Source organism: Corynebacterium sp. LK31 (genome assembly GCF_014335015.1).
Classification (GTDB): Bacteria; Actinomycetota; Actinomycetes; order Mycobacteriales; family Mycobacteriaceae; genus Corynebacterium; species Corynebacterium jeikeium_D.
In genome coordinates this window covers 1-57,671 of the sequence record NZ_PDGW01000025.1, presented here as the reverse complement: position 1 = coordinate 57,671, position 57,671 = coordinate 1, and the positions used below count along the sequence as shown (strand labels likewise).

At 59.7% G+C, this 57,671-nt stretch carries 48 protein-coding genes (1 of these 48 running past the window's edge); 19 read left to right on the top strand and 29 right to left on the bottom strand.

The genetic code is table 11. The features are described 5' to 3' along the window. From CRD18_RS10070 to CRD18_RS10060, 3 genes are all read right to left on the bottom strand, one after another. Positions 1 to 576, bottom strand: the 5' portion of a protein-coding gene (locus CRD18_RS10070) for a hydrogenase small subunit (RefSeq protein ID WP_016422185.1). The gene continues 663 nt to the left of window position 1, outside the view; the window shows 576 of its 1,239 coding nt (coding positions 1-576); it begins with the start codon at positions 574 to 576; the stop codon falls past the left edge of the window. Positions 577 to 909: 333 nt separating this feature from the next. Beyond that, a complete protein-coding gene (hypB, locus tag CRD18_RS10065) occupies positions 910 to 1,728 on the bottom strand; it encodes a hydrogenase nickel incorporation protein HypB (protein WP_049193294.1) in 819 nt (272 codons plus the stop codon). A gap of 16 nt (positions 1,729 to 1,744) precedes the next feature. Next, positions 1,745 to 2,062: a hydrogenase maturation nickel metallochaperone HypA gene (locus tag CRD18_RS10060; RefSeq protein WP_242458710.1), complete on the bottom strand. Its 318-nt coding sequence runs from the start codon at positions 2,060 to 2,062 to the stop codon at positions 1,745 to 1,747. A gap of 76 nt (positions 2,063 to 2,138) precedes the next feature. Between CRD18_RS10060 and hypF the strand changes: the two genes are divergently transcribed. Continuing rightward, the gene (gene hypF / locus CRD18_RS10055) at positions 2,139 to 4,529 is read left to right on the top strand and encodes a carbamoyltransferase HypF (RefSeq protein ID WP_242458709.1); all 2,391 of its coding nucleotides are present in this window, start codon (positions 2,139 to 2,141) and stop codon (positions 4,527 to 4,529) included. On the opposite strand, the gene hypE is transcribed toward hypF, so the two are convergent. Continuing rightward, positions 4,526 to 5,668, bottom strand: a complete 1,143-nt coding sequence (hypE, locus tag CRD18_RS10050) for a hydrogenase expression/formation protein HypE (protein ID WP_187406708.1) — start codon at positions 5,666 to 5,668, stop codon at positions 4,526 to 4,528. The genes hypF and hypE overlap by 4 nt on opposite strands. A gap of 123 nt (positions 5,669 to 5,791) precedes the next feature. Here hypE and CRD18_RS10045 point away from each other — a divergent pair, with 123 nt between their 5' ends. Further along, on the top strand, positions 5,792 to 6,061 hold the full coding sequence (locus CRD18_RS10045; protein WP_016422179.1) for a HypC/HybG/HupF family hydrogenase formation chaperone: 270 nt from the start codon (positions 5,792 to 5,794) through the stop codon (positions 6,059 to 6,061). Between the two features lie 17 nt (positions 6,062 to 6,078). Next, positions 6,079 to 7,230 carry a hydrogenase formation protein HypD gene (gene hypD, locus CRD18_RS10040; protein ID WP_070652868.1) on the top strand — a complete coding sequence of 384 codons (1,152 nt, stop codon included), beginning with the start codon at positions 6,079 to 6,081 and terminating at the stop codon, positions 7,228 to 7,230. Here the strand turns inward: hypD and CRD18_RS10035 are convergent, their stop codons facing one another. The 14 genes from CRD18_RS10035 to CRD18_RS09970 all read right to left on the bottom strand — a co-directional run bounded on the left by CRD18_RS10035 (position 7,231) and on the right by CRD18_RS09970 (position 24,349). After that, complete coding sequence (locus tag CRD18_RS10035) at positions 7,231 to 8,094, bottom strand: CoA ester lyase (RefSeq protein WP_070652869.1); 864 nt, start codon at positions 8,092 to 8,094, stop codon at positions 7,231 to 7,233. Positions 8,095 to 8,223: 129 nt separating this feature from the next. Next, the gene (locus CRD18_RS10030) at positions 8,224 to 9,432 is read right to left on the bottom strand and encodes an acetyl-CoA C-acetyltransferase (RefSeq protein WP_038627863.1); all 1,209 of its coding nucleotides are present in this window, start codon (positions 9,430 to 9,432) and stop codon (positions 8,224 to 8,226) included. 58 nt (positions 9,433 to 9,490) lie between these two features. Continuing rightward, positions 9,491 to 10,159: a CoA transferase subunit B gene (locus CRD18_RS10025; protein WP_005509864.1), complete on the bottom strand. Its 669-nt coding sequence runs from the start codon at positions 10,157 to 10,159 to the stop codon at positions 9,491 to 9,493. Continuing rightward, the gene (locus CRD18_RS10020; protein WP_049172764.1) at positions 10,160 to 10,912 is read right to left on the bottom strand and encodes a CoA transferase subunit A; all 753 of its coding nucleotides are present in this window, start codon (positions 10,910 to 10,912) and stop codon (positions 10,160 to 10,162) included. 4 nt (positions 10,913 to 10,916) lie between these two features. After that, a complete protein-coding gene (locus tag CRD18_RS10015; protein WP_048731620.1) occupies positions 10,917 to 12,671 on the bottom strand; it encodes an AMP-binding protein in 1,755 nt (584 codons plus the stop codon). Between the two features lie 103 nt (positions 12,672 to 12,774). Further along, positions 12,775 to 13,653 (bottom strand): CoA ester lyase, encoded by an 879-nt coding sequence (locus tag CRD18_RS10010; RefSeq protein ID WP_049172762.1) that lies wholly within the window; start codon positions 13,651 to 13,653, stop codon positions 12,775 to 12,777. Between the two features lie 7 nt (positions 13,654 to 13,660). Next, positions 13,661 to 14,203 carry a MaoC family dehydratase gene (locus CRD18_RS10005; RefSeq protein ID WP_049172760.1) on the bottom strand — a complete coding sequence of 181 codons (543 nt, stop codon included), beginning with the start codon at positions 14,201 to 14,203 and terminating at the stop codon, positions 13,661 to 13,663. Positions 14,204 to 14,205: 2 nt separating this feature from the next. Beyond that, a complete protein-coding gene (locus CRD18_RS10000; protein ID WP_048731615.1) occupies positions 14,206 to 15,375 on the bottom strand; it encodes an acyl-CoA dehydrogenase family protein in 1,170 nt (389 codons plus the stop codon). 78 nt (positions 15,376 to 15,453) lie between these two features. Continuing rightward, positions 15,454 to 17,547, bottom strand: a complete 2,094-nt coding sequence (locus CRD18_RS09995) for an acetyl/propionyl/methylcrotonyl-CoA carboxylase subunit alpha (protein ID WP_049172756.1) — start codon at positions 17,545 to 17,547, stop codon at positions 15,454 to 15,456. A 54-nt stretch (positions 17,548 to 17,601) separates the two neighbouring features. Further along, complete coding sequence (locus tag CRD18_RS09990) at positions 17,602 to 19,182, bottom strand: carboxyl transferase domain-containing protein (RefSeq protein WP_049172754.1); 1,581 nt, start codon at positions 19,180 to 19,182, stop codon at positions 17,602 to 17,604. Between the two features lie 307 nt (positions 19,183 to 19,489). Then, positions 19,490 to 20,083, bottom strand: coding sequence for a TetR/AcrR family transcriptional regulator (locus CRD18_RS09985; protein ID WP_016422168.1), 594 nt, complete (start codon positions 20,081 to 20,083; stop codon positions 19,490 to 19,492). Positions 20,084 to 20,282: 199 nt separating this feature from the next. Beyond that, positions 20,283 to 21,830, bottom strand: coding sequence for a bifunctional phosphoribosylaminoimidazolecarboxamide formyltransferase/IMP cyclohydrolase (gene purH / locus CRD18_RS09980; protein ID WP_016422167.1), 1,548 nt, complete (start codon positions 21,828 to 21,830; stop codon positions 20,283 to 20,285). Further along, complete coding sequence (purN, locus tag CRD18_RS09975) at positions 21,827 to 22,480, bottom strand: phosphoribosylglycinamide formyltransferase (RefSeq protein ID WP_016422166.1); 654 nt, start codon at positions 22,478 to 22,480, stop codon at positions 21,827 to 21,829. The genes purH and purN overlap by 4 nt, the downstream gene beginning before the upstream one ends. 57 nt (positions 22,481 to 22,537) lie before the next feature. Continuing rightward, entirely contained in the window at positions 22,538 to 24,349 is a 1,812-nt protein-coding gene (locus tag CRD18_RS09970; protein ID WP_070652871.1) for a DUF6350 family protein, read from the bottom strand. Positions 24,350 to 24,885: 536 nt separating this feature from the next. Between CRD18_RS09970 and CRD18_RS09965 the strand changes: the two genes are divergently transcribed. Together CRD18_RS09965 and CRD18_RS09960 are read left to right on the top strand one after the other, a co-directional pair. Then, positions 24,886 to 25,593 carry a M23 family metallopeptidase gene (locus CRD18_RS09965; protein ID WP_016422164.1) on the top strand — a complete coding sequence of 236 codons (708 nt, stop codon included), beginning with the start codon at positions 24,886 to 24,888 and terminating at the stop codon, positions 25,591 to 25,593. 152 nt (positions 25,594 to 25,745) lie between these two features. Beyond that, on the top strand, positions 25,746 to 26,237 hold the full coding sequence (locus CRD18_RS09960) for a hotdog fold domain-containing protein (RefSeq protein WP_038627827.1): 492 nt from the start codon (positions 25,746 to 25,748) through the stop codon (positions 26,235 to 26,237). Between the two features lie 67 nt (positions 26,238 to 26,304). Here the strand turns inward: CRD18_RS09960 and CRD18_RS09955 are convergent, their stop codons facing one another. Next, entirely contained in the window at positions 26,305 to 29,004 is a 2,700-nt protein-coding gene (locus CRD18_RS09955) for a UvrD-helicase domain-containing protein (RefSeq protein WP_187406707.1), read from the bottom strand. Between the two features lie 65 nt (positions 29,005 to 29,069). On the opposite strand from CRD18_RS09955, the gene CRD18_RS09950 reads away from it, so the two are divergent. After that, entirely contained in the window at positions 29,070 to 29,444 is a 375-nt protein-coding gene (locus CRD18_RS09950; protein WP_049171980.1) for a chorismate mutase, read from the top strand. A 22-nt stretch (positions 29,445 to 29,466) separates the two neighbouring features. Here CRD18_RS09950 and CRD18_RS09945 read toward each other — a convergent pair whose 3' ends face one another. Further along, positions 29,467 to 30,948: an NAD-dependent succinate-semialdehyde dehydrogenase gene (locus CRD18_RS09945; protein WP_070429817.1), complete on the bottom strand. Its 1,482-nt coding sequence runs from the start codon at positions 30,946 to 30,948 to the stop codon at positions 29,467 to 29,469. 224 nt (positions 30,949 to 31,172) lie between these two features. Between CRD18_RS09945 and pgi the strand changes: the two genes are divergently transcribed. The 5 genes from pgi to CRD18_RS09920 all read left to right on the top strand — a co-directional run bounded on the left by pgi (position 31,173) and on the right by CRD18_RS09920 (position 35,518). Further along, positions 31,173 to 32,810, top strand: coding sequence for a glucose-6-phosphate isomerase (gene pgi, locus CRD18_RS09940; RefSeq protein ID WP_187406706.1), 1,638 nt, complete (start codon positions 31,173 to 31,175; stop codon positions 32,808 to 32,810). A gap of 168 nt (positions 32,811 to 32,978) precedes the next feature. Next, a complete protein-coding gene (locus CRD18_RS09935) occupies positions 32,979 to 33,734 on the top strand; it encodes a 3'(2'),5'-bisphosphate nucleotidase CysQ (RefSeq protein WP_049190299.1) in 756 nt (251 codons plus the stop codon). Between the two features lie 16 nt (positions 33,735 to 33,750). Next, positions 33,751 to 34,587, top strand: coding sequence for a thymidylate synthase (locus CRD18_RS09930; RefSeq protein ID WP_049190301.1), 837 nt, complete (start codon positions 33,751 to 33,753; stop codon positions 34,585 to 34,587). Positions 34,588 to 34,610: 23 nt separating this feature from the next. Continuing rightward, a complete protein-coding gene (locus tag CRD18_RS09925) occupies positions 34,611 to 35,141 on the top strand; it encodes a dihydrofolate reductase (protein ID WP_049190304.1) in 531 nt (176 codons plus the stop codon). 98 nt (positions 35,142 to 35,239) lie between these two features. Beyond that, on the top strand, positions 35,240 to 35,518 hold the full coding sequence (locus CRD18_RS09920) for a mycoredoxin (protein WP_069359432.1): 279 nt from the start codon (positions 35,240 to 35,242) through the stop codon (positions 35,516 to 35,518). A 98-nt stretch (positions 35,519 to 35,616) separates the two neighbouring features. On the opposite strand, the gene CRD18_RS09915 is transcribed toward CRD18_RS09920, so the two are convergent. Both CRD18_RS09915 and CRD18_RS09910 read right to left on the bottom strand, forming a co-directional pair. After that, a complete protein-coding gene (locus CRD18_RS09915; RefSeq protein WP_016422155.1) occupies positions 35,617 to 37,026 on the bottom strand; it encodes an NAD(P)H-quinone dehydrogenase in 1,410 nt (469 codons plus the stop codon). A 75-nt stretch (positions 37,027 to 37,101) separates the two neighbouring features. Then, entirely contained in the window at positions 37,102 to 38,328 is a 1,227-nt protein-coding gene (locus CRD18_RS09910) for a M20 family metallopeptidase (RefSeq protein ID WP_049171968.1), read from the bottom strand. Between the two features lie 184 nt (positions 38,329 to 38,512). On the opposite strand from CRD18_RS09910, the gene CRD18_RS09905 reads away from it, so the two are divergent. Then, positions 38,513 to 39,211, top strand: a complete 699-nt coding sequence (locus tag CRD18_RS09905) for a hypothetical protein (RefSeq protein ID WP_141753109.1) — start codon at positions 38,513 to 38,515, stop codon at positions 39,209 to 39,211. A gap of 9 nt (positions 39,212 to 39,220) precedes the next feature. On the opposite strand, the gene upp is transcribed toward CRD18_RS09905, so the two are convergent. Continuing rightward, entirely contained in the window at positions 39,221 to 39,856 is a 636-nt protein-coding gene (gene upp, locus CRD18_RS09900) for a uracil phosphoribosyltransferase (RefSeq protein ID WP_049171962.1), read from the bottom strand. Between the two features lie 261 nt (positions 39,857 to 40,117). On the opposite strand from upp, the gene CRD18_RS09895 reads away from it, so the two are divergent. The 3 genes from CRD18_RS09895 to CRD18_RS09885 all read left to right on the top strand — a co-directional run bounded on the left by CRD18_RS09895 (position 40,118) and on the right by CRD18_RS09885 (position 42,939). Further along, complete coding sequence (locus tag CRD18_RS09895; protein ID WP_070429820.1) at positions 40,118 to 40,522, top strand: hypothetical protein; 405 nt, start codon at positions 40,118 to 40,120, stop codon at positions 40,520 to 40,522. After that, positions 40,522 to 41,565: a C40 family peptidase gene (locus CRD18_RS09890; RefSeq protein WP_187406717.1), complete on the top strand. Its 1,044-nt coding sequence runs from the start codon at positions 40,522 to 40,524 to the stop codon at positions 41,563 to 41,565. Before CRD18_RS09895 ends, CRD18_RS09890 begins: the two co-directional genes overlap by 1 nt. A 132-nt stretch (positions 41,566 to 41,697) precedes the next feature. Next, positions 41,698 to 42,939, top strand: a complete 1,242-nt coding sequence (locus CRD18_RS09885; RefSeq protein ID WP_070827536.1) for a hypothetical protein — start codon at positions 41,698 to 41,700, stop codon at positions 42,937 to 42,939. A gap of 29 nt (positions 42,940 to 42,968) precedes the next feature. On the opposite strand, the gene CRD18_RS09880 is transcribed toward CRD18_RS09885, so the two are convergent. Continuing rightward, the gene (locus tag CRD18_RS09880) at positions 42,969 to 44,198 is read right to left on the bottom strand and encodes an adenosine deaminase (RefSeq protein WP_016422148.1); all 1,230 of its coding nucleotides are present in this window, start codon (positions 44,196 to 44,198) and stop codon (positions 42,969 to 42,971) included. Positions 44,199 to 44,355: 157 nt separating this feature from the next. Between CRD18_RS09880 and CRD18_RS09875 the strand changes: the two genes are divergently transcribed. Further along, positions 44,356 to 45,606, top strand: a complete 1,251-nt coding sequence (locus CRD18_RS09875) for a D-alanyl-D-alanine carboxypeptidase family protein (RefSeq protein WP_187406705.1) — start codon at positions 44,356 to 44,358, stop codon at positions 45,604 to 45,606. On the opposite strand, the gene CRD18_RS09870 is transcribed toward CRD18_RS09875, so the two are convergent. The 3 genes from CRD18_RS09870 to CRD18_RS09860 all read right to left on the bottom strand — a co-directional run bounded on the left by CRD18_RS09870 (position 45,607) and on the right by CRD18_RS09860 (position 48,278). After that, complete coding sequence (locus CRD18_RS09870) at positions 45,607 to 46,632, bottom strand: YhjD/YihY/BrkB family envelope integrity protein (protein ID WP_070549728.1); 1,026 nt, start codon at positions 46,630 to 46,632, stop codon at positions 45,607 to 45,609. Between the two features lie 62 nt (positions 46,633 to 46,694). Beyond that, entirely contained in the window at positions 46,695 to 47,750 is a 1,056-nt protein-coding gene (gene trpS / locus CRD18_RS09865) for a tryptophan--tRNA ligase (RefSeq protein ID WP_049171954.1), read from the bottom strand. A 96-nt stretch (positions 47,751 to 47,846) separates the two neighbouring features. Further along, positions 47,847 to 48,278 (bottom strand): hypothetical protein, encoded by a 432-nt coding sequence (locus tag CRD18_RS09860; RefSeq protein WP_049190315.1) that lies wholly within the window; start codon positions 48,276 to 48,278, stop codon positions 47,847 to 47,849. A gap of 190 nt (positions 48,279 to 48,468) precedes the next feature. Here CRD18_RS09860 and CRD18_RS09855 point away from each other — a divergent pair, with 190 nt between their 5' ends. Next, on the top strand, positions 48,469 to 51,156 hold the full coding sequence (locus tag CRD18_RS09855; RefSeq protein WP_070827534.1) for a DUF6541 family protein: 2,688 nt from the start codon (positions 48,469 to 48,471) through the stop codon (positions 51,154 to 51,156). A gap of 28 nt (positions 51,157 to 51,184) precedes the next feature. Here CRD18_RS09855 and CRD18_RS09850 read toward each other — a convergent pair whose 3' ends face one another. Beyond that, positions 51,185 to 52,141, bottom strand: coding sequence for an exodeoxyribonuclease III (locus CRD18_RS09850; protein ID WP_049171950.1), 957 nt, complete (start codon positions 52,139 to 52,141; stop codon positions 51,185 to 51,187). Between the two features lie 43 nt (positions 52,142 to 52,184). Then, a complete protein-coding gene (locus CRD18_RS09845; protein ID WP_070827532.1) occupies positions 52,185 to 53,495 on the bottom strand; it encodes an MFS transporter in 1,311 nt (436 codons plus the stop codon). Between the two features lie 396 nt (positions 53,496 to 53,891). On the opposite strand from CRD18_RS09845, the gene CRD18_RS09840 reads away from it, so the two are divergent. After that, entirely contained in the window at positions 53,892 to 54,881 is a 990-nt protein-coding gene (locus CRD18_RS09840) for a hypothetical protein (RefSeq protein WP_049193271.1), read from the top strand. 265 nt (positions 54,882 to 55,146) lie between these two features. Further along, on the top strand, positions 55,147 to 57,369 hold the full coding sequence (locus tag CRD18_RS09835) for an NADP-dependent isocitrate dehydrogenase (RefSeq protein ID WP_069359424.1): 2,223 nt from the start codon (positions 55,147 to 55,149) through the stop codon (positions 57,367 to 57,369). The last annotated feature ends 302 nt before the right edge of the window (positions 57,370 to 57,671 follow it).

The following is a 57,671-nucleotide window of genomic DNA, read 5'->3' as shown; positions in this document are numbered from 1 at the left end:
ACCCTTGGCACCGGTCGGATTCGGCTTAGCAGCCTGGACAGAACCCCAGACTGCGCAGGCACCAACGGCCAGGATTGCCGTGGCCTTCTCAGCAGCCTCGAGCAGCACCTGTTCTGCCGACTTACCGCCAATGGTGCAGTACGCACCGTTCTCGCCGGTCGGAATCGAGCCATTGACCACCAGAATGTGATCCTCGGCATTCATGTCGTCCAAAGCCTTTTCAGCCGCATGCCCGGACGGTGCCATGAGCAGCTCGTTGTAGTCCATCGAAACCAGGTTCAGCACCACATCTTCAGCAGTGGTGCCTCCGGAACGCAATACGGATTCCATACATCCGGTACATTCCTGCAACTGCAGCCAAGCCACCTTCGGCTTCTTTACAGCCGAGAGCTTATCTGCGATTTCCTCCGCCGAGGGAGTCAGTGACTGCGCCGCAGCCTCACCGACATTCGGAGTTCCGGCGGCAAAAATTGCCGCCATAGTGCCACAAAACTTCATGAAACTGCGCCGTGAGACACCAGCTCTAGCGAGGTTTTCGCCGAGGGTCCCTTCCTGCCAATTCGCGCCACTAATCATTTTTTCGCTGCGCCTTCTGCTTAGTTATTAGGAATATTGGTTTCGAGGTTTTACAACTACCAAGGCCCATTGCCTATACATGGCCAAGTATAGCGACCTAAGAACAACCTGAATAATGGTGCTGCGCTGCGGTTATAACAAAATAATATGCAAGATAAATGTTGCGTAAATATAGCTCCAGGTACAGGTAGTGAACGTGAAAAACCGCCGCAGATTACAGCGGGATATCACCTATCCCCCACTAAGGTGGAGCGAAGCGAGGGGGGGGTAACGGGGCCGTCGTCAAGCATGCTGTGACGCCCCCATTGCTTCACGACGGCCCCCGGCGCGCGCTTAATCAACCAGCGCAGGGTTGACCCAACGGAGCCATTCGTCGATGCCCTCCCCGGTCTTAGCGGAGACCTCAATCACCTTCACGCCTGGATTGACCTTTTCCAGGTTGGCGCGGAAGAGCTCCATGTCGAAGTCAAGGTACGGGGCAAGGTCCATCTTGTTGATAACCACCACCTGTACAGAGCGGAACATCACCGGGTACTTGACCGGCTTATCCTCCCCCTCGGTGATGGAGTAGACCATTGCCTTGCGAGTCTCACCGACCTCAAACTCAGCCGGACAGACAAGGTTTCCCACATTTTCAATCATGACCAGGTCAAGCGTGGACAGATCCAGCCCCTCGAGCGCGCGGGAGACCATCGGGGCGTCCAAGTGGCATTCACCACCGAATCCGTTGCCCGTGTTCAGCAGCGAAATCTGTGCCCCATAACCCTCCAGGCGGTCGGCATCGAGAGCCGTCTCAATATCACCCTCGATAATGCCGACGCGCAGCTTTCCCTGCGCAGCCGCCAGTGTCTTCTCCAACAGCGCAGTCTTGCCTGAACCCGGGGAGCTCATCAGGTTGATGGCTTCCACGCCATGCTCAGCAAGCAGCTCGCGATTATGCTCCGCGCGATGGTCGTTTTCGCTGAAGATGTCCTCGAGGATGGTCACGCGTTCCACGCCGGTTTCATAACCCGAATGGTCGCCGTGGCTAGTGTCATCGGGATCGGCGAGATGAACGTGGTCATGGCCGTGATGGTGGTCATGGTCGTGGTCATGATGATGGTGGTGATGGTGGTGTGCGTCATCGCCGTCATGCCGGTGGAAACGTCCCATGATAAAACCGTCTTTCCTACTTGTGCGTGTCGACGTCGATGTCGACGATTGTGAACTCTTCCCCCGAGATTACGCGTCCGGGCTCTCCGCACGTGGGGCACAGCAGACCGTCGAGTGGCCCGACCTGTTCGCGATGGCCGTGCGCGCATTCGACAACGGCAGGCACCCAGTCGATCTCCAACTCCGCGTGCCCCAAACCGGTATCGCGACTGACGAAATCCCACGCGTATGAAAGGGTTTCTGGAACAACCTGACGCAGAGCGCCTATCCGCAGGTGCACAGTGCGTACAGTTCGACCTTCGGCTGCTCTCGTGACAACCTTCGCCAACTGCATGCTCAACGCTACTTCGTGCACAATCTCCAAAGTAGCAGTGCGAACGGACCCGAGTCGCTTACGTAAAGTTGAACGCATGGAAAAGGCAGGCACGACCGGGGCGGGGATGGGCACGGGCATTCAACGCATTCGCTGGCGTATCGAAGGAATCGTCCAGGGGGTCGGATTCCGCCCTTTTGTGGCCACCATCGCCCGGCGCGCGGGTCTCGTCGGCTTCTGCGGCAATGATGAGCAAGGCGTATTCATCGAGGTAGAAGGCGCGTCGGACGCCCTCGCTGCCTTCCGCAGCCAGCTTTTCACCGAACTGCCGGCGCTTGCCCGCATCATCAATCACTCCGCCGAGCACATCGCTGCGCTGGGCCATGAGCGCGAGTTCACCATCGTGTCCTCTCGCCACAGCTACCCCGGCCGCGCGCTGCTTCCGCCCGACACCGCACTGTGCCCGGACTGCCGCCGTGAGTTTTTCGACCCTACCAACCCGCGCTACCTCTACCCTTTCATTTCTTGCACCAACTGCGGGCCGCGTCTGTCCATCATCACTGAACTGCCCTACGACCGCCCGCGCACCACTATGGCGGCCTTTCCGATGTGCACCCCGTGTGAGCGCGAATACACCGACCCGACCGATCGCCGCTATCACGCCCAGCCAATCAGCTGTTTCGACTGCGGACCGCATCTGAGCTGGCACGATGCAGGCGGCACCATCACCGCTACCTCCCGCGAGGAGGTTCTCGCACTCTTTCGTCGCGCACACGCGCTGCTTGACGACGGCGCCCTGCTCGCCGTCAAAGGTATTGGTGGTTTTCACCTGGTCTGCGATGCCGCCAACGACGCTGCCTGCGAGAAACTACGGATGCGCAAGCGTCGACCCGACAAACCGCTGGCGGTAATGGCTCCCACTGTTGACACCGCTGCCCAACTGGTTGAGTTAACTGAGCAGGAGAAGCGTTTCCTCGACTCCTCTGAGGCACCGATTGTGATTGCACCGAAGCAGCGGTCGGGGCCGCTTTCCGATCTCATCGCCCCTGGCCTCGACAGCTTCGGCATTATGCTTCCATACTCAGGCATTCACCTGTTGCTTTGCGATCGCCCGCTCGTGGTCACCAGCGGCAACCTCAGTGGCGAGCCCGTGTGCACCGACAATGCCGACGCGCTGAAGAAGCTCGGTCACATCGCCGACGCTTTCATCCTCCACGACCGCGAAATCCACGTCCCCGTTGAAGATTCGGTTTTCATCGGCACCGCCCCATCGCGCCGGTCCCGTGGCTTCGCTCCCATCCCCGTTTCAATCACGGCCACCGATTCTCGTAGCCACACGGGCACTAGCACCGGCACCAGCGCCCGTAGTACGTCGCAACCCACCATTTTCGCGACTGGCGGGGAGCTGAAGAACACTTTCGCGATCGCGCATGGGGACCTCGTTCACGTCTCCGCACACATTGGTGACATGGGTTCGTGGGCCAGTCAGAAGGCCTACCAGAGAGCAGTTGATCAGCTCCTTTCCATGCGTGACGCGACCCCGGATTTTGTCGTCTGCGACCTTCACCCGGGCTACGCCACTACCGCCTTCGCCGAATGCTTCGCTGCCGAGCACGACATCGAGCTGCTCTCGGTTCAACACCACTTCGCCCACGCGCTCTCCCTACTCGCCGAACACCGCCTCCTTTCCCCCAGTGCCGGTCACGCAGTCGTCGCTACCCTCGACGGCACCGGCTATGGCACTGATGGTTCCATCTGGGGCGGCGAGATCCTCACGCTCAGTCGAGATTCCGCAGGCTGGGAACGCACCTGGCACTGCCCCTCTTTCCCATTGGTAGGCGGCGATCGTGCCGTCACGCATCCGTGGCGGCTAGCCCTCGGTCTCGCGCACGAGTGGGAGCTTGACGACGACCGTCTCCTACGCAACCTCTCCAACGAACACGAAGTAGCCCTGGTCAAAAGCCAGCTGGCGACGGGAATTGGCACCGTGCAAACTTCGTCTCTAGGCCGCATATTCGATGCCGCCGCAGCTCTGCTGCTGCCTCGCTGGCGCGGTGGCGCGGCCATCAGCTACGAGGCGCAAGCGGCCATGGAGTTGGAGGCAGTGGCGACTCGCTACGTGAGGTCACATGCGGAAGCGCTCGGAGCGATCAGTTCAGAGACGAAGCCGGTGCCCCTCCAGGACGTCATTCGAGAGGCGGCAGCATCGCCTGACGCTGAGCAGGCCGCATTCTTGTTTCACAGTGGGGTTGCGGGCGTCGTCGGCAAGCGATTGGTGCAGGCGGCGGAGGAAGCTGGAACCGATGTTGTCGGTGTCAGCGGGGGTTGCGCGAACAATGCGCTGTTGATGGAGTTGCTGCAGCGCGAAGTTACAGCTGAGGGCTTTACTCTGTTGCAGCATCAAATCGTGCCGCCGGGCGATGGCGGCTTGAGTCTTGGCCAGGCGGTGGCCGGTCGCCTGCTGGCGGCAACCGGCATGGATGTCTAGCAGATGCGCGGCAGCGGGTCGCCGACCAACATGTCCACCATGCGGGTGCCACCGAATCCGGTGACCAGCACCACGGAAGCGGCGGGCTCGTCCTCGATGGAGCCGATATCACGAGCCTCGGAAGCCCCGGCTGCGTGGAGCGCACTGAGCGCTGCCTCGGATTGCTCAGCCGGGACAACGGCGACGAAGGTGCCTTCATTGGCGACGTAGAGCGGATCGATGCCGAGCATGTCACAGGCGCCACGGGTCATTTCACGAACCGCAATGGATTCGTCGTCAAGCACGACACCAAAACCGGTGCCACGGGCGAGCTCGTTGGCGACCGTGCCGAGGCCGCCACGAGTGGCATCGCGCATCCAGCGAGTGCCGGGGGCAGCTTCAAGTAGTGCCTCGACCAGGCCGTTGACGGCACGGGTATCGGACTCGATAGGCGCGGCCAGAGCCAAGTCGCCGCGGGCGAGCATGACGGCCATGCCGTGATCGGCGATTGGACCGGAGACGAGGATGCGGTCTCCGGCCTCGATGTTTGCGTAGACAGATCCTTTCGTAGCGGCACCGGCGTAGTCGCCGCGGACCACGCCCACCCCGGCCGTGGTGATGTAGACCTGGTCACCTGCGCCCTTCGGCACAACCTTGGTGTCGCCGGCGACGATGCTCACCCCTGCGGCATCGGCAGCGGTGCGCATACTCGCCACGATGCGACGGAGAGTCGCGATCTCCAGCCCCTCTTCCAGGATGAACGATGCGGTCAGCGCCAGCGGCCTGGCTCCGGCTACCGCCAGATCGTTGATCGTGCCGTTGACGGCCAAATCGCCGATGTTGCCGCCCGGGAACTCGATGGGATTGACCACGTAGGAGTCAGTGGACATTGCCAAACGCGCCCCGCCATGTGCAGAAGCTGTCGCAGCCTTGACGACGGCATCGGCAGCGAAGAGCCCGGAGTCGCCACCCTGCCCTAAAATTTCATTGCCATAGGCATCGAAAAAGACCTGTTCAACCAGAGCTGCGGATGCCTTTCCGCCGGAGCCGTGTTGCAGGGTGACGTAGTCGTCGAGAAGCCTGAACGGACGTGCCCGAACGCGACCAATATTGGTGTTTACCTTGGCTTCGTTGGTGTTCAGACGATTCTTCGGCTGCATGCTCACTATCCCTAACTTCACAGCTGCTGGCGGACAAAACTGCTTGCGTCACTCGTCCTTCGAAAACGAGGCTCGCTGCTCCTGATGGTAGTCTCGATAAGTATTGCAAACGAGGAGAAGCGTATGTGTCTTGGTGTCCCCGCCGTCATCACGGAAGTCCACGATGCTGCCCGTGCAACAGTGGAAATTGGTGGCGTCGCACGCATGATTTCCACCGATTTACTTATTGACGAGAGCCTCACCGCCGGTGATTGGGTTCTCGTACATGTCGGTTTCGCCATGAGCAAGATCGACGAGGAAGAGGCCAGGCTCTCGCTCCAGCAAATCAAACAGCTAGGTGGCGACGCTTACGAGGATGAGCTGGAATCCTTCTCATCGTCACAGATCAACTAAGGGGGCTGGACGGCACCATGAAATACGTTGACGAATTCCGCGATCCCGCCGCTGCGAAGAAGCTGCTCGCACGCATCGAACGCGAGGCCACCAAGCTGGAAAAGCCCATCGCACTGATGGAAGTCTGTGGCGGGCACACGCACACCATTTACCGCTACGGCTTGGAAAACCTCCTACCGGAGAACATCGAGCTGATTCACGGACCCGGCTGCCCCGTCTGTGTCATCCCCATGGGGCGCGTCGACGATGCCATCTGGCTGGCACAGCAGGAAGACGTCATTTTCACGACCTTCGGCGACATGATGCGCGTGCCGGGGTCCGAAACGTCGCTGATGCAGGCACGTGCGCGCGGCGCCGATGTACGCTTTGTCTACTCGCCTCTCGACGCGCTGAAAATTGCCACCGACAACCCCGATAAGCAGGTCGTTTTCTTCGCCGTCGGGTTCGAGACCACCGCCCCGTCGACTGCCGTGACCGTTGAGGCCGCACGCCGGCAGGGCGTGGAAAACTTCTCCGTGTTTTCCAACCACGTACTTATCGAGCCGCCGCTGCGCGCCATCGTCAACGGCGGCGAAACCAAGGTTGATGGGTTTATCGGCCCAGGCCACGTGGCCACCACCACCGGCACGGACGCTTTCGAGTTCCTGCCGCGCGAGTTCAATCTGCCAGTGGCGGTCACCGGTTTTGAGCCATTGGATGTGCTCCAGGCCGTCGTCATGCTGCTAGATCAATTCGTCAGCGGCGACGTTGCTGCCGGTAAGTCGCGGGTGGACAACCAGTACGCGCGCGTCGTTCGCTCCTCCGGCAACACCACCGCGCAGAAACTTATGGACCGCGTCTTTTCCCTCCGCGACACCTTCGAGTGGCGTGGCCTCGGCTGGATTGAAAACTCCGGCCTCGGCATCTCTGAGGAATACGCGGTATTCGACGCCGAGCGCCGTTTCCAGGTGCCGGGGCGCCGTATCCCAGATCCCGTGACCTGCGAATGCGGCTCTGTGCTCACCGGCCACATCAAGCCCTGGCAGTGCGCGGTCTTCGGCACCGCCTGCACCCCGGCGACCCCCATCGGCACCTGCATGGTCTCCCCCGAAGGCGCGTGTGCGGCGTACTACAACTTCGGCCGCATCGATCGGAAGGTCACCGAGAACCTGGCGAAATCCCGCCGCTAGTTACTCCGTCATTCCCGCACGCGCGAGCGCTGCCACCGCCTGCTTTACGACGGGCGCGTCAATCATCTCGCCATCGAGCTGAAAGGCGCCAGTGTGCGTACCTGCGTGATCGATAATCTTCCGGGCGCGGGCGAGCGTTGCTTCCGACGGCTTATATGCCTTGCGCACCGGCGGCACCATCGCCGGGTGGATGCAGGCCGTAGCCAGGAAACCACAGCCCACGGCATCGAGAGCCTCTAGGTACTGGCCGCGCTCATCGCGAAAGTCAGTATGAACGGCATCAATGGCGGCAATACCCGCTGCAGCTGCATGCACCTGAACGAGTGCACGAGCCAATCGCTGCGGATCGCGGTAGTGGCGGCGAGGGTTTTCATCCACACTCTGACGCGAGGACGCCCCACCGAGTTCGGCGGTCAGGTCTTCGGCACCCCAGAACAGACCCACAACGTCCGGGTGCGTGGCAATCTGCTGGATATTAATCATGGCCTGCGGGGTTTCAATCATCGCGATGATCTTCAACCCTTCGAGCTCTGCGGGAATGGAGTCTCGAATCTTGGGCACCATGACGATGTCGTAGTCACATGTACGGGCAAAGGCGACATCCTCCGCGAAGGTCGGAGTCCCAGGACCGGTAATCCGAAGAATAGTCACCTCCGGGTCGAGCGGATTGTTGATGATGTTCGCACGTGCCTGCTCGTGATTGTCAACGGCAGCGCCATCCTCCAGGTCAATAATGACCATGTCCGATCGTTCAGCAGCTTTCTGGAAACGTTCCGGACGGTCAGCCGGGGCGAAGAGTAGCGCCGGGCCAGAGGGAAGCCAAGGGAAGGTCTGTTCACCATCGAGGGAGCTAAAGCCTGTCATAGCTCCTAACCTAATTGAAAACTCGAATCACCTTCGCGCAGGCTCCCCCAGGAGACAACAAAACCCGCGTTGTGGGGTCCATAGAGTGGAAACCACCACGCGGGTTTGCTGAGTTTTTAACCTATGCGATTAGTCGCGGTACAGCAGCAGCGCGTCGCCCTGGCCGCCGCCACCACACAGGGACACACCAGCGCGACCCGAACCGCGACGGTTCAGCTCCATTGCAGCGGTCAGAGTCAGGCGGGCACCGGAGCAGCCAATCGGGTGGCCGAGGGCAATCGCGCCACCGTGGATGTTGGTCTTTTCCAGCGGGTAGTCCAGCTCACGCAGGGACTTGACGGCCACCGCACCAAATGCCTCGTTGATCTCGATGAAGTCAAGCTCCTGCGCGTCCCACTCAGCGCGACGCAGAGCCTCCTTCAAAGAGTCCGCCGGCTGAGCGTGCAGGGAGTTATCCGGACCTGCGGTCTGGCCGGCCTTGCCCACAACTGCGAGGTAGTCTAGGCCGTGCTTCTCTGCGTAGGCACGCGATGCCAGCACAACTGCTGCGGCACCGTCGGAAATCGGCGAGGAGTTACCGGCAGTGATGGTGCCGTTTTCCTTCAGGAAGACCGGACGCAGCTTAGCCAGGGTCTCCACAGTGGTCTCCGGGCGAATGCCCTGGTCGGTGTCAACAACTACCGGGTCACCCTTGCGCTGCGGAATCTCGATTGGAGCGATTTCCTGCGCGAAAATGCCGTCTTCCTGCGCCTTGGCTGCACGCTGGTGAGAAGCGGCCGCAACTTCGTCCTGCTGCTCGCGGCTAATGCCGAGGTCGCTGTTCGGACCGTCGGTAAGCGTACCCATGGACACACCATCGAAGGAGTCGACCAGACCGTCGCGCTCCAAGGTGTCCTCCAGCTTCAGCGCACCGAAGGACTTGCCCTGACGAACACCGCGTGCAACGTGCGGAGCGTGCGTCATGGACTCCTGACCACCTGCAACAACGACGTCTGCGTCACCGAGACGAATCAGGCGAGCAGCGTGAATGACCGCGTTTAGGCCCGAGAGGCAGACTTTGTTAACGATCTCAGCGGTCGTATTCCATGGCAGACCTGCCTTAATGGCGACCTGTCGGGCCGGGTTCTGGCCAGCGCCTGCGAGAATCACCTGGCCCAGAACGACGTGCTGAACCTCTTCCGGGGCAACGCCGGAACGCTGGACAGCGTGCTTGACAGCATGTGCGCCGAGTTCGACGGAAGTAAGCGGTGCCAGCTGGCCGAGCAGCTTGCCCTGCGGGGTGCGGGCACCGGCGAGGATAACGACATCATTCGGGCTGGGAGCTGGAAGGTTACTCATGGATGGATTCTCCTAAGTCAAATCTGATGAGTGTGGACTGACCATGATTGCTGCGTATTTAATTCTCGAGGTCAACCACGTATGCGGCTTCGGTGTTGGCCTCGATATCGGCTAGCGTCACTCCAGGTGCCAGCCTGCGTAGCACCAGGTGATCATCAGCGACATCGAAGCTTCCCAGGTTGCTAATAATCCTTTTCACTACTTTTGCACCTGTGAGGGGCAGTTCGCAGGCTTTTACCAATTTTGGTTTGCCATCTTTGGAAACGTGATCGGTCAAAACCACCACTCGAGGGGTACCAGCGACTAAGTCCATCGCGCCGCCCATGCCCTTTACCATCTTTCCCGGAATCATCCAGTTGGCCAGGTCACCGCACTGGCTAACCTCCATTGCGCCCAACACGGCCATTTTCACAGCACCGCCGCGAATCATGCCGAAGCTGGTGGCGGAGTCGAAGATTGCCGCGCCCGGCACCAATGTCACGGTCTGCTTACCCGCATTGATAAGGTCGGCGTCCTCTTCACCTTCATATGGGAAGGCGCCCATTCCCAAAATTCCGTTTTCACTCTGCAGCAGAACACGCACACCTTCGGGAATATGGTTTGCCACCAGTGTCGGAATGCCGATACCCAGATTCACATAGTCGCCATCGCGCAGCTCTTCGGCGGCCTGCTGTGCCATCTCGTCACGGCTCCAGCCCTTGTCCATAATTGTCTTCGCAGGTGCCATTTAAATCTCCTCCCCTGCTGCCGCGTCACCGGCATCGTGGCTGGAATCGGTATTGCGTTGCCGAGTTGTGCGCTTTTCAATGAGCTTCTCGCGGCCGTCACCGCGGACGATGTGCTGGATATGCACACCCGGAGTCATCACCAGATCCGGGTCGATCTCACCGCGGCCAAGCAAGTGCTCCACCTCCGCAACGGTCACCCTGCCGGATGCTGCACACAGTGGGTTGAAGTTCTGCGCGGTCCGGCGATAGACAAGGTTGCCGTCGATATCGCCGTGGTAGGCGTGCACCAGGCCAATGTCGGCAACGATGCCACGCTCCTGCACGTAGGTCTGCCCGTCGAAGTCGGCGTGGGGCTTGCCCTCTGCAACGAGCGTGCCGACGCCGGTTGCGGTGTAGAACGCCGGAATACCTGCGCCCCCTGCGCGAAGCCGCTCAGCCAGAGTTCCCTGAGGGGTGAACTCCACCTCGATTTCTCCTTCGAGGTACTGGCGGGCAAACTCCTTGTTCTCGCCGACGTAGGAGGCCACTACCTTTGCCACCTGTTTGTTCTCCAACAGAATGCCGAGCCCAGTGCCGTCAATGCCCATGTTGTTGGACACGATGGTGAGGTCTTTTGCCCCGGAGTCGCGCACGCCTTCGATGAGGGTATATGGCACACCACACAGGCCAAAGCCGCCAACTGCCAGGGTCATTCCATCAGTGACAAGGCCTGCGACAAGCTCACGGCCGGTCTGATCAGTTGTTTTTGACATTCTTCTACACCCAGCCCAGGATTCGCGGAGCCATCTCACGCATCTCGACCTTGCGGACCTTGCCCGACGCGGTCATCGGGAACTCCTCGACGACGTGGACGTAGCGCGGAATCTTGTGACGCGACAGCTTGCCGTGGGCAAAGGCCGCCACATCGTCAGCGGTGAAGTCTTCCACATCGTCGTGCAGAATTACCCATGCCATAATCTCTTCGCCGTACTTGTCATCCGGCACACCGATGACCTGCGCATCGACGACAGCCGGGTGGGTGAACAGGAACTCTTCAATTTCGCGCGGGTAGATGTTCTCACCGCCACGGATGAGCATGTCCTTAATACGTCCGGTGATGGACAGGTAGCCCTCGTCGTCAAGCACACCCAAGTCGCCGGTGTGCATCCAACCGTCGGCGTCGATGGCCTCGGCGGTCTTTTCCGGGTGCTCCCAGTACTCCTTCATAACGGAGTAACCGCGAACGACAACCTCGCCCTGTTCGCCTCGCGGCAGCGTCTCACCCGTTTCTTCACAAATGATGCGGGCTTCCAAGTGCGGCATAATCTGGCCGACGGTGTTGACGCGCTTTTCCAGAGGAGAATCTGCGCGGGTCTGGAAGGACACCGGCGAGGTCTCCGTCATGCCGTAACAGATGGCAATCTCGCGCATATTGAGTTTATCCATCACATCACGCATGGTCTTCGACGGGCACGAGGTACCTGCCATCACTCCTGTGCGCAGGAGCGACAGGTCGTAGGGGGATCCGTATTCCTCCTGATCATGAGCTTCTTCAAGCTCATTGATGAACATCGTCGGCACGCCGTAGAGGCTGGTGGCCTTGGCCGAGTGCACAGCCTTGAGTGTTTCACGCGCCTTAAACGACGGGGCCGGGATGACAATAGCGGCACCGTGGGTGAAGGCGGCGAAGGTGCCAATCACCATGCCGAAGGTGTGGAAGAACGGCACCGGCACACAGATGCGGTCGGTCTCGGTGTAGCCCAACAGCTCACCGATGAAGTATCCATTGTTCAGCAGGTTGCGGTGCGTTAGCGTAGCGCCCTTGGGAAAGCCTGTCGTGCCCGAGGTGAACTGGATGTTGATTGGATCATCCGGCTTCAGCTGGGAGGTGTACTCGCTCAGGTCGTCGATTTCGCTGTGCATGTGCTCGTACCATTCGGACGAACCGAAGTAAATGACCTTGTCCAAGCGCACACCGCGCTGCTTGGAGGCCTCAATCAGCATGGTTCGGTAATCGGAGTCCTTGTAGCGGCGAGCGGCAAACACCATACGCACACCTGCCTTTTCCAGCACGTAGTTCAGTTCGTGCTGGCGGTAAGCCGGGTTGATGTTGACCAGCACCAGGCCGATGTGGTGGCAGGCGTACTGCACCACGGTCCACTCCCAGCGGTTGGTGGACCAAATGCCGATGCGGTCTCCTGGACGGTAGCCCTCCCGGATGAAAGCGCTGGCCAGGCGCAGAACCCGGTTATAGAAACGCTCAAAGGTAAAGGAGACATCCGCGTAGACGTCAACGACGGCGTCGCGGGAAGGAAATTTCTCCACAATCGCACGCAGGTTCTCACCGAGGGTCTCATCGCGAAGTGGAGCGGCGCCTTGCTCGACACCGGCGCCGAACACGTGGCTCATCTTGTTGCCATCGGCATCGACAACATCCTTGCCGTATGGTGCCGGCACAGTGGTGAAGCCCTCCGGCAGCTTCGAAGGATCAGCAGTGCGCTGTTCTGCGTGGTTCTTCAATGTCGCGGTCATGGGGAGATCTCCTTGGTTTAAGTGACTCCGCAGAGTGCGGAGTGTGTGAGAGGAAAATGTGTTCTTTAGGGGGATAAATCAGTGGTCGTTACCGGCCGTGGGACTAACCGGTTACAGCAGCTCGCCGAGCAATGGCTTCTGCTTGACGGAAGAGCGGCGCATCCACCATCTGGCCGTCAAAGCTGAAGGCACCGGTGTTCTTTTCCGCTTCCGCCAAGAGCCGACGCGCCCAATCAATCTCCTCGTCGCTGGGGCGGTAAGCCTTGCGGATTGTCGGGACCTGACCGGGGTGGATACAGACGGTGGCGGCAAATCCCAACGCAGCGGCATCTGCGGCCTCCGCAGCTAGCCCATTTGCGTCGGAGATATTGACGTAGATGGAATCCAGACTGGCCTTACCGTGCGCCGCTGCAGCCAGGTGAACGTGGCTGCGGGTATGTACCGCCACACTGCGGTAGCTACCCGCATGGATACGGCCCGGCGCGAGTGCAGCCTCTGCTTCGCTAAAGCGTGATGACGTTCCCGCCAATCCCGCCACCAGGTCCTCTGCGCCCCAGAACAGTGCAACGACACCATCGGCCTGCGCCAGCTCTTCGGCGCGCATGACCCCAAGCGGAGTTTCAATAAGGGCAATGACCTGGGTCTTCTCCCCCAGTGCCGCTACCAACTCATCCACTTGCTGAGCCGAGGAAGCCTTGGGCAGCATCACCTGGCGGAAAGCGGTGCCACGCAGCATGTCAATATCCGCTGCGTAGTCCTCAACCTCCGGTGGATTGACACGCACAATCGTGCGGGCCGGGTCGAGGTCACAGGAGGCGATATCCTCGCGGGCAGCCTCACGGTTTTCTGCGCGACAGCCGTCCTCCAGGTCCAGAATCACCATGTCGGCACGGTCAGCAGCTTTAGCGAATCGTTCCGGCCTGTCTGCCGGCGCAAACAGAATTGCAGGGCCCAGCGGCTGCCAGGATTTATGCGTAGACATGAGCCACTCACTTCCCCGCTGAAGCTGCGTTCTCGGAGCCGTCGTCAAGCGAAGTCGGTGCGCATTGGACGAGCGTGGACCGGACGGCGCGGCAGACGATCGTGCCGTCCTGATTGCGACCGATGTGCTCGAGCTCGACAATGCCCTGGTTGGGGCGAGACTTGGACCGACGCTTGTTACGGCAGACGGTCTCTGCATACAGGGTGTCGCCGTGGAACATCGGTGCGGGAAACGCCACTTCGGTGAAGCCGAGGTTGGCGACGATGGTGCCGAGCGTCAGCTGCCCGACGGACAGCCCGACAACCGTCGACAGCGTCCACATGGAGTTGACCAGACGCTCGCCGCCGAATCCCGGCTGCTGGCTCGACCAGTGCGCATCCAGATGCAGTGGCTGGGTGTTCATGGTCAGCGTCGTGAAGAGGACGTCATCGGTTTCAGTGACGGTTCGCCCCGGACGGTGCAGGTAGCGCGCGCCGACCTCGTACTCTTCGAACCACAGTCCGCGCTGGACGACGTCGTGGGTGACTTCGGTTGCGTTGTTGTCAGCCATTTTTACAGCCCCAATCCGCGCGCGATCAGCATGAGCTGCACTTCTGTGGTGCCCTCGCCGATCTCCAGGATCTTGGAGTCGCGGTAGTGGCGTGCCACGCGGTACTCGTTCATGAACCCGTAGCCGCCGAAAATCTGCGTCGCGTCGCGCGCGTTGTCCATCGCAGCCTCCGAGGCAATCATCTTGGCGATGTACGCTTCACGACGGAACTCTGCGCCCGCGGCCATCTTTGCGGCTGCGTCGTACCACGCCATACGTGCGGCATGCGCACGCGCTTCCATTCGTGCGATCTTGAAGGAAACGGCCTGGTACTCACCAATCGCACGGCCCATGGAGTGGCGCTCCTTGGCGTGGCGGACCGACTCATCAACACAACCCTGCGCAGCACCGGTGGCAAGCGCTGCGATTGCGACACGCCCCTCGGCCAAGATGGACAGGAAGTTAGCGAAGCCGCGACCACGGGTGCCCAGCAGGTTCTCCTGCGGGACGCGAACATCGGTGAAGGTCAGTGGGTGGGTGTCGGAGGCATTCCAACCGACCTTGTCGTAAGCCGGTTCCGCGACAAAGCCCTCCGTGCCACTCGGCACGATGATGGTAGAAATCTCCTTCTTGCCATCTTCCTTCTGGCCGGTGACTGCGGTGACAGTAACCAGCGAAGTAATATCCGTGCCGGAGTTGGTGATGAACTGCTTGGCGCCGTTGATGACGAAATCATCGCCGTCTTCACGGGCTGTGGTGCGGGTGGCGCCGGCGTCGGAGCCTGCATCCGGCTCGGTGAGACCAAAGCCAGCGAGCTTCTTACCAGCAGTCAGCTCGGGCAGGTAGGTCTCCTTCTGCTTGTCATTGCCGAAATGGAAGATTGGCATGGCTCCCAAACCAACGCCAGCTTCCAGGGTGATAGCGACCGACTGATCGACTTTAGCTAGCTCCTCCAGGGCGATACCGAAGGACAGGTAGTCACCGCCCATGCCACCGACTTCCTCAGGGAATGGCAGACCGAACAGGCCCATTTCTCCCATCTGCGAGACAATCTCGTACGGGAAGGTGTGGTTGCGGTCATGCTCGGCGGAAACCGGATCGACAACTTCGTTGGCAAATTCGCGAACTACTTTCTGCAGTTCCACGTATTCGTCGTCGAGGATGGCGGTTGCAATCTTGGTGCTTTCGGACATGATGAGTGCTCCTTAAAGATTTTGTAAGTGTGGGACCTGATTGGTGTGGGACCTGATTGGTGCGTTTTGTGTGGGTTTTTATTCCTCGGCTTCGGCCACGGTGATGACGGCCAGCTGCTGGTCACCGGCGACCTGATCGCCCGGCGCGACGGTGAAGCTAACCTCACCTGCAATTTCGGCAGTGAGAGTGTGCTCCATCTTCATGGCCTCCATGACCAACAGAGCCTCACCAGCTTCCACGCGGGCTCCCTCCTCCACCGCCAGCGCGATAATCGCGCCGGGCATCGGAGCTTGGATAACCCCTGAACCACCGGCATCGGCTTCGGCGCCGGTGGTGACTACCTCGGTGCGGGGCAATACCCAGGTGCCGTGGGCACCGGCGACGACGTACTCTTCGTGGTTCGCCGACCCCGCATTGTCGATGGTCTCGACCAGGAAGTGCTGTGCGACTCCGTCGCGGACGATGCGCAGATGTTCCCCGTCGCGAAAGACCGAAACTTTGTAATTTCGCGGTTCTGGAACGTCGATATCTTCGTTCTCCGCTTCGGCCGACAGACCTGCGACTACGTCACCGACAACGACGTCAGCACTCGCCGGGGTGCCCACAATCGAGATCAGACGCGAGTCCTCCCCTGCCCCAAAGCGAATGCGCTGCGCGGCAGGCGCACTGGCACGCCAGCCATCCGGGGTCAGCCACGGTGAGTCGGTGGCTTGTTCAAAGCGGGAAGTCAGCCAGTCCATCGCAGCGGCGAGGTAGACATCGTCCGGTGTTTCGGAGGTGGCGAAGCCTTCCGCCACGCGGTCGAGCAGACCGGTATCAAGATCGCCGGCGCGAACCTCGGGGACGTTCAGCAGGTAGCGACAAAAGTCGATATTGACTCCGACACCTGCGACAACGGTGTCTCCGAGCGCTCGGTCCAACCGCTCGAGCGCCTGCTCACGGTTTTCCCCATGGGAGATGATCTTCATCAACATCGGGTCATAGAGAGATGAGACCTCGGAACCGTCGACAATGCCGGAATCCACCCGGATTCCCGCCCCGCTCGGCTCGACGACACGTGTGACCGTGCCACCGGTGGGCAGGAATCCCGCCGCCGGGTCTTCGGCATACACGCGAGCTTCAATCGAGTGACCGGTGAGAGTTACATCTTCCTGAGCAACCGGCAGTGGGCGTCCCGAGGCAATGTCAACCTGCAGCGCCACCAGATCCAGGCCGGTGACCTGCTCAGTCACGGGGTGCTCAACCTGCAGGCGCGTATTCATCTCCATGAAGAAGAACGACGACGGGTCCTTCGCCGGCACAATGAACTCCACCGTGCCCGCGCCGACGTAGCCGACCGAGCGGGCCGCGTCACAGGCCGCTTCACCAATTGCGCTGCGCGTTTCCTCATCCAGCAGAGGGCTCGGTGCTTCCTCGATGACCTTCTGATGGCGTCGCTGCAGCGAGCACTCACGCTCGCCCAAGTGGATTACATTGCCGTGTTTATCTGCGAGAATCTGCACCTCGATATGCCGCGGGGTGTCGACGAAGTGCTCGATGAACAGGGAGTCATCGCCGAAGGCACCCGCCGCTTCACGACGGGCCGTCGCGAGCGCAGCCGGCAGGTCAGCAGCGTTTTCCACGCGGTGCATCCCCTTGCCGCCACCGCCTGCCGACGGCTTAATCAGTACCGGAAAGCCAATCGATGGGGCTGCCTCAATGAGGTCCTCGTCGCTAAGCCCGGGGCGAGACAGACCCGGCACGGTGGGAACATCGCGGGCTTCGACGGCAGCGCGGGCGGAGATTTTGTCACCCATGGTGTTGATGGCACTGGCCGGTGGGCCAATGAATTCAATACCTGCTTCCTCACAGGCGGTCGCGAAGTCTGCGTTTTCAGACAGAAAGCCGTAACCGGGGTGGATTCCGTCTGCGTCGCAGCGGCGAGCGGCATCGATAATCTTGTCGATAACCAGGTAGGACTCACGTGCCGGAGATGGGCCAATGTGGATGGCCATATCCGCCATGCGGACGTGAGGGGCGTCGGCATCGGCATCCGAGTAGACCGCGACGGAGCGAATTCCGTTGTCACGAAGGGTTCGAATAATGCGGCAGGCAATCTCCCCGCGGTTTGCGACCAATACGGTACTCAGGCTGCCGCCAGCTGCGTGGGGCTGCGTGTTGTGCGCTGTCATGTGCCCTGTGTTTCCTTTCCAGAAAATGCGGTGTCGAGAGTTTTTAGCTGGTTACTACATGCGGAAGACGCCGAAGCCCTGTTCATCCAGGGGCGCGCCACTTGCCACATCGAGGGCCATGCCAAGAATTCGGCGGGTATCTGCGGGATCGATGACACCGTCATCCCACAGGCGAGCCGATGAGTAATAGCAGTGCGACTGGCGCTCAAACTGCTCGCGGATCGGAGCTTCAAACTCCTCCTGCTCTTCCTGCGACCAGCTCTCACCTGAGCGTTCAATCTGGTTGCGACGAACCGTCGACAGCGTCATCGCCGCCTGTGGACCGCCCATGACGGAAATGCGAGCATTCGGCCACATCCAGAGGAAGCGCGGCGAATATGCGCGACCGCACATGGAGTAGTTGCCGGCGCCGAAGGCACCACCGATGACTACGGTGAACTTGGGCACGCGGGTGGTAGCCACGGCGTTGACCATCTTGGCGCCGTGCTTTGCGATACCGCCGGCCTCGTATTCGCGACCAACCATGAAGCCCGTGGTGTTCTGCAGGAATACCAGTGGGATGCCGCGCTGATCACACAGCTCGATGAAGTGCGCGCCCTTCTGCGCAGATTCCGCGAAGAGAATGCCGTTGTTGGCGATAATGCCGACGCGGTGGCCGTGGATGCGGGCGAAAGCAGTGACCAGGGTCGTACCAAATTCGGCCTTAAACTCCTGGTATTGACCTCCATCCACAATAATTTCAATAACCTCGTGAACGTCGTAAGGCACTTTGGCATCGACGGGGACGACATCGTAAAGATCGGTCTGGTTGCGAGTCGGCGAGACGGTGGATTCTGTGTCCCACGGAACTTCCGGGTCCTTGGGGAGCGTTGCGACGATATCGCGGACACGACGCAGTGCGTCGGCATCGTTAACCGCGAGGTGGTCAGTAACGCCGGAGGTCTTGGAGTGCAGTTCGCCGCCACCGAGTTCCTCTGGTGTGACATCTTCACCAGTTGCAGCCTTAACCAGTGGCGGGCCTGCCAGGAAGATGGTGCCCTGGTTTTTCACAATGACCGCTTCATCGCTCATCGCCGGCACATAGGCGCCACCGGCGGTACAGGATCCCATCACGGCGGCAATCTGCGGAATCCCGCGAGCGGAAAGGTTGGCCTGGTTGTAGAAAATGCGACCGAAATGATCGCGATCAGGGAAAACTTCATCCTGGTTGAGAAGCATGGCCCCGCCGGAGTCGACCAGGTAAATGCACGGCAAGTGGTTAAGGCTGGCAATCTCCTGTGCGCGCAGGTGCTTCTTGACAGTCAACGGGTAGTACGTTCCGCCGGAAACGGTTGCGTCATTGGCTACAACCAGGCAGCGACGACCTTCGATGATGCCAATGCCGGCGATGACGCCAGCAGCCGGAACCTTGCCGCCATACATTTCGTGGGCCGCTAGCGGTGCGACCTCAAGGAAAGGGCTGCCGGGGTCAAGCAGTTGGTTGATGCGCTGACGTGGCAGCAGCTTACCGCGGGAAATATGGCGAGCACGGGCACGTTCGGAACCACCGCGTGCTGTTGTGCTAAGCAGCTCTTTGAGCTCTGCGACGAGCTCTTCGTGGCGCTGTCGGTTGGTCAATGCTGGAGCGTGAGTCATGGGCGAAATACTTTCCGTTAATGACTATTAACTTTCTTGACAAAAAGATTAATGTGACCCCAGTCACCTCACAACAAATTTTGTTTCTTAGACCACACTTTCACCCCCGGAAGTCTTTTATGCAGCTTGAAATACACACCTCTCCCCGAGGTCACAACATGTTCCCAATAGAGATTTATGTTTCCCCTAGAAATCTGTTTCGGGGGTGAATTCAACTGAATGTGAGCGCCCTGCACCGCACAACAAAGCCGCCTGACCTCACACTGCTGAGCACAGTGAGGCCAGACGGCAGAAGAATGAATACGGATTATTGGTTGTTAATGCCCAGCGCAGCGAGGGCCATCTCAAAGGCATTTTCCCTTGTCGCCTCGGGGCCCGCCCATTTGAGCACATGCCTGGAAGAGTTAATCAACCCAGCGGTGAGCTGGACTTTAAGCTGCGCCTCGTCGGAGGTGAGTTCGGGCTGTAGTTCACGCAGAGCGTCCACCCATAAGACCATGTAAAGACGCTGCAAGGAACGCACTTTTGCGCTCTGCTCTGGCGCCAGATTTCCCCCTTCGCGCTCTTGGACACGAATGCGATCGGGCTCCGTGACTGCAAAATGCACGTGATGCGCAAGGAGGCCCCGAAGAGTCTCCTCTGGCTCCCAATCATTGCTCTTTGCTCGATCGAGAACTGCTCGCGCACCATCGACAAGTCGGATAGAAATATCGATGAGGATCTGCGCCAACAGCTCTTCCTTGCCGCTGAAGTAACGGTAAAGAGCTGGGCCAGAAATGCCGACAGCGGAGCCAACATCCTCCAACCGAGTCTGATGAAACCCTCGGTCGGCCAGGATCGCAGCAGCAGCGGAGAGAATCTCTGCTTCTCGACGCCGTCGCGCTTCGGTTCTACGTGACATAAGCCCTTATGTTAAACGCATTGGAGCCATTTCGTCTGCATAATTATCACCAGCGCCTGCCCTCAGCGTGTGTTCACATAGACCACGGCTCGACAACAGACACACATCCTCGCCCACAGGTCCCCACACGTCCGGGTAGAGAAAAACCGCCGAGGTGACAGTTAGCACCGCGGCGGTTAGCCCCTAATCCAGTAAGGAATTAGTGGAAGAAGTGACGAGTACCTGTCATGTACATGGTGACGCCAGCTTCCTTGGCAGCAGCTATGACCTCTTCGTCACGGATGGAACCACCTGGCTGGACAACTGCCTTCACACCGGCATCAATCAGGACCTGCAGACCGTCAGCGAACGGGAAGAAGGCATCGGACGCAGCGTAGGCCCCCTGAGTACGGTTTTCTCCGTCGGCAAGCGTATTTGCGCGCTCAACGGCGAGCTTTGCGGAGTCCACGCGGTTGACCTGGCCCATGCCGACGCCGACGGTGGCGTTGTTCTTGGACAGCAGGATGGCGTTGGACTTCACAGCGCGGACGGAGCGCCATGCAAACTCGAGCTCAGCCAGCTCTTCAGCATTCAATGCCTCGCCGGTGGCCAGCTCCCAGTTCTCCGGCTTATCACCCTCTGCCTGGTAAGTATCCGGATCCTGGGTGAGCAGACCACCCGAGATAAACTTGTTCTCGGTGGTCGGTGCTTCGTACTCGGCGACGAGAATACGCAGATTCTTCTTGGCCTTCAGCACCTCAACGGCACCGTCTTCGTAGGACGGAGCGACGATGACCTCGGTGAAGATGTCCTTGACCTGTTCGGCCATCTCAACGGAGACCTCGCGGTTGACGGCAATGACACCGCCGAATGCGGACATCGGGTCACATGCGTGAGCTGCGCGGTGAGCTGCGGCGATGGACTCATCCGAGACTGCGATGCCGCACGGGTTAGCGTGCTTGATGATTGCCACACACGGGCGCTCGTGATCCCAGGCGGCACGCCATGCGGCGTCGGCATCCTGGTAGTTGTTGTACGACATCTCCTTGCCGTTCAGCTGCTTGGCGTTTGCCAGCCCCTTGGTACCAATGCGGGTCAGAGTTGCCGACTGGTGAGAGTTCTCGCCGTAGCGCAGCGGAGTCGGAGTGGATCCCTCAGCGCCACCGAGCTGCTCAACAAACCAGTTGGACACAGCTGCGTCGTAATCAGCGGTGTGCAGGAATGCGTCGCGAGCGAACTCACGGCGCTGCTCGAGGGTGAAGCCGCCTTCCTTCACGGCGGTAGCGACATCGCCGTAACGAGCCGGGTCGACGACGATGGCAACCGACGGGTGGTTCTTCGCCGCAGCGCGAACCATCGACGGGCCTCCAATGTCGATCTGCTCCACGCATTCGTCGTAGGAAGCGCCCGAGGCAACGGTCTCCCGGAACGGGTACAGGTTAACGACAACGAGCTGGAAAGCCTCCACACCGAGCTCCTTCAGCTGAGCCAGGTGGTCTTCCTTGCGGGTATCAGCCAGAATGCCGGCGTGAACACGCGGGTGCAGCGTCTTCACGCGGCCCTCGAGGCACTCCGGGAAACCAGTGAGATCCTCAACCGGGGTCACAGGCACGCCAGCTGCAGCAATCTTGCCAGCCGTGGAACCGGTGGAAACGATTTCCACGCCAGCCTCGTGCAGGTCGCGAGCCAGCTCCTCGAGCCCAGTCTTGTCGTAGACGCTAATCAGAGCGCGCTTGATCGGTTTACGCTGCGTGTTGTCGTTGGTCATTTCAGATAAGCCTTTCGTCCGTCACGCTCAATTCCGTGATCGGCAATCGAGTGCAATACATCAACCAGGAGTCGGCGTTCGACAACCTTGATTCGTTCGTGCAGGGTCTCCACCGTGTCGTCGTCCTCGACGGCCACTGGCTGTTGCGCCAGAATCGGCCCGGTGTCCACTCCATTATCAACGATATGCACGGTCGTGCCGGTGACCTTCACCCCGTAGTCAAGTGCATCCGGTACCGCACGCGCCCCTGGGAAGGACGGCAGCAGCGCTGGGTGCGTATTAATGATGCGATTGCTGTAGGCCTCCACAAATGATGGCCCCAGAATGCGCATGAAACCCGCCGAGACAACGATATCCGGCGAAAAACTGTTCACGGCCTCTAAAACACGAATATCCCAACCTTCTCGGTCCTTCTTTGCCTCAGCATCGAAAGGCACCCGAAAAGTTGGGATATTGAGGTTTTGAGCCCTCTCCAGCGCCGGACAATCCTTGTCCGAACCAACCGCGACAATCTGAACCTTTTCAGCGTCCAGCAGTTCCAGCATCGACTGCAAAAGGGAGCCCAGGCCAGAGGCCAGGACTACGATGCGGAGCTGCTTGCTGGAGGAATTATTGTGCGAAATTTCTGCGACGGGCTGTGCTTCAGTCACGGCGTTTAGCTTACCCAGCCCGGCAGAGACCCCAAATTCCGCTCCCCCTAAGTTGGCTTAGCTCTTTTGGCTTGACGACGGTTCCCCGTCGCCGCCTTCCTCCGAGTCTTCGGTGTCCTCATCGGATTCGTCCTCGTCGGTCGCATCTACTTCGCCCGATGCTTCTCCGCCTGCGGCGCTTTCTGAATCCTCTTCAGAGTCGTCCGATTCCTCAGCGTCTTCTGAAGTGTCTTCAGACTCAGCACCGGACTCTGATTCCTCCTCTGTGTCGGACTCGGCTTCGTCTTCGGAGGTCGCTACGACTTCCCCGTCGACAATCTCCTCCGACTCCTCCGAACCGCTCCCGTCATTGTCGGACTTATCGGCGTCGCCGGCATCCTCAGCCTCAGCATGACCGTTTCCATCTCCCGCAGGCTTCGGCGGGAACTTCTCGGCGGCCACTTCCGAGACTCCCTTGTCCCTACCAAGTGACGGCACACCGGTCATCGCAACAACCACGATGGCCCCCGGAACAACCAGCCACATCGAGCCGAGCAGTCCAGTCAGCCACCAGGAGGCACCGGCCCACCCAAAGATGCCAACCTCACCGCCGAGCAGCCAAGCCAGCCCCATGAGGAAGATGATCGACCACACGGCAGCGAGAACGACGACCAGGTAGGGCTGCTTCGGTGCAGATTTCTTCAGGAATGCCACGACGCGCCAAGCCGCAACGGCTGGCGGTAGCACAATCAGCACTCCGAAAGCCCAGTGCACCAGCGACTGAGGCATGGCAGCCAAAATCGGCAGCGGTGGCAGCTGAGCCGGGTGCACTGCGAACAGCCCAGCCTCCGCTGGCCCAAACGTCGATTTTCCGCCCACCAGCACACCGACAGCACCGAAGGCCACATTTGGCAGGTACAGCAGCGAGAGGCCGCTGACCGCAACACTTTCACCGACGGTATCCGTGATTGCAAATGTCTCTGCCAGCAACTCTCGATGCCAAATCAGCGAAACGAGTGTCACCACAACACCGGCCAGCCACAGCCATGCCACGTAGCTGCCCGCCAGACGGGCCGACCCGAGCAACCACTCCGGCAGCTTCCGGCGCAGCAGTAGTGCACGCAGCAACCGCTGCCCCATTCCCAGCACCAAGGCCACGAGATTTACAAGCAGCGCGGCTGCAATCGCAAGGCCGAAACTAGGGGTCTGAACGCGGGGAAACACCTTCGACGCGTCGTAAAGCATGAGCCACGCGATGATGGTGAGAACAATGGGCGTGCCCAGATACGCGCCGACCAACGCGCGGACATCCTTGATGCTGATGCGGTCAGCGACTTCGCGGCGTACACGCCAGGCGATGAACAACACCATCAGCACCGCGGGCAGTGCTGGTGTGAGCCCCAGCGTCGTGCCGTTAAAACGGAACGGCGCGAGGTTAAAGATCATCCACATCGACGCGATACTCGCTGGAAGCGGAGACATTCCAGCGCCACTGACGATGACGCCAATCAGAGCTACCGAGATGATGAACAGCAATACGACGCCGTAAGAACCGGCAACAGACAGCCCAAACCGGCGTGTACGAGGCGAGTTAATGAAACGACGGAACCCCGAGGGACGCCCCTTGCGTGACGACGTTCCGGAGCCCCCCGCTTTCATCTTCGTCGTGGCGGCTCGATTGCTGTCGGCACCGACGCTGCGCGCACCGCCAGTCTGACCGGCCTGCGTATTCTGCCATGCGCGGGCAGTGCGCTCGCTGCGGACGCTACGGGAACCCCCGCCGCTGCCACCGGCACCGGTGCGGCTTCGCCGATTTCGATCGCTACCGGAGGAACCTCTCCGCGAATCCGCGCCTTTCACAGTGACATCGTCCTTCCCGCGTCTAATCATTGACAGCTGATTGCCCACCTATATAGATAGGGTGCCACGCAAGGGTGCGTCACAGCCATGGCCATATAGTGCCATACATACAACGCCTCTTTGTTTAGGCATTGCAGAGTCTAATTTGAAGGTACGGATCCCAGGACGGACGGTATCCGTTGAGTCCGATCTCCTTTTGCCCCCTCCCCCCCCCCAAAGTGGCTTCACCTTTGGTTTCCATTTGTCAACGCCGATGGGTTACTTTTTGCCACCCCCGCGACCACACCCTTAGTTCACCCGGAAACTACTTGCCGATCCCCCTACCCAGCCCCTCGATTAAGGGGCATCCGCCATAAATCCCCTGGCAACACACCGGTTGCGCTTCACCGGATCCGTGATACAAGACAACAGCCCCACGGCCACAGCACGGCCCTATTGAACTGAAACTGACGAATCAGCGAACAAGTTCTCTAAAAACAAGTTGCTTGCCCTATACCGAACCGTTATTATCGCAGAAGTTAGATAACAGTTGGGTTACAAAGAGTTTCGTTGGCAGGGAGATTGAAGTGACGTTTTTCAATGCTCGTCGCGGAGGCGGAAAGCACCGCAAGGTAGAGGTTTCCGCAACTTCTCGCGCAGCACTGGTCGCACTGTCCGCATCGACGATCGCTTCCTCCAACGCGGTCGCCCACGCAGCTGAGACCGAGAATAAGGCTCCGGAGAACTCAGCTTCGACTCAGACCCGCGCTGCTCAGCCGAAGAACAACGCTCCGATGGTGCTGGCCTCCAGCTCCTTCAATCCGAGCACTAACCTCAGCGACCACCTCGCTACGGCGTTGCAGTACAACCAGGAGCGCGTTGCTCGCGACCAGGCTGCCCGCGCTCCGAAACTCTCCATCCCGACCGTGGGGCTGCTGACCTCACCGTTCGGCTCACGCTGGGGAACCTTCCACTACGGTGTCGACCTGGCTAACGTCACCAACACCCCAATCATGTCCGTCATGGACGGCACTGTTATCGATGCAGGCCCGGCTCAGGGCTACGGCCAGTGGATTCGCGTTCGCCATGACGACGGCTCTGTTTCCGTCTACGGCCACATCGAGTCCATCTACGTTGCTGTCGGAGAAGCTGTCCGAGCTGGTCAGGTCATCGCCGGTATGGGCAACCGCGGCTTCTCCACCGGTACGCACCTCCACTTCGAGATCCACCCGGATGGCACCACTCCGGTCGACCCGGTGACCTGGTTCATCCAGCGTGGTCTGAACCTGAACTAATCAGGTATCGGCACAGGTACGAGCAAGCCTGGCCGCTCTGCGAAGGCCCTACCTGTGCACCGGCCCCTGTTTGACCGCGGCTGCAAGCCTCCCCTGATTAAATTTTTCAGAAACCGGCATCGCCGCCGGTACTGGGGCTTTACTCTTGGCACATGGCAGAGACTCAAACATTCCGCATGTGGAAGAAGTTGGCTGCGACTCCAGTCGTCGGCAAGCGTCTATTTTCCTTAACCGCCGCATTGACGGCGCCATATTTCCGCACAATCTGTCCCAAGCTAGAGACGATGCAGCCTGGACTGGCGGTAGCGCGCATGCCCGCTTGGTGGGGCGTGCGTAATCACATTAAGTCCGTGCATGCGATTGCTGCGTGTAACCTCGCTGAATTCGCGATGGGCATGCTCTGTGAGGCCAGCGTACCGACAACGCATCGCTGGGTTCCAAAGGGCATGACGACGAACTACAAGCGCATCTCCGTTGGTGGCCTGACGGCTGTGGCCAAGGCTGAGTTGCCGGACTTCTCCACCATCACACCGGAGACTGGTGGGGTAGATTTTCCCGTCCACATCGTGCTGACCGATGCCAACGGCACCGAAGTACAAGATGCCACCATCAACTGCTGGGTGACAGCGAAGAAGCCTAAGTAGCCTCCACGCGATAGTGGCACGTGCACGGCCGCGGGTAGGGACGGCCAGTCGGGCGGTGGTTGTTCTTTTACAACTTCTCCATGGGCACGCCGCCGATAAGCATCATGCGGACCTTACCTGCGGATCCAAAGTCAATCATCGCAGTTGCCCGGGGCGCGGCCCCTTGGACCTCAAGCACAGTGCCTAAGCCGTACTTGTCGTGAACAACCTTGTCACCGGGCTCTAGGTGCAAGACCTGATTCTTCTTTCGGGATGACGCACCAGAGTTAGAGGATCCACCAGAGCCGAAGCCCGAGCTGGAACCGAAGCCCGACGAGGCACCATGGCCACGACCAAACGCGCTGCCCGCGCCGTAGCCACCAGAACCAAAACCACCAGAACCGGCGCCCCAGCTGCGAGCCGGAGCCTCGCGCAGCCAATCGATCAGGTCGCTTGGGACTTCCCCCAGGAAACGTGAAGGCGGATTATTCTGCGGCGAACCCCACGAGGACCGAGTCACAGCGCGCGTGAGATACAGCTGCTTGCGAGCTCGGGTAATACCCACATAGGCCAGACGTCGCTCTTCAGCCAGCTCCTTCGGATCGCCCAGGGCGCGCAGGTGCGGGAACAGTCCGTCTTCCCAGCCAATGAGAAATACCACCGGAAACTCCAGGCCCTTAGCCGTATGTAGCGTCATCAACGTCACTACACCGGTGTCATCATCCGGAATCTGATCCGCATCGGCCACCAGAGAAACTCGCTCGAGGAATGCCTGCAGACTTCCCGGTTCCGCTTCCCCATCGTTGTCGAAGTCGGCCGCGAAATCACGCGCGAGGTCATTCGCGATTCCAGATTCCACCTCGGACTCGCCACTAGTATCAGCACCGCTTTCAGCATCAGCTGCAGCGCCAGAGCCTTCATTTACATCAGCGCTAATATCCACCGACGACATCATCCGCGCCTCTGCAGAGAACTCCCGCGCAACGCTGACGAGCTCATTGAGGTTGTCCAGGCGCGTGGCATCTTGCGGATCATTGGAGCGCTCGAGCTCCGACTTGTACCCACTGCGATCAATAATCGCGTTGACCAAATCACCGATATCGGCCAGTTCACCGGATGCCATATCCGCCGCCAAGCCATCAATCATCTCGACGAACGCCGCCATCGCGTTTCGACTCCGCGCCGCCACCGCCGGAACCTTACCCTCCGCTACGGCACGTAGCGCCGTGCCGAACGAGCACCTCTCGTCCTCGGCATAGAGCGACACATGAGCCACCGCACGGTCACCGATTCCGCGGCGCGGCGTATTGATAATGCGACGCAGCGAAACATCATCGTCGAAGTTCTCAATAACGCGCAGGTAGGCGACAATATCGCGTACTTCCTTACGCTCATAGAACCTGGTGCCACCAACCACCGTGTACGGAACGCCCATACGAATGAAGACATCCTCTAGCGCACGGGAGGAATTATTGGTGCGGTAGAAAATCGCCACATCTGAATACGAGTACGGCCCGTAGTCGACCAATTGCTCAATCTCGTTAGCGATAAACCGAGCCTCATCGTGCTCATTGTCCGCCACGTAGCCCTTGATCTTGCCGCCCTCACCGAGATCGGTCCACAGCTTCTTCTCCCGGCGGTTCTCATTGCGCGCAATCAACGCATTGGCCGCCGACAGAATCGTCTGCGTCGAGCGATAGTTTTGCTCCAGCAGAATCGACGTGGCCTCCGGATAGTCCCTCTCAAACTCCTCAATATTGCGAATAGTCGCACCACGGAAGGCATAAATGGACTGGTCCGAATCGCCCACCACACACAGCTCACTCGGAGGCACATCTCCACCGGGCTTGCCGACGAGCGTCGAGACCAAAACATACTGCGCATGGTTGGTGTCCTGGTATTCGTCCACCAACACATGCCGGAAACGGCGACGGTAATACTCTGCAACCTGCGGGTGATTGGTGAAAATCCGAACGACCTCACCGATTAGATCGTCAAAGTCCACGGCATTAGCCGCCCGTAGCCTGGTCTGGTACTCCAGGTAAACCCGTGCAACGACGTCATCAAAAGGATTGCGCGTCGTCGACGCGTCCGCGAGGGCCTTCTCCGGGTCAATCAACTCATTCTTGAGATTGGAGATACGCGACGAGAGCACGCGGCCGGTGAACTTCTTGGCATCCAGGTCCATGTCCTTAGCGATAATGGACAGCAAACGCCGGGAGTCGTCCGAATCATAAATAGAGAAATTGGAATTAAGCCCCGGTACTAGCGCATGCTGCATGCGCAGTATGCGCACACACATGGAGTGGAACGTGGACACCCACATACGCCGCGCCTGGTCACCGACCAGTCCCGCCACACGCTCGCGCATCTCGGCTGCGGCCTTATTGGTAAAGGTAATAGCCAAAATTTGGCTTGGCAGGACCCCACGCGCACCGATCAGGTATGCAATCCTGCGCGTCAGCACAGATGTCTTTCCTGAACCCGCTCCAGCCACAATCAACAGTGGTGAACCAATGTGCTCCACTGCTTGGCGCTGCTGCGGATTAAGCCCCTCTAGCAGCGACTCTGAATCAAAACTGGGCTCGAAGCCACCGCCAAAACCGCCGCCAAAGCTGGCAGCGTCACTCGGTGCGCTATTGCTACCAGCGCTGGCGAAGTGGCCGAACCCACCACGGCCAGGCGTAGCACCGCCCGCCTCACCGTGGTTCGAACCAGCATGGCTATCGCCACTACGTCCATCGTCAGCATTGAAGGACCCGAACAGCATTCCAGTTTCATTTCCCATGATGGCTACTACAGTAGCCGAGCCCCCGGATTGGACTGTTCGAATCCTTTGGCACAATAAGAACTATGAGCGAAAACCCTGCGGACACTCGCGCCGCACACACCGACAACACCGACGGCGCCGAGCACAGCCAGCAGGCGGCGGCAGTATCCCCTTTTGAAGTCCGCACCCCCACCGGTACCGATGACCCGTTGAGCTCCGCGGAGATCGAACAGTACCGCAAGGAAATCAACCGCCTTGACGGGCTGATTATCGATGCCATTCAACGCCGCACCGCAATCAGTAAGGCCGTCGGCAAAACCCGCCTGGGATCTGGCGGCACGCGTCTCGTGCACGGCCGAGAGGTGCAGATCATCAACGAGTTCCGCGACGCACTTGGCCCAGAGGGCCCGGCAATCGCGTCGGCGCTGCTGCGCATGGGACGCGGTCGCCTGGGCTAACCCTCGCCAGCTACCTGTCCTGCTAGCCTTCCAGGGAAATCAGCTTTTCCTCTAGGAACTCATTGATACCGGTGAAGCCGCCCTCACGGCCAAGACCGGACTGCTTGACACCACCGAACGGCGCCGACGGGTCCGACAGCGAGCCCTTATTGACCGCAACCATGCCGGACTCCAATGCCTCTGCCGCACCAAGTGCCTTGGTCAGGTTCTCACTGAACACATACGCCGCCAGACCAAAGATCGTGTCATTTGCCTGCTCAATCGCGTGCTCATCGTCCGTGAAGGTTGTCACTGCAACCACCGGACCGAAAATCTCTTCGCGGACAATATCCGCATCCTCGGGCACATCGGTCAGAACTGTGGGCTCGAAGAAGTAGCCGTCGGAAAGCGCGCCGCCGAGATCTGGGATCTTGCCGCCGCACTCTACTTTCGCACCGCGCTTGACCGCATCGTCAACCAGATCACGAACCTTTTCCTGTTGATCACGCAGCGCGAGTGGCCCAAGGTCCGTCGCCGGATCGGTACCCTCGCCCAACTTCAGCTCCGCAAAACGCTTGACGACGCCTTCGACGAACGCATCCTTCTTGGATTCATGAACAATAAAGCGATTCGGGGCGATACACACCTGGCCGCCATTGCGGAGCTTGGCGTCACTGACTGCCTGCACAGCCTTATCAACATCACCATCAGAGAGAATGACAAACGGAGCATTCCCGCCGAGCTCAAGGGAAACTTTCATCGAAGTTTCCGCGGCCTTCGCAGCGAGCATCTGGCCAACTTCGGTGGAACCGGTGAAGGTGAACTTGCGCAGGCGGTCATCGGAAAGCAGGGCCGAAACGTTGGCTGAGTGTCCTGTTGGCAGCACGGAGATTACGCCTGCGGGGACACCGGCTTCGATAAGCAGTTTGCCCAGGTAGAGCATGGTCAGCGGAGTTTTGGACGCCGGCTTAATAATGACCGGGCAGCCGGCGGCGAGTGCCGGGGCGATCTTGCGGGTACCCATAGCCAGCGGGAAATTCCACGGCGTAATAGCCAAAGCCGGGCCGACCGGCTGCTTAATCACCGCGACGCGCGAGGTTCCGCTCGGAGAAATTCGGTAATCGCCGGAGATACGCACGGCCTCCTCAGCGAACCAACGAAAAAACTCGCCACCGTAGCCGACCTCAGCCTTGGAATCCGGCAACGCACGGCCCATCTCCAGGGACTGCAGCTGGGCCAACTTGTCTGCATCCCGACGGATGAGTTCAAAAGCGCGGTAAAGAATCTCGCTGCGCTTGCGGGGCGGGGTTACCTTCCACTCCTTCTGGGCTGCGACGGCGTCGTCAAGCGCCTGCCTGGCGTCCTCCTCTGTGGCGGAGGCGACCTGGACCAGCGGCTTATCTGTCGCGGGGTTAACGACATCGAAGGTCTCACCATTCGACGCGGGACGGAACTCGCCGCCGAGGAGAAGGCCTGTGGGGACATCTTTGAGGATGTTGTCGTAATCAGGGGTGAAATCAGTCATATTTTCCAGGGTAGGTGCCTTTGCTGAAGCGGGCTAGGGACTCGTAGGTGGCGGATAGTCGACGGATGGTCGGCGCATAGGCGGAGCATAGGCACCGCGGAATCGAGCTGCCAGCAGATTGTGGTCACGCCTGATCGAATACTGTCGCCCGGCGAGAGCGCCAAAACGCAACTAGTCTGGGGAGGTATAAAGTGCATTTCGTCAAAACTCACCTGGGAGCAGGAATGACTGTAGATATCACCGCAACCGAACAGTGGGCTCAGCTGGCTAAGCGCGTGGACAATGTTCGCGCCACCTCGCTGCGTGAGCTTTTCGCCAATGAAGATGGCCGCACTGAGAAGCTGACTTTCGATGCGGGCACTCTCCACGTTGACCTTTCCAAGAACTTGATGTGCCTCGACGGTTTTGCCGAGCTGGTTGAGCTCGCTCGCGCCGCTGGCATCGAAGAAGCACGCGAGAAGATGTTCCGCGGTGACAAGATCAACACCACTGAAAACCGCTCCGTGCTGCACACAGCGCTGCGCCTGCCAGCAGAGGAAAATCTGACCGTCGGCGACCAGGATGTTGCTGCCGACGTGCATGAGGTGCTCGGCCGCATGCGCGACTTTGCTCGCAGCCTCCGCAGTGGAGACTGGCTGGGATACACGGGTCACACTATTAAGACTGTGGTCAACATCGGCATCGGTGGCTCCGACTTGGGCCCGGCAATGGTGACCAAGGCGCTGCGCACCTACGCCACTGCCGGCATTGATGCCCGCTTTGTCTCTAATGTTGACCCATCTGACCTGCAGGCGGTTCTGGATGAGGTCGATCCGGAGTCCACGCTGTTTATTGTCGCTTCCAAGACCTTCACCACGCAGGAGACGCTCTCCAACGCTCACGCAGCTCGCCGCTGGCTTATCCAGCAACTGGGTAGCGAAGAAGCCGTCGCCAAGCACTTCGTTGCCGTTTCCACGAATGCCGAAAAGGTCGCTGAATTCGGCATCGACACTGAGAACATGTTTGGCTTCTGGGACTGGGTCGGCGGCCGCTACTCCGTCGACTCCGCCATCGGCCTGTCCATCATGGCCGTCGTCGGCCCGATGGACTTCATGCGCTTCCTGCAGGGCTTCCGAGCAATGGATGAGCACTTCCTCAACGCTCCGCTGGAGCAGAACATGCCGGTACTGATGGGCATGCTGAATGTCTGGTACTCAAACTTCCTCGACGCCCAGTCGCATGCCGTACTGCCCTACTCCGAGGATCTCTCTCGCTTCCCGGCGTACCTTCAGCAGCTCACCATGGAATCGAACGGTAAGTCCGTGCGTACCGACGGCAAGAGGGTGGACTACAACACCGGAGAAATCTTCTGGGGTGAGCCGGGAACGAACGGCCAGCACGCTTTCTTCCAGCTTCTTCACCAGGGAACTCGCCTGGTTCCGGCTGACTTCATCGGCTTTGCCCGCCCACGCCAGGATCTGCCGACGGCATCTGGCGAAGGTTCCATGCACGACCTGCTGATGAGTAACTTCTTCGCACAGACCAAGGTGCTGGCCTTCGGTAAGACCGCAGAAGAAATTCGCGCAGAGGGCATTGCTGAGGAGCTCGTGGAGCACAAAGTCATGCCGGGTAACCGTCCGACTACGACCATCATGGCTGAGGAACTGACCCCGGACGCTGTCGGTGCGCTGATTGCACTTTACGAGCACATTACTTTTGTCGAGGGCATTGTCTGGGGCCTGAACTCCTTCGACCAGTGGGGCGTCGAGCTGGGCAAGCAGCAGGCTGGTGACCTGTTGCCTGCAGTTACCGGTGAAGTGGCGCCTAATTCTGGCGACGCTTCTACCGATGCGCTGCTGACGTGGTACCGCGACAAGCGCTAACGTCTTCTGGCCAATTGGCCTAGATAGCTAAGAGTCCGCCTTCGGCTTGAACTGATTCTCGCTGCGGGCGGGCTGTTGTTATTTGTATGGCCACTCGGTTGCGGTGAGGATGGGGCGCGGCATCCCGTCGTAAAGCGGGGTCGGGAAAAAGCGAATAGTATCTAAGTCATGTCTGCCTACATTGAAGATGATGTTCTTGCCTATCGACTTGCCGTGGGCGCCAGTGAAATTCTCAAGGGTGTCCGCAACGTAGGCCTGCTGCGTGGCCGCATTCTGGGAGATGCCGGCGACGCACTGGCACAGGAGTGGATTGCCCGCGTACTAGAGCAGCACCGTCCGGACGACGGACTGCTGTCGGAGGAAGCCGCGGATAACCGTGAGCGCCTGGACTCAAAGCGGGTGTGGATTATTGACCCACTCGATGGCACGCGTGAGTTCGCTTCGGGGCGCCAGGACTGGGCAGTTCATGTCGCTCTAGTAGAGGACGGTCAGCCGACCCACGCTGCTGTTGGTCTGCCGGATCACGGCCAGGTTTTCCACACGGGTGAGGCCAAGGCTGTGCAGGGGCCGCGTGCGGGCAAGATTGTCGTATCGCGTACTCGCCCACCGGCTGTGGCGAAGTACGTCGCTGACAAGCTAGGCATGGAGCTGGTGGAGATGGGCTCCGCTGGTGCGAAGGCAATGCACGTGCTGCTCGGTGACTACGACGCCTACATCCACGACGGTGGTCAGTACGAGTGGGACTCGGCAGCGCCGGTTGGTGTCGCTAAATCCGCAGGACTTTTTGTCAGCCGCCTAGACGGCTCCGCGCCGACCTACAATAATGTCGATACTTTCCTGCCGGATATGCTGTTCTGCCGACCGGACCTGTCGGAGGAGATTCTGGCACTGGTAAAGGAATTCAAGGATCAAGAGCAGAAGTAGGTAAGCTAGGGCGGCTATGACCGACTCCACTGACATCACGACACAGGCTCATCAGGGCATTAAGACTCCGTACGAGGATTTGCTGCGCGAAATTCTCGCTGACGGAGCAGCTAAATCAGACCGCACTGGCACGGGCACTCGCTCAGTGTTCGGCCGCCAGCTGCGCTTTGATCTGAGCGAGGGCTTCCCACTGATCACCACTAAGAAGGTGCACCTGAAGTCCATCGTGTACGAGCTGCTGTGGTTCCTCCGCGGCGATTCAAACGTCCGGTGGCTCCAGGATCATGGGGTGACTATTTGGGATGAGTGGGCAGACGACAACGGCGACCTCGGCCCAGTCTATGGCGTACAGTGGCGCTCCTGGCCCACTCCAGATGGGCACCACATCGACCAGATTGCACAGGCGCTGGAGACTTTGAAGTCCAACCCGGATAGCCGCCGCAACATCGTCAGCGCCTGGAATGTCTCCGAGATTTCCAATATGGCGCTGCCGCCGTGCCATCTGCTGTTCCAGTTCTACGTCGCGGATGGCAAGCTCAGCTGCCAGCTCTACCAGCGCAGCGCGGACATGTTCCTGGGCGTGCCGTTTAACATTGCTTCCTATGCACTGTTGACGCACATGATGGCGCAGCAGGCGGGCTTGGATGTTGGTGAGTTCATCTGGACCGGTGGTGATTGCCACATCTACGACAACCACATTGAACAGTGCGAACTGCAGGTCTCCCGTGAGCCGCGCCCCTACCCCACGCTGAAGCTTCGGAAGGCCGACAGCATTTTCGACTACGCTTACGAGGACATTGAGGTCATCGGCTACGACCCGCATCCTCTGATTCGCGGTCAGGTGGCTGTCTAAGTCAGCGAAAGGTGAGTGTCGACATGAACGAGTCCACCGCTTCCACCAGCGCAAGACCCCCGTTTGTAGGGATGATCTGGGCGCAGTCTCGAGCCGGCATTATCGGCGACGGTGCGACTATGCCCTGGCATCTGCCTGAAGATCTTCAGCATTTCAAAACAACGACGATGGGCGCACCGGTCATCATGGGGCGTCGCACGTGGGACTCGCTGAATCCCAAGTTCCGACCACTCCCCGGTCGTCGAAACATCGTCCTTTCACGCTCCGTGTCCGATTTCCCCGGCGCCGAGTCCGCAACCAGCCTCGAAGCCGCGCTCGCAGCCGTCGCCGACGAACCTGCAGCGTGGGTAATCGGAGGCGGGCGCGTCTATCGTGACGCACTTTCGCTTGCCGACGAATGCGTGGTCACCGACATTGATACTGATGTCAGCGTCCCGGTACCGGTCATGGCTCCCGACCTCTACGACTGGGTTCGCGTCGAGGATGGTCCGTGGCAGACGTCAACGACCGGCCTACGCTACCGCTTCTGCACGTGGCGGCGGCTAGAGGATTAGCTTGGAAGCCTGTCCAGCAAAGCTCTGAGGCGGGACTACTGCCCGGCGAAAGTATTGCTCAATGGAATATCGGCCTTGGTCCGCGCGTTGACCTAAGTATGACTGATGTGAAGACTCCACAGACCACCGAACACGTGACCATTTACGCTGCGTCCTGGTGCCCTTTCTGCCAGAACCTTATTGCTGGCCTGAAGGAAAACGGCACTCCGTTTGAGGCTTGGGATGTCGAAAAGCACGACGACATTTCGAAGTGGGTTGAGTCCGTCAATGATGGCAACCGCGTTGTTCCGACTGTGCTGTACTCCGATGGCGTGCACGCCACGAATCCGTCGGTTGAGGAAGTCACCGCTAAGTACGCTGAGCTTTCCGGCAAGTAATTAACAAGCTAAGTATTTAAAAAGCCGAGCCCCACTTTCGGGGCTCGGCTTTTTAAGTATGAATACGACCGGTCATGCTGCCAGTCGCGATACCAGTATTAGTCCAGATCGTCGTGTGCCATCAGCTGACGAGCAGCCTCAGTAATCGAGCCAGACAGCGACGGGTAGACAGAGAAGGAACTTGCCAGGTCATCGACGGTGAGCTGGTTGGAAACACACACCGCAATTGGCAGAATCAGCTCCGAGGCGGTCGGAGCGACCACCACACCACCGATAATCATGCCGGAGTTCTTACGGCAGAACAGCTTGACGAAACCGTGGCGCAGCGAGCGCATCTTCGCACGCGGGTTACCTGCCAGTGGGAAAACCTCAACGCGAGCGGAGACCTCACCGGACTCAATCTGAGCCTGGGAGACACCGACAGTCGCAATCTCTGGGCGGGTGAACACTGCCGACGAAACGGTGCGCAGGCGAATCGGAGATACGCCTTCACCGAGGGCGTGGTACATCGCAATACGGCCCTGCATAGCTGCAACGGAAGCCAGCGGGAACAAGTCGGTGCAGTCACCGGCAGCGTAGATACCCGGCACGTTGGTACGGGAAACACGGTCGACGTGAATATGGCCAGAAGGAGTCAGTTTTACGCCACTTGCTTCCAGGCCCATATCCGCGGTGTTCGGAATCGAACCGACGGTCATCAACGCGTGGGAACCGAAGACCTCACGGCCGTCGGAAGTGACGACGCGAACGCCGCCGTCCTCCGTGCGTTCGACAAGATCACAGCGGGCGTTCTTAACAACGTCCACACCGCGCTCCAGTAGGACTTCCTCTAGGGCATCTGCAGCGTCGGCATCCTCGTGCGGCAGGATGCGATCACGCGAGGCGACCATGGTGACCTTCACACCCAGCTCGGTGAACGAGGATACGAACTCAGCACCAGTCACACCGGAACCGACCACAATGAGGTGCTCCGGCAGCTCCTCCAGTTCGTAGACCTGACGCCAGGTCAGAATACGGTCACCATCAGGAATCGCACCCGGCAGAATGCGCGGGGACGCACCGGTGCTGACCAGCACCAGGTCGGCTTCAAGAGTGACCTCGCCGCCCTCGAGCAAGTCGACGGTGACGTAGTGAGTTACACGGCCCGGGTCGTGGTCATCGAGGCGACCGCGGCCCTGCAGCATCTTGATGCCCTCACGCTCCATCTGCGCGCGAACATCGTCGGACTGCTGCTGAGCCAGGCGCTTAACGCGCTCGTTGACCGCAGTGAAGTCGATTTTGCGCTGGGAAAAGTCCGGACGCAGACCCATCTCGTCCGCACGACGCATATCGGTACGAACGCCCGTCGCCGCGATGAAGGCCTTAGAGGGAACGCAATCCCACAGGACGGAAGAACCGCCCATCCCGGCATCCTCAACCACAGTGACTTCAGCACCGTACTTGGCGCCAACCAGCGCTGCTTCGTAGCCGGCTGGGCCGCCGCCAATGATTACGATCCTCTGTGCCACAAATCCTCCAAAGTTGCCGTGGATATCACAATGTAACTACCGCGGGAGGCATTTTCCCCGCTTTGCCCCCATAGTCTAACGGACAGTCATGGTTGACTGCGCGCCGTCCTCATAGCGAGCAACAATGCCAGCGAAGAGTTTCACACCAACGCCCAGGCAACGCTCGTCCACGATTAGGTCATCTCGGTGCAAATCGTGCTTGTCGCCGCGGCCGGACCAGCAGCCCAAGCGGGCCATCGCGCCCGGGACGTGCTCGAGATACCAACCGAAGTCCTCGCCACCGGACGACTGTGGGGCCTGAATGACAGCATTCTCGTCCACTCGTCGCACTGCTTCCGCAATCAGGGCGGTGCAGTATTCGTCGTTAAGCACAGGCGGCACGCCACGCTCGTAATTGATGGTGCACTCTGCGCCGGTCGGGGCGAGGACTTGTTCAATGAGTTCGCGAACCAGTGGATCGATGTCGCGCCAGGTCTTGATGTCCGCGGTGCGCAGGGTGCCGCTGACGCTGCCTTCCGACGGAATCGCGTTGTGTGCATACCCGGAGTGAACGGAGCCGAACGTGAGCACGGTGCCAGTGCGTGGGTCGACGCGTCGTGACAGCAAGCCGGGCAAATCGACAATCAATTTGCCCAGCGCATAGACAACATCGGCTGTCATCTGCGGACGGGAAGTATGCCCGCCCGGGCCATGCACCTGAATCTCCAACGTGTCGGCCGCAGAGGTGATGGCACCTGTTCGAACGCCGACGTGACCGACGCGCAGCTTCGGCTCACAGTGGACGGCAAAAATACGCTCAACGCCATTGAGCGCACCGGCAGCGATAACCTCGGGTGCACCGCCAACCATGACCTCCTCGGCGGGTTGGAAAATGAAACGCAGCGGCGTCGGCAACGTGTGCTTCTCGTGGTACTCAGCCATAGCCAGAGCCGTCGCGAGCGTAATCGTGGTGTGAAAATCATGCCCGCAGGCGTGCATGACGCCATCGTTGGTGCTGGCAAACTCCAGCCCCGTGGTCTCTGTAATTGGAAGCGCGTCTATATCGCCGCGGAAAGCGAGACGCCCCGGCAATTCACCTCCGGCTTCGCTACCGGCGAGTTCATCTTCACCAATGTCGACCATCAAGCCGGTGTTGGGAAACAGCACTGGTTTCAGCCCTGCAGCACGCAGCTTCTCCTCCACAAAAGCCGTGGTGGCGTGCTCCATGTGAGATAGCTCTGGGTGCGCATGAAGATGCCGCCGCCACTCGAGAATCTCGTTCGCGTGCTCGGCCCACCAGTGCTTAATAAACTCCTCAATCACAATTCTCCAGTGTAAGCGCTCCACCGACAGGCCGTAACAAGAGGCCTACCGACGACTGCGCCAGCGACAGCAGTGGCCGGCAAGCGTTTGAATATCAGCGCCAGACGTACACATGACCAGGGGCCACTTCTTTCACTTTGACCCCTTCAATTATCAGATGTTTCACATTTTGAGGAAGTCTGCGATGATATTAGGCATGTCCGGCAATGGCACACCTAAGTCTCTCAGCATCCCCATCATCATCGTGGCCACCGCACTCGTGGTCGTCATCGGCATCGCCATCGGCCTGTCGCTGAACAATAGTGATGAGCCCCAGCGTCCGGAGGTCCCCTCCTCCTCGCAGCCGACGTCGCCCAGTTCGACACCGCCGTCCTCGACGAGTTCGACTTCTACGAGCAAGACGACCACCACGACGACAACTACGTCGAAGTCCTCCGAGACGTCGTCAAGCACGCCGAGCACTTCGACATCGTCCTCGTCGTCAAGCACGCCGAGCACCACGTCTTCGCCATCCACGACGACGAGCTCTGAGCCGACAACAGCTCCGGAGGGACAGGACTTCGGCACTGGCCGCTCCGACTTGGACGGCCTGGGCTTCGTGGGCAGCTCCGCACGCTGCGACAACGGTGACCGCGCCTTTGCTGTTATCGCCGCTGAACAGGGAATTAAGGCTGCTGCTTGTGAGACGCGCTCCGGCGAGAAGTACTACCGCTCGGATACACCACAGGGTTCCGGATCGATGGACATCATCGTCGATGAGGGCGACCGCGTTGTTGCACAAAACGGCTCGTACAAGTACCAGATGTCCCCCGACGGAGTTCTTGTGACCAAGGACAACGAGGTCGTCAAGAAGTACGCGGCAGAAGCCTGGGGAACTGCCTAAGAGATTAATTTAAAGATCAATGTTGCGGGGACCGTAGAGACGGTCGCCCGCATCTCCCAACCCCGGCACAATGTAGGCATCCTCGTTAAGATCCGGGTCCACCACAGTGGTGACAAGACGCACCGGGAAACCGGATTCCTTCAAGGCGTCGACACCCTGCTGTGCAGAAATGATGCACACGGCCGTGATGTTGTCCGCTCCGCGATCCGCCAACAGCTTCAGGGCATGCAGCAGTGAACCGCCGGTTGCCAGCATCGGGTCGACCAGGAAGACAGTGCGCCCGGACAGATCCTCCGGCAGCGCCTCGAGGTACGGCACCGGCTCATGAGTTTCCTCATTACGAGCCAAGCCAATAAAGCCCACCTGCGCATCCGGAATCATCGACAGCGACGGATCGATCATGCCAAGCCCCGCACGAATGACGGGAACAATAATCGGCGGATCCTGCAGACGGTAACCCGGCGCGGTAGTGATTGGGGTCTGAACATCGAAGTTATCGACGGGCAGCTCCCGGCTTGCCTCGTAAATCAGCATTGCGCCCAGATCGGCGAGTGCCGCACGGAAGCCCGCGTTATCAGTGCGCGCGTCGCGCAGAATGGTCAAACGTGACTGTGCCAAGGGATGGTTGACAACGGTAATCTCCATGCCTTCCAAAATACATTGCTTTGCTTTTGCCGCTCTGGTGCCGGCATCGCAAGTTTCTGAAAACGCGTTCCCAAAAAAGATGGAACCGAATCGGCCTTTTTCGCGCCTAACAATACGAGGGCTTTTTACTGCGCCCCATTTGCGTAAGCCCGCTTACTACCAAACCACTTGCCGCTCAGCCGCCGTCCGAACCCCGCTAGCCGTTCAGCCACAGCACTGAGTGTTGAACCACACGCGAATTTCCTAGAGAGGCCGTCAACATTGTCCCGTCCATCACCACACAGTTCCCACAGCCAATCGTTTCTCTCTCCGACCACTAGCGGGAATGACTCAGTCTTTACGCTGGCGCCAGAGCTTATTTCTGCCGATGCCACGCGCCTTGACGCGTTGTCGCAGCAGGTCAGCGGCGCTGACTTGGGCATCAGCGCACTGCTCTCGCTTGGCGACGTCCCGTTTGCTGGGCCCTTCTGTCACGCTGCAGCCACTGCTCTACAGCGCCAGCATGAGCATGTAGCTGAGCTGAATGAGTACGGCACCAGCGCTGCTCGTGCACTGAACGCTCTTGTCTCTGCGGTGTCCACTGCTGAAGATGCCGGCGCATATGCGCTGCAGTCCATCTCACCGAAAATGGGAGCCGTTGCAACTCGCGGAATGGGCGGTGCGTGATGCTTCCCACCAATCTACTTACGGAGGTCCCCACCGCGATTGCACAACAGCTAAGTCCTGCCATCGCACCCGCACTGGCAGGACTTGACGGGGCCGCAATACCCGCCGCGAGTACCGCCTGGCGCTCAGTGGCAGATTCCGTTGACCGCAACTGGGGCGATGGTGCTGGTTCCGGAGCAGGGGCCGCGGGAACAAGTCTCAAACGGGCTGCAAATGCGGCAGCCGACTTGGAAACTCGCGCCGGAACCATTGACAGTGACATTGCCAAGGGGCTGGCCTCAGTAATGTCAGCGGCCACTGATTTGGCCCGGATCGCCATGGATTTTGTCACTTCCGCCATGGGCTCGTTGACTGCGACGGCTGCGGGGCCCGCTGGTCTCGCCGCGACCGGCGCCAGCCTAGCCTCAGCGGCCAGTTCCGCGATCTCCCAGGCCATTGCGCGGCTCATGAAACTAGAGCAAGAACTGCGACCTCTGGTGCAGTCGCTGATACAGCAAGCGAGTACCGCGGTGGACACCCCTACCCCACCTCACTCGGCACAGTTGGAGGCCCCAGGTACCACTCAAGCCGCCCTCGCTTCTACGTCTACGAACACCCCAGGATCGGCTAGCGCTACCGACGCTGCAGATGGTTCGGAGGCGTCGTCCGATTCGGGCAGCGCGCCGGTACCTGCGGATGCTGGAGCTGGCGCGCCCACACCAGAGGCCCAAGCTGCGGTGAAGGCTGCACTGAGTGCCGTCGGAACGCCCTATGGTTGGGGCGGAAATACGCCGGGGCAGGCGCTCGATTGTTCAGGCTTAACGCACTGGGCCTACGGGCAAGCTGGTGTTGATATTCCCCGCACGGCAGAAGCACAGGCCGTCGGCAGACAGGTGAGCCAGGATGAACTGCTACCTGGCGATCTTGCAGTGTGGGACGGCCATGTCGCCATGGTCATCGGTGACGGAAAGATGGTCGAAGCGGGCGATCCGGTGCAGGTAAACCCCGTGCGTACGACCAACATCGGCATGCCGTTTAAGGGGTTCTACCGTCCGACCGGATAGTGCGGTGGGTATCTGCGTCGTAAAACTTCTAAGATAGGAATACGCAAACTTGCCACCCGTGGGGGCGCTGCAGGTATGACAATTTTTGAGTTTTAATAATCACCGACAAGCAGAAGGGCTGCGACGAAAACTATGGCCAGGAAAGGCATCGTTCCTATCGAACTCGAGCTGACCTCGGGCACCTTTTACACGTTGTGGGCTCCAAGCTGGCGTGAGGGTGGCTCCGAGTGGCAGGCTCTGCTCGGCCGCGGTGATGACATCTATTTGTTCTCATCGGCGGCAAAGCTCCTGGCTTTCCTACAGTCGGATGCTCCTCACGACTTCACGCAGCACCCCAGCTGGCGCAACTTCAACCAGCAGCTACCGGGAGCTGCCATCGCGGCGCCACGCCACCGCTATGACCTGATTGGGCTGCCAGAGATTCTGGCCGGCCGGGCCGACTACGACCATGTTTCGCGCGCAGATCGCATTCTTGCCATCACTCGCGCGATTGGTGCAATCGCGGATCTCACTCCGATCAACCAGATGTTCGCCTCTCACTCTGTCCTGGCTGCCACACAAAATGGTGCTGATCATTTCCAGGGCAGTGGCGCCGCTCAGTGGTCGGCTATCGGCAATGTCATCTTGACCAACTGGGACAATTGCATTGACGCTATCGACGCCATCGGCGCAAATACTCCGAGCATCGATGAAGAGTCTGAAACCGCTGCTGCAGCCGCATTAAAGGAAGCGGAGGCCGCGGAGCGTGAGCGTCGTGAAGCAGCGGAGAAGAAGCGCGAAGAGGAAAAGAAGTCCGCAGAGGAGACCGCCGGCGATCCGTACGACCAGACGGTGTGGGCCAACGCTGGCATCGACCCGATCAAGATCTCCATCGCTGGCCGCACGCTCTACACCTTGCGTTGTTACATGGGGCGTCGCCCGCTATTCCTGGGCAGCGCCGGTGAGATTCACACGTTCTCACAGCCCCGCACGATGGTGCGTTGGCTGCTGGAGCACAAGCATCACGACATGTCGGCGCTGACGACGTGGGATGAAATCATCACCGCGGCCAACGCAGGTGAACTGGAGGCCGTAGTGCACGAGGACAATGAGTATTCGTTTACCGGTCTGGCCGAGGACATTGAAAAGGGCCCGAACGCCGTGGACACCGCCCAGCTCGCCCGCGCGTACGAGCTACTCGCAGACGCCGCTGACTGGGCTGGAGATGATGCCGTGAACGAGGTACTGGCGGGCAACCAGCAGCTGCAGTGGCTGCTGAACTTCCTGCTGGACACCGGAGAAATGTCCGAGCCAGTTCCGCCTTACGACGATGAGGCCGAGGGCTGGAGGCAGCTGGAGAAGGACTTGGCCGCTCGGTTCACGACCAAGATCTAGCTCCTCCCAGCAAAGCTGGCCGGCGCTGGCTAGTCCAGCGTCAGGTTCAGCTCATCTTCGGCACCGAAACCCGCACCGTTGACATCAGTTTCGATGTCCTCGTCGCTGTTGTCGATAAGCTGCAGGTAAGCGGGGTAAATAATGGTGTCCATGATGTGCTCGCGGGTCGGCAGATCCACGAATGCATTGTTTAGCGCATTCGAGGTCAGTTCGAACAGCTCGCTGTAGCCGTAACCGAAGTTCTCCACCAACTCCATGCACTCCCGGGTCATGGAAGTCGCACCAATCAGACGGTTATCCGTGTTGACCGTGCAGGCGAAACTCATATCGTCGAGAAGCGAGAACGGGTGATCCGCAACGCTGTCACAGACACCAGTCTGAACGTTGGAGGTCGGGCAGATTTCCAGCGGAATCTGGCGGTCACGAATAGCGGAGGCAACCTCCTGGCATTCGATGCCCTCGAGGGAAGCACCGAAGTCCTCGTAGATGCGCACGCCGTGACCCAGGCGGCGAGCACCTTGCACGACAGCGTCCTGCAACGAATCCACACCGGCGTCTTCACCTGCGTGAATGGTGACCGGAATGAGGTTTTCCCGCAGCATGGTGAATGCTTCGGCATGGTTAGCCGGTGGGAAGCCGTTTTCCGGTCCAGCGATGTCAAAACCGACAACGTACCCGTCGGAGTTCTTCCCGTAGTTGTCGATGACCAGCTGTGCGACTTCCTTGGAATTGTCATTCTGGCGCATCGCACAGACCAGCAGACGTGCGGTGATGTGCTTTCCCTCAGCGGCGGCATGGGCTTCACCCTGCGCCAGGCCTTCGACCAGTGCGTCGATGACAGCCTGCATATCCAGGCCCTTTTCCAAATGGTTTTCCGGAGCCAGGCGCAGCTCAGCGTAGACGACGTTGTCGGCGGCCAGATCCTCGACGGCCTCACGCGCAACGCGCGTCAGCGACTCAGCGGTCTGCATGACGGCGCAGGTGTGCGCGAAGGCGGTCAGGTAGCTCGGCAACGAGCCAGAGTTGCCGGTGTCAATGAACCACTTCTCCAGTTCATCCACGTCGGTGGTGGGCAACTGATCGGTGTAACCGCAGTCCGCGGCCAGGTCGATAACGGTCTGCGGGCGCAGGCCGCCATCGAGGTGATCGTGAAGCAGTACCTTGGGCAGGCTGGCGACAACCTTGCGCATCTCATCGAGATTCGATGCCGAAGACTGTGTGTCCAGAGACTGAGCATCACTGTGCAAAGAATTAGTCATAATGGCCAGACTATCGGTACTGTGCCCTCCGCTTCTACTTCACTGCCGGTGAATCGTAATTCTGCTTTGTACAAAGGCTTCCGCTCCCCCGTTTTCCCCCCATCCACACACGACGAATACGTCATTTCGGGTGACGTTTTACTACCCTTATTTCATCATGTTTCCCTCTCGCCGCTTCTCATCTGCCGTTACGCTGCTAGCTACCAGCGCTCTGCTTCTGCCGAGCACCGCCCCCGCAGCCATGGCGCAGAGCACCTCGCTTACCGACGACGCCCCGATTGTCGGTCCCGCACCTGATATCCGTGACACGGAGGGCTGCCCCTACAAGACCCTTCCACCAGCACCAGTGGATTCCTCTGAGGTTCCGGCTCCCGGCGAAACATCTCCCGCTCCACTTCCGGTTCCTCAAAAGCCGGCTGGAGGTAGCAAGATGTCCGCCTGCGGCATTGTCAGCGGTGAGGGGTTTGACGTTCCGAAGGACCTCTCCGCCTCTGCATGGACGGTGTTCGATTTGAAATCCGGCGATGTCCTTGCGGCGAAGGACCCGCACGGCCGCTACCGTCCGGCATCGATTATTAAGGTGCTGCTGGCGATGGAGGCAATCGAGAATTTGAAGCTCGACACTCCAGTCAAGGCGACCTTCGAGGACGCGAACATGGAGGGCTCTCGTGTCGGCATCGTCGAGGACGTGAACTACTCGGTAGAAACGCTCCTGACTGGTCTGCTGCTTAACTCCGGCAACGACACCGGCCACGCCTTGGCTCGCGAACTTGGTGGCATGGATAAGACCACAGAGAAGGTCAATGCCCTGGCAAAGAAGTTGGGGGCGACGGATACGCGAGTGGTCAACCCGACTGGTCTCGATGCTCCGGGACAGATGACGTCGGCATACGACATGTCACTGTTCTTCCAGCACGCATTCAACAATGAGATTTATCGCAAGCTCTCGGCCACCCGCCTGGCCACCATCCCCGGAGACAAGGCTCTCGAGGTCGATGACTTCGAAATCGCCAACGACAATCAGCTGATTGCCCAGGACTACCCCGGCGCCCTTGGAGGCAAGACCGGTTTTACCGACGATGCCCGTCATACCTTCGCTGGGGTGGCTGAGCGCGATGGCCGTCGTCTCGGCGTCATCGTTCTCGACGTCACTGTGGAGGATTCACCGCGCCCCTGGGAGCAGGCGGCATCGCTTCTCGACGCCGGCTTCGCGGCACCGCAGGACAGCTCTGTCGGTGTCCTCGAAGCGGAAGCGACTGAGGATAAGTTGGTAGAAAAATTGCCCGATATCCTGGACAACGAGTCAACAGGAACCGGGCTAAAAATTACTGTCAGCGCTGCCATCGTAGGTGTCATCGCATTGATTGCGATGGTCACCTACCGCTTCGGCAGACGCGATCGAGGCTAATTATTTCGAACCGAGCAGGCGGTTCAATCCGGACGGGTTGGCCGCTTCCGCACGGACGTTAATGACAGCAGGAGCAGGTGCATCCAGCTCCTCGTCGGCAAGCGCTTCTTCGGTCGTCGCGGTCCAGGCGGTGGCGTACATAGTGATGCGCCAGATGAGGTAGAAAACGACCATCAAACCGATGACCGGACCGAAAACTGCACCGGCCGGGTTCGACAGGGCGTTGGAGAAGAAAACGCTACCGAGCTGCTTGACAACCTCAAGGCCAATCGCACCGATAATCGCACCCTTTGCCGCAGAGCGGAACGGGGCGCCCCCGCGTGGCAGAAAAGCGAGCATCCAGAAGAACAGCAGCCAGTTGGCGACGAGACCAATGGCGATGGCAATCAATCCCGCAATGATAGTGATTCCCGGAACATGGGCCAGACCAATCTTGTCCAGCAGGGACTGGGTCAGTCCGGAAGAGCCGGCTGCAGTGACAGCGAAGGTCAGCAGGATCATAACCAGCATGCCCAGCAGACGCAGCAGGTCGCGAACCTTTCCGATCACGAAGTTGCTAGCGCCTAGCGGGCGCTTCCACAGCTGTGTCACTGCGTTGGAGAGGTTGCCCATCCAACCAAGCCCCGACCACAGGGTGGCAATGAAACCGACGGTGAAGACGCCACCTGCCTGATCGATCGCGCCTTCGATAATTGCGTTGATGGTGTCGCCCATCGACCCATCGATGGAGTCGGTGATAGCGGACTGGATTTGCTCAAGCAGCTGCTCATTGCCACGCAACACAAGCGCGAGGATGGCAAATGCCGTCATGATTAGGGGGAAAATCGACAGCACGGAGAAGTACGTGACAGCGGCGGCAAAAAAGTTACCGCCCTGCTCGGAGTAGCGCTCCTGCATCCGCATAACGTGATCGAACCACGCCCACTTTTCGCGGAGGCGGTCGATTGCGCTCGGTTCATCGGCGTGTACACGCTCGATGCCATAGCGGTCCGTTCTCTTCGGATCTTTTTGAGTAGAGGTTGCCATGTCCCCTACCTTAACGTGCCAGCTTTCGGTACGGAGACTGAAGCGCAGAGTCTACAGCTGAATTACCGGTTGGCGGCCTTCAGGAACCCGACGCGCTCGTACACATCTGCAAGTGTCTTGGCGGCAACTTCACGGGCGCGGTCTGCGCCTTCGGCTAGGATCCGTTCCAGCTCACCGCGATCAGCCATGAGCTCCTCATAGCGTGCACGCAGTGGCGTGGTGAATGCCTCCAGCGCATCTGCGGTATCGGCCTTCAGCTGGCCGTAGCCAGCGCCTTCGTAGCCGGCAACGAGCTCGTCGACAGGCTTGTCGGTCAACGCCGACTGAATGACCAGCAGGTTGGAAACGCCCGGCTTGTTCTCACGGTCGAAGCGGATCTCTCCGTCATTGTCGGTAACGGCCGAGCGAATGCGCTTGGCGGAGACCTTCGGGTCGTCCAAGAGGTTAATAATGCCCTTCGGATTTGCACCCGACTTGCTCATCTTCGAGGTCGGATCCTGCAAGTCGTAAATCTTCGCGGAGCCTTCCATGATGTGTGGATCCGGCACCACGAAGGTCTTCTTGTAGCGGGAGTTGAAACGCTGCGCCAGGTTACGCGTCAGTTCGAGGTGCTGGCGCTGATCCTCCCCCACCGGCACCAGCTGTGGGCGGTAAAGCAAGATGTCGGCAGCCATCAGCATCGGGTACGCGAACAAACCAGCGGAGGTATGTTCCGCGCCCTGACGAGAGGACTTGTCCTTGAACTGCGTCATACGGCTGGCTTCACCAAAGCCAGTCAAGCAAGTCAACACCCATCCGAGCTCCGCGTGCTCGGGCACATGCGACTGCACGAAGAGAACCGACTTCTCCGGATCAATACCGAGTGCAATCAGCTGTGCGGCACCTGCGATAGTGCGCTGACGCAGCTCCTTCGGATTCTGCTCGACAGTGATGGCGTGCAGGTCTGGAATGAAGTAGTAAGCATCGAAGTCATCCTGCAGATTAATCCAGTTCTTCAATGCACCCAGGTAGTTGCCCAGGTGGTAGGAATCTGCGGTCGGCTGAATGCCGGACAGAACGCGCTGCTTACGAGCACTCGGTGCAGGATTAGTTGCTTCAGGACCCTTGCTTTCACTCATAGCCAATAAGTCTAGCGCGAGGCCCGCAGTGGAGAGTCGACGGCGTACCCGTTTCGACAACACGACGGGCTTTTGCGGGAAACCGACTACCAAACGCTAGCCCCGACGACCCTCGTCCCCTTGCTCCACAAGCATTCGATCGGATAGCAATTTGACGGTGCGCGCCGCAGCGGCTGGCGATTCCTCGGGGTACAGTGCGCGCACCAACGAGACAGCTGGGCGGATGCCGTGTTCGGAGAGAACACGGCGAACACGCTCACGCTCCCCCTGGGTCAACTCGAGCGGAGCTACGGGTGGCCTGCGGGTGTAGGACACGACCATCACGACTCCCAGCAGAACAATGAGTCCGAGGGAAATCCACAGTGGCCACGCGTAGGCAAAAGACAGCACGATAAACGCAACAATGACACCGGAAGTCACGACCACTGGGACATTGACAGCAGTGCCAGGGTCGTTCTGCAGACTCCGTGCGATGGCTTCCAAATCGGCCATCTGGTGCCGCTTGTTATCGCTCTCGCCGTTTTTCACTGGGGATGTCCTCTCCTTTCCTGGTCCGCACCGAGCTCGCTTCAAGTCCCGCGCAGATTCGCGCTTGGGTTTTACAGCGGCTGAAGTCCCATCAGTCCTTCTTCAAATCTTAGGCGCTCGCGTCCCAAGTGCCGAACTAACCCACAGGTATTATTGGACTAATTCAATTCTCTTATCCGTCAGGAGTCCCATGCTCGCTGCCATTGCGGTTGCCGTCTTCATCCTGCTGGTCCCAGGCGCAGTTCTCGGTTGGGCCAGTGGGCTACGTCCCACGCTCGCGTTGGCATCTGCCGGCCCATTAATGCTGGGTGTGACCGGTTTTTCCGCATGGTTGTCTCACGTGCTCGGGCTGGATTACACCTGGCTCTTCGTGGCCGGCATGTGGGCATGGTTCTGTGCTATTGGCTATCTGGTGCGCAGATTCGTCCCCCGAGCAACGCCCGAAGACGGCTTCGATTCCGGCGTTGTCACCGCGATGATTGTCGTCGGAGTTACGGTAGTCGGCTCGATGCGCGCCATGCTCGTGCTTAACGACGTCCCTGGCGGCCCCGGCGCTATCCGCGAAGCCTGGGACATGCTCTGGCATACCAACTTCCTCCGGTTCATTGACGAGCATGCAATAGCCTCGCCCACCGCGGCCGGTGACCTGATGAATCAGGAGACCGGGGCCGAAATGTTCTACCCCACCGGCTGGCATGCCATGGCGGGGCTGCTGCCCGGCTCGGTCTTCCTCGATTCCAACGTGTTTGCGTTCTTGGCCCCGGCGCTGCTTGTTCCCGCAGCAACTGCGGTGCTAGCCCGCACCGCAGTTGGTCCTAAGTGGGCGGCCTATGCCGGTCCCGCAGCTGCCGTCGCGACGCTGATGCTTCCGGAGATTTGGGTGGCCCTTTGGCGCACCTCCTCCATGCCGTATCTGCTCGCGGTGGCCGCTTTGCCGATTGCTGCGGCTTTGACCATGCGGGGCTATATTGTCCCCGCTGCGCTTGCCCTGGTCGGCACGTTTATCACCCACCCGGCCGGCGCAATTGCTGCCGTGCTCTTTGTTGGCTTGTGGTTGATTACCCAACCGAGCGTCAGTGGCCTAGTTCGCACGCTAATTATCGGCGCGCTCGCCCTGGTGATGACTCTCCCGGCAGCTTTGTCCGCGAGGGGGCAAGGCGAATCCGTTGCGGGCTTTACCGGCCAAATTGAGATTTCCCGCTCCGAATCACTGTGGCGAACTCTGATTGGGTTTTCCCGCTATGCTGACGAGCCCATCTTTTCCCGGACTGTTCTGGTTCTTGTGCTCATCGGCCTGGTGGTGGCGCTTGTCTCTCGCCTGCCAGACAGCCCATGGGCTCCGTGGCCGGCACTGGTTTTCGGGCTGCTCTTTGTGGTGTCCGATAGTGCGCAGTCCCGTTGGTCTGAGCCGTTCGGCACCTATCTGAAGTTTATTGGCACTTTCTTCTACGACATGCCGTACCGCATGCAGGCGGTTATGGGAATTCTGCGCGCAGTGCTGGTCGGCTACGCAGTCGCGGCTGCCGTTGTCGGGATTGTGGCTGCGGCGCAGTGGATCGTCGCAAAGCGAGATCAGCCGACCAAGTCGTGGAATCCTGCGCTGGCGATGGGGCTCGTAGCGGCACTGGCGATTGTGCCTGCGACCTGGGCGAGTGGGCCTGCTCAGCGCGAGGCAATTCGCCAGAGTTTCGGAAGCACGTTTGTGACCGCTGCGGACATGGAAGCTATTGATTGGCTGTCCGCACAGCCGCATGCGTTTGAGGGGCATATTCTCAATGACCGTCGTGACGGTTCTGCGTGGATGTATGCCATCGCCGGACTGCCGACCCTGTTCCGCCATTTCTCCTTCTCCGACAAAACTGCCGAGGCGAGCAACAAGCTGCCGATAAACGTTGACCTGCTGGGCTCACATCCAGAGTTCGATGCCATGGCGAAGAAATTGGGAGTGCACTACATCATTAGTTCCCCGCCGGGTGTGAACACGGATGGCACGGAGGCGCTGTCGATGCGTTCCTGGGCATGGCACGCGCCGGGGCTCACGCCTGTGTATCACGACAGTTCGGTGATGATTTTCGCGGTCAACAAGATGTTTTCACCTGAAGAGTTGCACGCTGTTGTCAACAGTTCCCCACACCGCCCGGCGCGCCCCAATCCGCTGTGGATGCCTCCGCGCCAGCCGATCGTCCCCTCCCCTGACGAGGCTGTCGATCCGCTCGCCGGCGCGCACATCACCGTCGACTCTCGCCGCGAGGCCATCGAGGCTATCAACGCCGACCTGCCTCGCGCGCTGCGTTTGAGTGGGGATACTTCCGCTCACATCGACAGCATCGTGCAACGCGCCAGCGACAAGCTCCGTCAGCGCGGCGCAATCGTTGGCGCACATTCGCTTGCCGACGACACGGCGAGCGCAGCCACCGTAATCGTCGGTCGCTCATCAGAGGGCCAGACTCTTTCTGGGGATAACATCGGCGATCGTGGCTTTTCGGTATCCGCTGTGGTGAAGTCTCTCGAACCTGAGGACGATGCTCCTGCCGATTGGCAGTTGGCGGCGGGTGTGCGCGACGGAATGGTTTACCGAGGTTTCAATCCGCACAGCAGTTACAGCACAAACGGGGTGCCAACCGAGTTTCGCACCGGCCTGGCGCCGGCAGTGGCGGTGAACCAGAGTTCGCGGCCGCATGCGCCGACAATTGCGCTATCGCTGGGAGCGGTGGGCGCTGAAAAACTCACCCGCGATTTGGCCGACCCCGCTATGCAGGACAAATGGGCCGACGCCATCGTTGACGGCATCGCCTCCATGTTGCGGCAGAACCGGCATCTCGTAACCGCTCCCGAGCCGGAGTTGATCCCAGAGTTCGCTGACCTCAGAGCACACTAGTCCGCTCGGGGTTAGGCGTATGCCGGGTTTAGGCGTACTCCACGATCACCGGCGCGTGGTCCGTCCAGCGAAGGTCGTAGGCGGCAGGCTTATCCACTACCGAGCTGACAGCACGCTTGAGCATTGGTTCGGTTACCGCCTGGTAGTCGATCCGCCAGCCGGCATCGGTATCGAACGCCTTACCGCGGTAGGTCCACCAGGACCAAGGACCGTCGGCCTCTGGGTGCAGACGGCGAGTGACATCAAACCACACCGGATCTGCATTGAGCTTCGGGGCCTCCCACACAGAACCATCGGAGAAGGCACCGGATTCCAGCTCCTTTTCGCTGGCCTGAACCTGCGAATCCTGGGGAACCTCATCGGGCCAGCAGCCGAAGACCGAGTCCATCCAGGCACGCTCCTGCGGTAGGAAACCGCTCTTGCGGCGGTTGGTCTTCCAGTTCTTCAAATCCTGTTCGCGGTGGCAGATGTTCCAGTCGCCGCCGATGACTGCGTGGTGACCGTCGCGCCCCTTGGCACCCAGTTCCGCCAGGTAGTCGGAGAAGGCATCGAGGAAGCGGTACTTCTCATCCTGCTTCTCGCTCAGGGCAGCACCAGAGGGCAGGTAGAGGCTGGCAATCTGGACATCCACATCCAGGCCGGTGTCCGCTGCCGGGGCAATACCACTGATAAACCGACCGGATTCTTCGAACTCCTCGGAGCCGATGCCCACCTGGACGTCGTTAAGCGGAAAGCGCGAGAGAATGCCCACGCCGGCGCGCCCCTTTGCACCCAGGTTTTCAGCGCCGACCCAATGCCATCCGGCATCGAAAGCGGGCGCGAGGGCCTTGCGTGCCTGGTCGTCGGTGGCGCGGACTTCCTGCAACAAAACGACATCGGAACTGGTGTGCTTCAACCACTCCAGCAATCCCAGGTTGGTTTCGCTGCGCTCCTTGACGGCGGCGCGGATGCCGTTGACATTGATTGTCGCGATTGTAAGGCTCATGCCCTCATACGTTACCTATGCGTGCACTACGCCTTGAAGACCCCTAGCGCAGTTCGATGCGCTCAGCCTTCTTCGCCTGTGAGCGGCGGTAAAGAACAATGGTCGGCAGAGCGATGAAGATAGCCAACATCGCCAACGTCGCGCCGCCCAAAGCCGGTGCGCGGTAGCCATAACCGGACGCAATGACCCAACCACCGAGCGCCGCTCCAAAGGCGTTGGCCATGTTCAATGCGGCCTGGTTGAGAGCTGCCGCCAGCGTCTGTGCGCGACCGGCGACATCCATCAGACGGGTCTGCAGATTTGGCACCAATACCGATCCCAGCAGACCGATAAGGAGGAAGTTGATCGTGCCCAGCACAGCATTCTGTGAGGTGAAGTAGAAGACGCTGAGCATGATTACCATCAGCACCAGCGCAACCATGATGCCCCACTCCCCGATGCGGTCGGAGAGCCAGCCACCGATGTAAGTACCGACAACCATGCCGATGCCGTAGGCCATCAGCACAATCCAGATGTGGTTTTCGCTCATGCCCGCTTCGCGAGTCATAGTCCAGGTGATGTAGGTGTAAACCGCGAACATGCCGCCGAAACCAACGGTGCCGATTGCGACGGTCAGCAGCACCTGCGGTGTCACCAGAGCCGAGAGCTCATCCATCGGACGTGTCTTCGGCATGCGGTTCATATGCGGCACGGCGAACCACAGCGAAACAAATGCAATCAGCCCGATGACCGCGACAAACGCGAAGGCGCTGCGCCAACCGTAAATCTGTCCCAGCACCTGCGCGGCCGGCACACCAATCACAGTCGCCACCGACAACCCCACGCCCGACAGAGCCACCATCTTGCCGCGCTGTCCCGGCTTAGCCAGGGAGGCAGCCACCAGCGCCGCCACCGAGAAATACGCGCCGTGCGGCAGACCGGCGATGAAGCGCGAGACCATGACCGCTTCGAAAGAGCCCAGTGTGCCTGCCCAAACCGTGGCACCATTGCCGATGGTAAATGCCGCCATCAGCAGCAGGAGCATGCGCCTGCGCGGAATCGAGCCGGTCAGCACGGTAATTAGGGGTGCGCCCACGACAACACCGAGTGCGTACATCGAAATCATGCGCCCTGCGGCATCCTCATCACGTCCGAAGGCACCAGCGATGTAAGGCAGCAGGCCCATGGCCACAAACTCGGTAACGCCGATGCCGAATGCACCGACCGACAGAGCCACAATCACCAAGATTCGGCGTAGATCAGAGATGTCGTCCTGCACCGGAACAGGACGGCGATGCGAGCTAAACGCTCCCGCACGACGCGCACGCGGTTTGTGGTCGTCGTTGTGGGTTGTTACTTCGCTTGACGACGTCATTGCGACCGTCTCCTTTTCTCTTCTTACGCCAGTTGGTGGACTCTCAGTTCCCCTCGACTTTCGACCCAAGACGGGCTCGCAAAACCGTGAGGGGAGCCGCAAGGGAAAAATGAGACTCTACTCCGCAACACAAAAATTTCGCTATTTAATCCGCCTGTTCCCCGGGTATTTGTGCGCGGAATAACATCTGCGGCCATTAGTGGAAGTCGCTCACTCAAGTTCTTCCCAATGCATTTTGTAATCGGCATTGTTTGCCGAGGACTACGAATTCCCTTCGAGCGCCACGGACTTCCTACCATCGAGCGCTCCGGGTCTTCGATGCTGCCGTAATAGCTACCAGGTAAATTGTTTTAAAAGATATTTCGAACTGCAATACCGATAGGATCTTGATCCACTATGGGCGACCGCTATAACCTCTACGAGTCTCTGACGCTGGATAGCGCAGCCAGCACCGAAGAGCTCCATGCAAATCTTTCTAATCAACTCTCCGAACTGCGAGATGCTGGCGTCTCGGAGTACTCCGGCGAGTTCCAGGAGAAGCTCACTGCGCTGCAAGTGCTTGGCGATGAGGGACGTCGTCGCGAATACGACGCTTTGCTGGCCGATGAGAACGCCACCATCACCATTGCGACGCTGCGCGGGCTGGCAAATCGCCCGGTACCCACTGCGCAGGAATCCTCGTTCCAGACGCAAACCCAGCAAGCACAGTGGTCCGCCCCCACTCAAACCAGTCCTGCGACAGTAACCACCACGGTGACCACGGATGTACCACCGCTGCCTGCAAACGCCACACTGCAGAACATGTGGCAGCGCATGCCACTCATCCCCCGAATCACTACCGGCTTGGTCGGTTTTTCAACTCTGATTGGCATCATCGCAGTTCTGTACGCAATCACGCTCGGCATCCAGGGCGCCAACGATCTCGGCAGCCTAGAGTCATCGTTGGGTGATTCTTGGGATGACATCGGCTACATTATGGGCGCTGCAGCCGCCCTCGTTCTTGTTCCAGTCCTCTTACTGATGGGAATGATGCTTGTCACCTTGACCGCATACTGGATTCACTCCATCCTCCGCGGTGAAGACTCGACGGCACCAATCTTTTTCTGCGTCACCGTGGCACCACTGGCGTTGGCTATGACCATCATCCCCCTCCTGTTCTTGAGCTCCTGGGTGGATGTAGTCCTCTTCCTCGCAGGTGCCATGCTGATCGCGGCTTGCGTTCTTATGTTCCTCAAGGACATGCGCGCATGGTTCCGCGGCCAGAAACTGGTCAGGACTACCCAGTCGGCCCCGGGGCAGGGCTATGCTCCGCAGTACCCACAGTCTCAGAACACTCAGGGCTACCAGTTCGGCCAGAACAATCCTCCGAACAATACACAGAACTAAATAGGCTGCCCTGAACAACCGCGCCGGCGTGCACGACACCCCAGCGCGGTTTTTCGTATTTGAAGGGTTTGAGCGCGGGGGCCGTCGTAAAGCGAAAAATGGAATGAAAAGCGGCGAATAAGCGACAAATAATTGCGCATTTCGTGACTTACCTCACATAATTGCGTTATTCATATCACTATCACTGTTTTTGCGCTATGCCCCGACACAACCCAAGATTCAAAACTGGGTTATCGTGGAACAAAACAGATAGGAGACATGAATTATGGCGACAATTATTTGGACCCGTACTGACGAAGCCCCTCTGCTGGCGAGCTACTCGCTGAAGCCAATCGTGGAGGCATTTGCAAGCCAGGCTGGTGTCAATGTTGAAACCCGCGACATCTCCCTCGCAGGCCGCATTCTGGCTCAGTTCCCGGAGCGTCTTTCGGACGAACAGAAGGTAGAGGATGCGCTGGCAGCCCTGGGCAAGCTGGTCAAGGAGCCGGACGCCAACATCATCAAGCTGCCGAATATCTCTGCATCCGTCCCGCAGATTAAGCGCGCTGTCGCAGAGCTGCAGGAAAAGGGCTATGACATTCCGAAGTACAAGTCGCAGCCGGAAGGCGACGAGGAGACCGCCGACCGCGCCAAGTTCGACAAGGTCAAGGGCTCTGCCGTTAACCCGGTACTGCGTGAGGGCAACTCCGACCGCCGCGCTCCGGAGCCGGTGAAGAACTACGCCCGCAAGCACCCGCACCGCATGGGCGCTTGGTCCGCAGACTCCAAGACCAACGTCGCCACCATGGCCTCCAACGACTTCCGCCACAACGAGAAGTCCGTTGTCATGCCGGCCGACGACAAGCTGACCTACCAGCTCGAGGCTAACGACGGCCAGATCATCACCCTGAAGAAGGACATGCCGGTCCTCAAGGGCGAGATTATTGACGGCACGGGCATGAACGTCCACATCCTGGACAACTTCCTGCGCGCTCAGATCCGTCGCGCACAGCGCGAGAACATCCTGTTCTCCGTCCACTTGAAGGCCACCATGATGAAGGTCTCCGACCCGCTGATCTTCGGCGAGGTTGTCAAGGCCTTCCTGCCATCTGTTTTCCCGAAGTTCGAGTCCAAGCTGGCTGCCGCCAACCTGACTCCGGACAACGGCCTGGGCGCCATGCTCGATGGTCTACACAAGCTTGACGACGCTACTGCGGCGGCCGTCAAGTCCGCTATCGAGAAGGACCTGAAGGAAGGTCCGGCCCTTTACATGGTCAACTCCGATAAGGGCATCACCAACCTCCACGTTCCGTCTGACGTCATCGTTGACGCTTCCATGCCGGCCCTGATCCGCAACGGCGGCAAGGGCTGGGGTCCGGATGGTGAGGAGCGCGACACCCTCGCAGTCATCCCGGACTCCTCCTACGCAGGCGTCTACCAGGCTGTTATCGAGGACTGCCGCGCCAATGGCGCTTTCGACCCGGCCACCATGGGCTCTGTCCCGAACGTCGGCCTGATGGCTCAGAAGGCTGAGGAGTACGGCTCCCACGACAAGACTTTCCAGATTCCGGTTGACGGTGTCCTGCAGGTCATCAACTCCGCTGGCGAGGTTCTGATTGAGCACCACGTCGCCGAGGGTGACATCTGGCGCTCCTGCCAGACCAAGGACGCCCCAATCCGCGACTGGGTGAAGCTGGCCGTTAACCGCGCTCGTATCACTGGCGACCCTGCAGTGTTCTGGCTGGACCCGCAGCGTGCGCACGACAACAACCTGATCAGCAAGGTCAACGAGTACCTGGCAGACCACGACACCGAGGGTCTGGATATCCGCATCATGGATCCGGTGTCCGCTACCAAGTTCTCCCTCGAGCGCATCCGCCGCGGCGAGAACACCATTTCCGTAACCGGTAACGTTCTGCGTGACTACCTCACCGACCTGTTCCCGATCATGGAGCTGGGCACCTCCGCCAAGATGCTGTCGGTCGTGCCGCTGATGGCCGGGGGCGGCCTGTTCGAGACCGGCGCAGGCGGTTCCGCACCGAAGCACGTCCAGCAGGTTCAGGAAGAAAACCACCTGCGCTGGGACTCCCTGGGTGAGTTCCTGGCACTGGCCGAGTCCCTGCGCTACGCCGCTGAGCATGACGACGACCCACGTCCACGCGTCCTGGCTGAGGCCCTGGATAAGGCAACCGCTACCCTACTCGACGAGGGCAAGTCGCCGTCCCGCAAGGCTGGCGAAATCGACAACCGCGGCTCCCACTTCTACCTGGCTCTCTACTGGGCACAGGAGCTGGCCAAGCAGGACGAGAACTCCGAGCTGAAGGAAGTTTTCGCACCGGTCGCTAAGGCTCTCACGGAGAAGGAAGAGTCCATCGCCAAGACCCTGATTGATGCTCAGGGTTCCCCAGCTGATCTGGGTGGCTACTTCCTGCCGGACGATGAGAAGACCTCCGCAGTTATGCGTCCGTCCGCTGAGTTCAACGAGATCATCGACGGTCTGAAGAAGTAGGACTAGCTGCTTGCTCCTGGCTGGCCTGGTTGGCCTGGTTGGCCCAGGCTGGCCTAGGCCGACCTAGGCTGACCGCCGGTTTCGGGCGATAGCCCCTCGCTCATGTTGCATTTGATGCACATGGCGCGAGGGGCTTTTTCTATGCCCTGACTTCCTTAACGGTCTTGACAGTATCCAGTGCTTTTCGGCGCTTTACGGTACCCTTCGCCCATACTCAGTCCCCTGTTTGGCTCGCCCCGACACTCGGCACCGCAGTGCCTCACCCCATGAGTTACTGACTACCTTTATGACACTTTTGTCCA

Excerpts from the sequence above, each read along its gene's own strand:
- CRD18_RS09985 (WP_016422168.1), bottom strand. The coding sequence starts at position 20,083 with ATGTCACGTAGAACCGAAGCGCGACGGCGTCGAGAAGCAGAGATTCTC.
- purH (WP_016422167.1), bottom strand. The coding sequence starts at position 21,830 with ATGACCAACGACAACACGCAGCGTAAACCGATCAAGCGCGCTCTGATT.
- CRD18_RS09855 (WP_070827534.1), top strand. The coding sequence starts at position 48,469 with ATGCTCGCTGCCATTGCGGTTGCCGTCTTCATCCTGCTGGTCCCAGGC.
- CRD18_RS10010 (WP_049172762.1), bottom strand. The coding sequence starts at position 13,653 with ATGTCTACGCATAAATCCTGGCAGCCGCTGGGCCCTGCAATTCTGTTT.
- CRD18_RS10015 (WP_048731620.1), bottom strand. The coding sequence starts at position 12,671 with ATGACCGCGACATTGAAGAACCACGCAGAACAGCGCACTGCTGATCCT.
- CRD18_RS09955 (WP_187406707.1), bottom strand. The coding sequence starts at position 29,004 with ATGGGAAATGAAACTGGAATGCTGTTCGGGTCCTTCAATGCTGACGAT.
- CRD18_RS09920 (WP_069359432.1), top strand. The coding sequence starts at position 35,240 with ATGACTGATGTGAAGACTCCACAGACCACCGAACACGTGACCATTTAC.
- CRD18_RS10000 (WP_048731615.1), bottom strand. The coding sequence starts at position 15,375 with ATGTCCGAAAGCACCAAGATTGCAACCGCCATCCTCGACGACGAATAC.
- CRD18_RS09950 (WP_049171980.1), top strand. The coding sequence starts at position 29,070 with ATGAGCGAAAACCCTGCGGACACTCGCGCCGCACACACCGACAACACC.
- upp (WP_049171962.1), bottom strand. The coding sequence starts at position 39,856 with ATGGAGATTACCGTTGTCAACCATCCCTTGGCACAGTCACGTTTGACC.
- CRD18_RS10030 (WP_038627863.1), bottom strand. The coding sequence starts at position 9,432 with ATGAGTAACCTTCCAGCTCCCAGCCCGAATGATGTCGTTATCCTCGCC.
- pgi (WP_187406706.1), top strand. The coding sequence starts at position 31,173 with ATGACTGTAGATATCACCGCAACCGAACAGTGGGCTCAGCTGGCTAAG.
- CRD18_RS09875 (WP_187406705.1), top strand. The coding sequence starts at position 44,356 with ATGTTTCCCTCTCGCCGCTTCTCATCTGCCGTTACGCTGCTAGCTACC.
- CRD18_RS09850 (WP_049171950.1), bottom strand. The coding sequence starts at position 52,141 with ATGAGCCTTACAATCGCGACAATCAATGTCAACGGCATCCGCGCCGCC.
- CRD18_RS10035 (WP_070652869.1), bottom strand. The coding sequence starts at position 8,094 with ATGACAGGCTTTAGCTCCCTCGATGGTGAACAGACCTTCCCTTGGCTT.
- hypF (WP_242458709.1), top strand. The coding sequence starts at position 2,139 with ATGGAAAAGGCAGGCACGACCGGGGCGGGGATGGGCACGGGCATTCAA.
- CRD18_RS09880 (WP_016422148.1), bottom strand. The coding sequence starts at position 44,198 with ATGACTAATTCTTTGCACAGTGATGCTCAGTCTCTGGACACACAGTCT.
- CRD18_RS10020 (WP_049172764.1), bottom strand. The coding sequence starts at position 10,912 with ATGTCAAAAACAACTGATCAGACCGGCCGTGAGCTTGTCGCAGGCCTT.
- hypD (WP_070652868.1), top strand. The coding sequence starts at position 6,079 with ATGAAATACGTTGACGAATTCCGCGATCCCGCCGCTGCGAAGAAGCTG.
- CRD18_RS10005 (WP_049172760.1), bottom strand. The coding sequence starts at position 14,203 with ATGGCTGACAACAACGCAACCGAAGTCACCCACGACGTCGTCCAGCGC.
- CRD18_RS10025 (WP_005509864.1), bottom strand. The coding sequence starts at position 10,159 with ATGGCACCTGCGAAGACAATTATGGACAAGGGCTGGAGCCGTGACGAG.
- CRD18_RS09925 (WP_049190304.1), top strand. The coding sequence starts at position 34,611 with ATGAACGAGTCCACCGCTTCCACCAGCGCAAGACCCCCGTTTGTAGGG.
- CRD18_RS09870 (WP_070549728.1), bottom strand. The coding sequence starts at position 46,632 with ATGGCAACCTCTACTCAAAAAGATCCGAAGAGAACGGACCGCTATGGC.
- CRD18_RS10060 (WP_242458710.1), bottom strand. The coding sequence starts at position 2,062 with ATGCAGTTGGCGAAGGTTGTCACGAGAGCAGCCGAAGGTCGAACTGTA.
- CRD18_RS09995 (WP_049172756.1), bottom strand. The coding sequence starts at position 17,547 with ATGACAGCGCACAACACGCAGCCCCACGCAGCTGGCGGCAGCCTGAGT.
- trpS (WP_049171954.1), bottom strand. The coding sequence starts at position 47,750 with ATGAGTGAAAGCAAGGGTCCTGAAGCAACTAATCCTGCACCGAGTGCT.
- hypE (WP_187406708.1), bottom strand. The coding sequence starts at position 5,668 with ATGCAGCCGAAGAATCGTCTGAACACCAACGAAGCCAAGGTAAACACC.
- CRD18_RS09990 (WP_049172754.1), bottom strand. The coding sequence starts at position 19,182 with ATGACTCACGCTCCAGCATTGACCAACCGACAGCGCCACGAAGAGCTC.
- CRD18_RS10045 (WP_016422179.1), top strand. The coding sequence starts at position 5,792 with ATGTGTCTTGGTGTCCCCGCCGTCATCACGGAAGTCCACGATGCTGCC.
- CRD18_RS09835 (WP_069359424.1), top strand. The coding sequence starts at position 55,147 with ATGGCGACAATTATTTGGACCCGTACTGACGAAGCCCCTCTGCTGGCG.
- CRD18_RS09890 (WP_187406717.1), top strand. The coding sequence starts at position 40,522 with ATGCTTCCCACCAATCTACTTACGGAGGTCCCCACCGCGATTGCACAA.
- CRD18_RS09930 (WP_049190301.1), top strand. The coding sequence starts at position 33,751 with ATGACCGACTCCACTGACATCACGACACAGGCTCATCAGGGCATTAAG.
- CRD18_RS09945 (WP_070429817.1), bottom strand. The coding sequence starts at position 30,948 with ATGACTGATTTCACCCCTGATTACGACAACATCCTCAAAGATGTCCCC.
- CRD18_RS09885 (WP_070827536.1), top strand. The coding sequence starts at position 41,698 with ATGGCCAGGAAAGGCATCGTTCCTATCGAACTCGAGCTGACCTCGGGC.
- CRD18_RS09840 (WP_049193271.1), top strand. The coding sequence starts at position 53,892 with ATGGGCGACCGCTATAACCTCTACGAGTCTCTGACGCTGGATAGCGCA.
- CRD18_RS09905 (WP_141753109.1), top strand. The coding sequence starts at position 38,513 with ATGATATTAGGCATGTCCGGCAATGGCACACCTAAGTCTCTCAGCATC.
- CRD18_RS09970 (WP_070652871.1), bottom strand. The coding sequence starts at position 24,349 with ATGATTAGACGCGGGAAGGACGATGTCACTGTGAAAGGCGCGGATTCG.
- CRD18_RS09960 (WP_038627827.1), top strand. The coding sequence starts at position 25,746 with ATGGCAGAGACTCAAACATTCCGCATGTGGAAGAAGTTGGCTGCGACT.
- hypB (WP_049193294.1), bottom strand. The coding sequence starts at position 1,728 with ATGGGACGTTTCCACCGGCATGACGGCGATGACGCACACCACCATCAC.
- CRD18_RS09845 (WP_070827532.1), bottom strand. The coding sequence starts at position 53,495 with ATGACGTCGTCAAGCGAAGTAACAACCCACAACGACGACCACAAACCG.
- CRD18_RS09935 (WP_049190299.1), top strand. The coding sequence starts at position 32,979 with ATGTCTGCCTACATTGAAGATGATGTTCTTGCCTATCGACTTGCCGTG.